A 57,671-nucleotide genomic window follows, 5' to 3' on the forward strand; every position below is an offset into this window, starting at 1 on the left:
TTCGGCCGTGAGTGACTGACCTAACAAGTTCCGTTTCATGGCAGGCTCCCGAATGTAGCTATATGTAGAAATTATAGATCCACATGGGTTATGCCGTACTGCTTACCCATAAGTCCTTGAATGAGCATCATCAATGCCAGTGAACAACAAACGTAGCGGCGGGTGACATGACGAATTGGGTTGAGAAGGAGTTTGCCACGGCAGATTTGGGGGATGAGCGGTTAAATCAACGGTTGGCCAAGGTCGTTGACACTCTGGCCAGTCAACCAGGCAAGAGTATCACTGCGGCTTGCCGTGGCTGGAGCGAGACCAAGGCAACCTATCGTTTACTTGAGCAGGATATTAGCTGGGAAAACTTGCTCCAGCCCCATTGGGATAGCACCCTGGCGCGCGCGGCAGAGCACAACACCGTGCTGTGTCTGCAAGATACCACTGAACTGGATTTCAATGGTCGCAAGGCCGAGGGCTTGGGAAAACTGAACTACGATGCCCGCCGCGGTATGTACCTTCACCCGACCTTGATGGTGACGCCGGAGCGCTTGCCGTTGGGCTCCACCGATGCCTGGATGTGGGCGCGCGATGGTCACCAACCGAAGGAAAGTGAACGCTGGTTGGAAGGCTATCAGCGTATCAGTGAATTAAAACAACAGCTGCCTGATACTCGATTGGTGTATGTCGGTGATCGGGAAGCCGATCTGTTCACTATCTATCAAGAACATGCTGCCGCACCTAATATCGATTACCTGATCAGAGGCAAGCATAATCGCAAGCTGGCGGATGGACGTAAACTCAAGGAGGCGGTCGCCGCAGTGCCAGCCTTAGGTGAGGTCAGCTTTATTTTGCCCAAAGGGAGAAAGCGTCCCGCCAGACCAGTGACTCTGCATATCCGCGCCACCCGGGTGGTATTAAAACAGCAGCAGCTGCCGATCACTGTGGTACTGGCAGAAGAGCCAAACGCTCCAACCGGGGCGACACCGGTCAGTTGGATGCTACTCAGCAATATCCAGGTAGAGGCGCTATCGGGCGCTCAGGAACTGCTGAATTGGTACCTGTGTCGTTGGGATATTGAACTGTTTTTCAAAACCTTAAAAAGTGGTTGTCAGGTAGAGTCGATGCAGCTGCGTAGCCGGGAGAAACTGGAGCGGCTACTGGTACTCAAGATGGTTGTCGCCTGGCGAGTGATGTATTTGATGCGGCTCAATCGCGTGGTGCCTGAGCAGAGCTGTGAACTTGTTTTTGACCCCGATGAGTGGCGGATCATATACGCGTCGACGTTACGAAAAACCCCGCCCCAGAATCCGCCGACGCTCAGAGCCATCATCCACTTGGTGGCATCTTATGGCGGTTTTTTAGGGCGTAAGGGAGACGGTGAACCCGGGTTACAAACGCTGTGGCAGGGTCTTGAGCGTTGTCATGATATGGTCCGTGCCATACAAGATACCAAGGAATTATTGGGCTGAGTTATGGGTAAAGGGATGCCTTCAAGCCTTGCTTGAAACTCTTGGGTGTATTTACCTAAGTCGTGCAGCTGCCCTGCTACTTTACCATGATTTCGAGCGCTAAAAGCATCAGCAAAATCTGCGGCCAAATCACCAACACTGTGCAAATGCTCTTCTAATGTTTGCCAGCGTATTTTCGGTTTTCTCTCTACTGAGTGAGCATAATATTCAACACGCTTTTCTTGTGGCATTCATATTGGTCCTTCAACAAATATTTTAAGATATTGCTTACTTTTCTGACTAGGTGCAACGCTGTACATATAAACATGTCGCCTGAGGCGACAGGTTGTGATGGATCAAGTAAATAGCCAGGGTTTTATTTCATCGTGATTAAGCAGAATCAATTGCTGAGCGGCGGGGTTGCCGTCGAGCATTTTTATATTTACCTGCATTTCCTGTAATAAATAATGGGCCAGTGCGGCGCGGGTGGTGAGGATTAATTCGCCATTGGTCATGTCGTAGTCGTGTATAAGGGCAGCTTGTTGGGCATCTGTTAAACGGGGATCGGGTTTAAAGCGCAGGGTGAGCTGGGTTTGCCAGGCGGTATCTGCGGGCAAGGGGCCAAGGCACTTGCCCTCTGGACTGGGGATGCCGTGCAAGCGGCTGAGTACAAAGTCGCGGTAATCCTGGGCTTTTTCGCACCAGGCGCGCAGGTGCCAGCGGCGGCCGGTGTTAACGAAGCGAATGGGCACGATAATACGCCCGCCGTTATCGGGATTACTCACGGCGCCGTAGTCGACTTCCAGCCGTTCGCCCTGGCGTATAGCCTGCACCAGGGGGCGCATGATATGGGGGCTGACCTTGCGCGCTGGCGGAGCAAGAATGGCATGGGCCAGCTGATATTTATCATCCGCCAATGGCAGGTGGGCACTTTGGCCGCTGATCCAGTTCAGGTATTCCGCTACATCAATACTGATGTATTCAGGCTTGAATGTTGGGGTGGGCAAAAAACTTTTCGCTGATGCGCAATACATTAATTGATCAGCATATGCATCCTGATATTGGTTAATCACCTTGCTGGCTTGTTGTCGGCCTAGCTGAAAATAATGTTGTAAATGGCCATTGGTGATGCGGCCTTCCCAATTGGCCAATAACTCAATCAGCCAAAAACGGCGCTCTGTTGTGGTTTTTATCATGGCGTGCTGCTTTATTTTTATTTATAAGCGCCATTAGAAGCAAAATATTCCTTACATTCAAATTTATTTATTTTTTAGGCTTACCCCGTTTTGTATCGCCTCCTTTGTAACATCACAACATCCCGCTGAGACGGGACTGCTAGCTAAAGCAGCAGCTACATAAAGATTAAGATAAAACACCCTGAGCCTAATCTTGGTCAGGAACACCGTTCTGCAAGATCAAAAAAGCCCCAGCAAGCTGGGGCTAAAATCATAACTACCGGGTTATTGCGCTATTCAAGTGCAATGAAGTGGCTTAACGCAATTCGCGTAAGCTCTGAATGCGTTTTTCGAGCGGTGGGTGGCTCATAAACAGCTCACTCTTGCCGCGGCCGGTGATACCAAAAGCCGCCAATGAGCCTTCCAGCTCGGCTTGCGAGCCCTGGCCCAAACGCTGCAGTGCAGAAATCATTTTTTCTTTGCCCACCAGGCGGGCCGCGCCTTCGTCGGCACGATATTCGCGGTGGCGGCTGAACCACATCACAATGATCGAGGCCAGAATGCCGAACACCAGCTCCAGTGCCATCACCACGCCAAAGTAGGCAATACCACCCAGGCCGCCGCCCTCTTCACCGTCACGGTTCATGGTGGAGCTGATGATATTGGCAATAATACGGGCAAAGAACATCACGAAGGTATTCACCACGCCTTGCAGCAAGGTCATGGTCACCATGTCGCCATTGGCAATGTGGCTGACTTCGTGGGCCAGTACGGCTTCGGCTTCGTCGCGGCTCATGCTGTACATCAGGCCGCTGGAAACCGCGACCAGCGAGCTGTTGCGGCTGGCGCCGGTGGCAAAGGCGTTCATGTCGGCTGAGTCGTAAATACCCACTTCCGGCATGCCGATGCCGGCCTGCTGTGCCTGGCGAGTGACCGTGCTGAGCAACCAGTGTTCCATTTCATTACGGGGCTGCTCTATTACCTGTACGTTGTAGCTGCGCTTGGCCATCCATTTAGAGATCAGCAGCGAAATAATAGCGCCACCAAAACCAAACACGGCACAGAACACCAACAAGCCGCCAACGCTGTTACGGCTGATGCCCAGCATCGAAAACACAATGTTCAGCACCACACCCAGCACCAGCACCACGGCCAGATTGGTAGCGATAAACAACAGAATGCGTTTCATAGTTTTCCTTAATCAAAGAGTCTTCAGACATAATATGTCCGAATGCGCGAAATTCAAGATGTTGATTATGAATTATTTTATCAGGGGCGCAATATCGATAAAGTTATGCACGCTCTCATTGACCTCGTCACCCAGCCAGGGGATCTCGCCCAAAAACGGCGCCTTGATGCGCTGTTTCAGGCTTTCGGCATTGGCCTGATAATGACTCATGTTGGGATCCACCTGGTTAAGCACCCAGCCGGCTACCACCAAACCGTCGTGACGAATGGCGTCCAGTGTGAGCAGCGCATGATTAATGCAGCCCAGCCGTGCACCAACCACCAAAATGACCGGTAAATGTTCTTTTTTGACCCAGTCGGATAAATATTGCTGATCGTTAACAGGCAACCGCCACCCCCCGGCGCCTTCCACAAAAATCCAGTCGGCGGCGGTTTCTTTTAATCGACCCAGCCCTTCACTGATATGCGCCAGGCTGATGGGTTCGTTAGCCTGGGCTGCCGCTATGTGCGGAGCAATGGCAGGCGCAAAGGCATAGGGATTGTGCATGGCATAGGGCAAGCTAATAGAAGACGTGGCCTGCAGGATCAGGGCATCGCTGTTTTTCAGCTCGCCGTCAATAAGATCACAGCCAGAGGCCACCGGCTTGTAGCCCAGAACCTTGCGCCCGGACTCAATGGCCGCCAGCATCAATGCCTGTGTCACCAGGGTTTTGCCCACCTCGGTGTCGGTGCCTGTGATGAAAAAGGTGTTAGCCATAAATTACTCCGTATGCCAGCCGATAAGTCGCCACGCAGTGGCCTTGATTATTTACAGGATAGGTTAAATTAAGTTGCTGCCAGGTGTGTTTGCCCATCAGGCCGCTGCGCCGCTCGTCATTCACGCGATTAGCGCCTATGCCTTTTAAATCCAGCAGCAGCGCTTTCAGGTTTGGATAGGCAAGTTGCTCGGTAGCCGCCTGGCACTGCCAGCGCCGGCCGGTGGCCGCCAGGTGCTGCTCCAGTTTGCTGTGGCTGATAAAGCGATTGACGGGGCTGGGCTGCCCCTGGTGTTGCCAACACTCGGCCAGCTCAAACAGACTGCCTTCAATCAAGGTGGCAAATACCAGCACCCCACCAGGCTTGAGCCGACGGCTCCAGTTGGCCAGCCAGGCGGCGGGGTCGGCACTCCATTGCAGACACAGGTTGGCAAAAATCCAATCCAGGCTGTGCTCGGCCAGCGGCTGGGTGTCCATATCGGCACACAGAGGCACAATGTCTGCTTTGCCCTGAGCCTGTTGCAGCATGGCAGGCGACAAGTCCAGCGCCAGCAACTGCTCGGCCTTTTGTTTAAGGGCGGGTGCAAACCAGCCGCTGCCACAGCCTAAATCCAGCCCCAGTAACGCGTGTTCGGGCTGTTCGGCACTAAGCAGGGCTAATAAGGCGTTGCCAGAGCGGCGCTGCAGTTCGTTATGCTGCTCATAGCTGTGGGCGGCGCGGCCAAAGGCACTGGCCACCTTTTGCTTGTTTATTAACGGCGTGCTTATAGGCATAAATGATATCGCATAATTCATGTGGACTCAGTGACAAAGAGGTTTACGCCTACGGCAAAATATCAAACCCAAAATATGGCACCCTGTAGCCCCGCGCTTTAGCTGCGGGTTCTGCGAAGCAGGATGGTTTAAACATTCCCGCTGAGACGGGAGTGCCAGCTAAAGCGGCACCCTACAGAAAACCCGCCGTCATCATCACTCCGTTGTGCGCATGGAAACTAGGCTTCACTCTTCACGCTCTCTTGCAGTGCGCTCAGCAAGGCGGCGATATCCGCTTGGCTGTGGGCGGCGCTGAGGGTAATGCGCAGCCGTGCCGAGCCTTTGGGCACGGTGGGTGGGCGAATTGCCCCTACCCAACAGCCCCGTTCGCGCAAACGGTCAGCGAGCTGCAAAGTGAGCTGTTCATCACCGATCACCAGGGGTTGAATGGCGGTGCAAGACGGCATTAAGCTAAACGGCAGCTGCGCCGCGCCTTGACGAAACTGAGCAATGCGTTGCTGCAACAGCTCGCGTTTGTCATCGGCCGTTTGTACCAGGCGCACGGCAGCCAGAATGGCGGCAGCTTGCGGCGGCGGCAAGTGGGTGCTGTACACATAGCTGCGGGCATGATTGTGCAAGTAATCAATGAGCGCCTGACTGCCGCCAATAAAGGCACCACTCACTCCCAATGCCTTGCCAAAGGTGCCCATGTGTATCCGTACTTTTGTGGGGGCTACGCCCTGCTCGCTCAAGGTGCCCCGCCCCTGCTGGCCCAACACGCCCAAACCATGGGCATCGTCTATCATCAGCCAGTTACCGCTTTGCTCGGCAAGCTCACTCAAGCCCTGCCAATCCCCCTGGTCGCCGTCCATGCTGAACACGCCTTCGGACACGATGAGCCCCGACTGCGGCTTGAGCCTGGCAGCCAGGGCGGCCATGTCGTTATGGGCAAAACGCTGCATGCGGGCCGGGCTTAACAGGCCGGCTTCTTGCAGCGAAGCATGATTGAGCTTGTCTTGCCACAGGATGTGTTCTTTGCTGAGCAAGGCTTTAATCAATGCCTGATTGGCGGAAAAACCCGAGCTGAACAGCATCACCGCCTCCAGTCCCAGCCAGTCGGCCAGCTCACTTTCCAGCGTTCGGTGAACCGCCTGATGCCCGACCACCAGCGGCGAGGCCACGGCCCCCACGCCAAATTCACGGGCAGCCATATCGGCGGCCTTGATCAGCTCGGGGGCCTGGCTCAAACCTAAATAATCGTTACCGGCAAAGTTGAGATAGCCTTTGCCGTTGGCCCACAGTTGCCGCCCGCCGACCCGTTCGATCACCGGCAGGCTGCGCTTCAGACCCGCCGCTTCACGCTCGCTCAGGCTCAGGTTAAAAGGCATGTTTTCATCTCTGTTAACAAAACGACAATACCGGTGTTTAGCTAATCTGTAGGCGCCGCTTTAGCTGGCGCAAACCCACCGGCGGTGCGATGCCTGATGATTCGGCACCGTCTGATCCGGCAGCTAAAGCGCCGGCTACAAAACACCAGAACGGCGGCGAGGTGCCACGCAAGTCGTAGGGTCCATTTCAATGGACCAAGTCAACCGCCGTGCGACGCCATTGGTCGAATGAATTCGACCCTACGATTAAGCTTCGTAATACAGGGGCTTGGGTTCGGCCTGGGCGGCAATTTGTTCATGCAGTTCAATTTCGGCCATTTCATCCGGCTTTTGGCTGACGCCGCTGGGGCGTAAACCCAGGCGCTTGAACAATTGCATGTCGCTGTTTTCATCCGGATTAGGGGTGGTGAGCAGCTTGCAGCCGTAGAAGATGGAGTTGGCACCGGCCATAAAACACATGGCCTGCATTTGGTCGTTCATTTTTTCGCGACCGGCAGACAAGCGTACATGGCTTTTTGGCATCAAGATGCGCGCCACCGCGATGGTGCGAATAAAATCGAAATCGTCCAGATCTTCCTGGTTTTCCATCGGCGTGCCTTTTACTTTCACCAGCATGTTGATGGGCACACTTTCTGGCTGGCGTGGCAGGTTAGCCAGTGCTTGCAACAGGCCGGCTCTGTCTTCCGAGCTCTCACCCAAACCTACTATGCCGCCGGAGCAGACTTTCATGCCGGAGTTGCGCACGTTTTCCAGGGTATTCAAGCGATCCGCATAGGTGCGGGTGGTGATGATGTCACCGTAGAATTCGGGGCTGGTGTCCAGGTTATGGTTGTAATAATCCAGGCCCGCCTCGGCCAGGCGGTCGGCTTGATTATCATTGAGCATGCCCAGGGTCATGCAGGTTTCCAGCCCCAGGGATTTCACTTCTTGCACCATTTTTACCAAATAGGGCATGTCGCGTTCTTTGGGGTTGCGCCAGGCCGCGCCCATGCAAAACCGGCTGGAGCCATTGGCCTTGGCCTCTTTGGCCCGCTCCAGCACATTTTCCATTTCCATCAGTCGTTCGGTTTCAAGACCGGTGTTATAGCGCGCACTTTGCGGGCAATATTTGCAGTCTTCGGGGCAGGCACCGGTTTTAATGGACAACAAGGTGCTCACTTGCACTTCGTTGGCATCAAAGTGGGCACGGTGCACTTGCTGGGCTTCAAACAGCAAGTCGAACAGCGGACGGTCAAACAACGCAAGCACTTGCTCACGGCTCCAGTGAAGTTGGCTCATGGCCTGGTTCCTTTCTTGTTCGCGGTGCGGGTTCCGCGATGGTTAGGCGGTATTTTTGTTGGCTAGTGTAAGCACCAGTGCTAGCCTGTCAATCACAAATACCAACCCACATTTACAACTGATTATTATATGAGCAACCCATCTGATAATATCCATGCCCCGATGGCCTTGAGCAATGCCGAATTCGATCTGCAACATCTATGGCACCCTTACACCTCCCTCACTCTGCCTCTGCCCTGTTATGCCGTGGAACGTGCCGAGGGTGTACATTTACAGCTCGCCGATGGCAAACAATTGATTGATGGCATGTCGTCCTGGTGGGCCTGTTTACACGGTTATAATGTGCCCGAGCTCAATGCGGCCATTAACGATCAGCTGACCAGGATGTCTCATGTAATGTTTGGCGGCCTGACTCACGATCCCGCCATTAACCTGTGCCGTGCTCTCACCGATATTTTACCTGCGGGGCTGGATCGCTTCTTTTTGGCCGACTCGGGATCGGTGTCGGTAGAGGTGGCGCTAAAAATGGCCATTCAGTATTGGCATGGCAAGGGCACGCCCAAAACGGTGTTTGCGGCGCTGAACAAGGGCTACCATGGCGACACCTTTGGTGCCATGAGCGTGTGCGACCCCAACGGTGGCATGCACAGCCTGTACAAAGGCTTTTTGCCCGAGCATGTGTTTATAGAAAGCCCGACCAGTCGCTTTGGTGGCAATTGGGATCCGCAAGACTTGGCACCTCTGGAAGCCTTGCTGGCCGAGCGCTACCACGAGCTGGCGGCGCTGGTGCTGGAGCCGATCGTGCAAGGGGCTGGCGGCATGTGTTTTTATCATCCGGAATATCTGAAAGGCGCGCGTGCCTTGTGTGATCAATTTGATGTGTTGTTGATTGTGGATGAGATTGCCACCGGCTTTGGCCGCACCGGCAAGCTGTTTGCCTGCGAATGGGCCGACATAGCGCCGGACATCATGTGCATCGGCAAGGCGCTGACCGGCGGTTACATGACCATGGCGGCGACCATTACCACACAAAACGTGGCCAATACCATCTGCAATGGCCCGGCCGGTGTGCTGATGCACGGCCCGACCTTTATGGCCAATCCGCTGGCCTGTGCCACGGCGATCGCCAGTCTGAAACTACTGTTAAGCTCGCCCTGGCAGACGCGCATTGGCGCCATTGAACAACAGTTAACGAGAGAGCTGACACCGGCGGCAGGCTTGCCGAGTGTGGCGGATGTACGGGTATTGGGCGGCATAGGCGTGATTGAGCTGCACCAGCCGCTGGATGTGGCCAGGGTGCAGCAACAGCTGGTGGCCATGGGCGTCTGGATACGCCCCTTCGGCAAGCTGCTGTATGTGATGCCGCCTTACATTATTACCCCGGAACAGCTGAGCAAGCTGACCCAGGCCATGCTGGCGGTGTGTGAAAGGTAAACCACGCCAAGCGCCCAGCTAAAGACCCACACAGTCTGTTGTATTCTGCCGTCATACCGGGCTTGCCCCGGTATCTCGTTTTTATGTCTAAGAACCAGAGCGAGCTCCTGACGTGCGTCAGGATCCCGGCATAAAACATCACGCCAAACGCACGGTTTAGCGCTCCCCAGAGGGGTCGTATTCCACCACCTGGTTGCGGCCTTGGTCTTTGGCTTGATAGAGGGCGAGGTCGGCTTTTTTGATGAGAGCGTCGAGCTGCTTATCGTCGGGGGTCAACATGGCAAACCCGATAGACACCGTAATGGTAATCGTCTCGCCGCCAGACAAGATTATCTGCATATCGGCGATTTGTTGGCGCAGGCGCTCGGCGACCATGCTTGCTTGCTCTGTCGAGAGCTCGGGCAACATAACAATAAACTCTTCTCCGCCAAAACGGGCAAACACATCCAGGTCGCGCAGGCTGTCTTGCACGGTACTGGCGAGCTGTTTCAGCACGATATCGCCACCGTCATGGCCGTAGGTGTCATTCACCCGTTTAAAGTGGTCGATATCAAACATGAGTAACGCCAGCGCATGTTGATAACGTACCGCCCGTTGAAACTCCATTTCACCTCGCTCATAAAAATGGCGACGGTTACTGATGTTGGTCAAGGTATCAAGGTTGGCTAACAGCTCCAGTTTCTTTTCCAGTTTTATACGATCGGTAATATCAAACACACTGGTACGCGCAATGGCGAAATGTCCTTTTTGATCTTTAAGCGAAGTGGCCGACGTAGACACATAAAAGGTCGAGCCATCTTTGCACTGCATTTCCAATACGATATTGTCTATTTCTTGTTCGGTTTTAAGTGCCGCAAAAAATTCATTAAAGCGCTGCTGGCTATCATGGGTCAAAAACTGCACAAAGGGCTGGCCTATGACTTCTTCTCGGTGATAGCCCAACCATTCCAGCTCGGTATGGTTGATACGAATAAAATGACCCTTGCTGTCCAGGCTGTGATAACCACAAGGCGCATGCTCGTAAAGATCACTCAGCTCTGCCGTCACGGCTTGGTGGTAGCGGCGGCGCATCTGTTTTTGTACCCTAATGCTGGCCAGCAGCCAGGCCATCCCTCCTAAACTGACCAGTATCAGGGCCAGCACGGTACGGCCCAACGGCTGATACAAAACAGACTGGGCCTGAATCACTTCTTTGGGTAAAAATATCACCAACTTCCAGGCGGTATTATCGATGGAAGCAGCAGACAACAGCGGCCCTTGCCGAGCCCGAAAATGAGACCATTGACGAAGGGTGAAATCAAATGGATAAATACTCTGAAAACGGAACAGACCTTGCTCCGTTTCTACCACTCCCGACTCTTTATCGGCGATGCTAGGCCAGGCCTCGGGATACAGAGTTGCAAAGTTATGATGAGGCTTGCCCAAATCGGCCCCCCATTCATTACTGCGTTCATGATTACTTAACCAATACCCTTGTGGGTCAAGCAGCATGCCTTGCTGATCAATACGCCGGGACATTTGCAGACGAAACCGCTCCAACATACCTTGTGCCAGATAATTGAGTATCAGTACTCCCATTCTGTCACCGTTTGCATCCAGCACAGGGGTGACAAAACGCAACATGGGTTTGTGCGGTTGCTCAATCACGCCCTGCTCTACGTTCAAATCCATGCGCGAAACAAACACCTGCCCTACCGCCAATGCCTTGGCTTCTTGAAAATAATAACGTTGCGACTTGTCTTGCAACTCTTCCACGGCAACCGCCAGGGCCTCGTCACCGGGCATGTTCACCCGCACTAATTCGTGCCCGGAATTATCCAGCAGGCGGATTTGATCAAATCGGTTGTAGGTGGTGGCGGCATTTTTAAACAACACTTCAAGGCGGATGCGATCACTCGCATTGCCACTGCTTAGGTACTCAATCATGGCGGGGGAGTTTTTTAACAGCTCCAGCAGATGCAGCTGTTCATACATTTCTTTCTGTATCATCTGGGTGGCTGCCACCACAGAGGTTTCTTCCTGGGCCAGCATGTGCTCTTGTTGCTTTTGCTCATATTGCCAATAGATGGGCCCGGCTAAAGCGAGAAACAGGCCGCTGAACAACAACAACAGCAAGACAAAACGCTTGAATATCAAACGCCGTATTGGAATATCAGCAAGATAATGGGTTAACGCAATTTGATAGGGACGAGCTTGCTCTGAAACAAAGGGTTGCGTCATAAAGAATGTAGCCTTGCTGCAGCCACGGCGCTGCCGGTGAAGAAAAAGTAGCGCAATAATAACACATTGCGCTACGGGTTCTTGTAGCAAACTGTTGAATATCAACGCGATGAAAAAACAACCAGCAGCAAGGTGAGCACAGCAGCCATGGCCAGCATCACCAGATATATCTTGAGAAACTGCAAATGATGCCGCCCTTTTACATGTACCAGGGTAAAGGTGGTCACTGCCAGCCCCAGCGCCCCCCACACCCCCGCATGAAACCAAAAACTGTGCAAAGCAAGCCATTCGGTCCTTACGGCAATGTCCTGGTAACGCAAGTAGCCAAAGTCTTGTTCTGGCCGGCCATAATGAAACAACACCAGCAGAATAATATACAGGCCCCAGCCGCCTACCGTCATAGTAACCAGCATCTTGCTCAGCCAATCCAACCGTTGTGGTGCCATGGCTACCTCCTGCTTCAACTTTTTGCTTGAGTCCTGAGTTTACACGGGTAACATTAGCCACCTTACCTATATAGTCTATCGGCTGTTGCCGATATTAGTTAACGCTGGAGAGCGATTTACATGACCCACGCATCCGTTACTGATGTGCTGGCGGGTAAATACCCCGTTGGTACCACCCTCACCGTTAAGGGGTGGATTCGTACCCGCCGTGATTCCAAGGCGGGTATTTCGTTTTTGGCCATTCACGATGGTAGCTGCTTTAATCCGGTGCAGGCCGTGGTGCCCAATAGCGTCGAGAATTATCAGTCTGAAGTGGTGCGGTTAACCACCGGCTGTTCGGTAGAGGTTACCGGCACCGTCGCCGCCTCTCAGGGTCAGGGCCAGGACTTTGAGCTGCAAGCGACCGACGTCAAGGTGATTGGTTGGGTTGAAGATCCCGACAGCTACCCGATGGCGGCCAAGCGCCACTCTATCGAGTATTTGCGCGAGTATGCCCACCTGCGCCCGCGCACCAATATGATGGGTGCCGTCACCCGGGTACGTAACTGTCTGGCACAGGCCATTCACCGCTTTTACCACGAAAATGGCTATTCCTGGGTGGCGACTCCGCTGATCACCGCCTCCGATTGTGAAGGTGCCGGCGAGATGTTCCGCGTCTCTACGCTGGATCTGCAAAACCTGCCCCGCACCGACAAGGGCGACATCGACTTTAGTGAAGACTTCTTTGGCAAGGAAACCTTTTTAACGGTATCCGGCCAGCTGAACGGTGAAGCCTACGCCTGTGCCATGAGCAAGATTTATACCTTTGGCCCTACCTTCAGAGCCGAAAACTCCAACACCAGCCGTCACCTGGCCGAATTCTGGATGGTCGAGCCCGAAGTGGCCTTTGCCGACCTGAACGATATTGCCAAGCTGGCTGAAGATATGCTGAAGTATGTGTTCAACGCCGTACTGACCGAGCGTATGGATGACATGAACTTCTTCGCCCAGCGTGTGGATAAAGACGCCATTAGCCGCCTGCAAAACTTTGTGGAAACCGACTTTGCCCAGGTGGATTACACCGATGCCGTTGCAATACTGCAAAACTGTGGCAAAAAGTTCGAGTTCCCGGTGGAATGGGGTATCGACCTGTCTTCCGAGCACGAGCGTTATCTGGCCGAAGAGCATTTCAAGGCACCGGTAGTGGTGAAAAACTACCCGAAAGACATCAAGTCCTTCTACATGAAGTTGAACCCGGACGGCAAAACCGTGGCCGCCATGGACGTACTGGCACCGGGCATTGGTGAAATCATCGGTGGCTCTCAGCGTGAAGAAGTACTGGAAGTGCTGGACGCACGCATGGTGGAAATGGGCCTGAACCCGGCAGACTACGGCTGGTATCGTGACTTGCGCCGCTACGGCACCGTGCCCCACTCCGGCTTTGGCTTAGGCTTTGAGCGTCTGGTGGCTTACGTAACGGGCATGGCCAACGTACGTGACGTTATCCCCTTCCCCCGTACCCCGCGCCACGCCGACTTCTAAGCAGGCAGCACTCTGGTGTAAGAAAGCAAAAACCCCGCAACCGCGGGGTTTTTTATTATCAACGCCGGGCACTTGGTGCTCGGCGCTGCTTTTAGCTAGACCCCGAAGGCGAACTTCACCAGGAACAAGGCGCCAAGGGCCCACACTACCGGGCTCACTTCTTTGTAACGCCCTGCCAGCACTTTAACGGCCACAAAGCTGATAAAACCAAAGGCAATACCGTTGGCGATAGAAAACGAGAACGGCATCATCACCACCACCACTACGGCGGGCACGGCTTCGGTAATATCATCCCAGTGCAGATGACTCAGTTGGCCCATCATCAGCACGGCCACATACACCAGAGCACCGGCGGTGGCATACGCAGGCACCATGCCGGCCAGTGGCGAAAACAGCAAGGCGGCAATAAACAGCAAGCCGGTGACCACGGCGGTTAAGCCACTACGACCACCCACGGCTACACCTGCGGTACTTTCAACATAAGAGGTGGTGGTGGAAGTACCCAGCACCGAGCCGGCAATAGAGGCAGTACTGTCGGCCAGCAAGGCACGCCCCAGACGCGGCAGGCGACCTTGTTCGTCGAGCATTTTACCGCGCTGTGCCACGGCAATCAGGGTGCCGGAAGTATCGAACAAATCGACAAACAAAAAGGCAAATATCACCGACAGCATGCCGATATTAAAGGCACCGGCAATATCCAGCTGCATAAAGGTCGGCAGGATGGACGGCGGCGTCGACATCACCCCGTTGTACTCCACATCCCCCAGCAGTACCGCCAGCGCGGTAATAATCAAGATGCCAATCATCACGGCGCCGCGCCAGCCCCGTGCCGCCATGCCGATGATCAGAAAAAAGCCCAGGGTCGCCAGCAGCACCGGCAGGCTGGTGATATCACCCAGGCCCACCAGGGTGGCGGGGTTATCGACGATAATACCGGCATTCTTGAGACCGACCAGCGCCAGAAACAAACCGATACCGGCGGCAATGCCGATTTTCAACGGGCCGGGAATGGAGTTGATGATCCACTCTCGTACCTTGAACAAACTCAGCAGCACAAAAATACAGCCGGAAAAGAACACAGCCCCCAGCGCACTTTGCCAGCTATACCCTTCGGTCAACACCACTGTATAGGTGAAAAAAGCATTCAGACCCATGCCCGGCGCCAGGGCAATCGGATAATTGGCCCATAATCCCATGATAAAGCAGCCAATGGCGGCGGCCAGACAGGTGGCGACAAATACGGCGCCATAATCCATGCCGGCTTCCGATAAAATAGCGGGGTTTACGAAGATAATGTAGGCCATGGTCAAGAAGGTGGTAATGCCTGCCACCACTTCCTGGCGCACATTGGTGCCCAATTCTTTAAGTTTGAAATAATTGTCCAGCATGGGGATCTGCCATCAAGATAAAAGTACCGCAAATTATCGACTCAAAAGACCCCTTTGGCAATGATGAGGCAGCGATTGGCGGGGAAACCCCCTGATTGATGCTTTCATAGACTATGAATAGCTGGCCATACCTTGATTGAGATCAATCCAGGATGATTTTTTTCAGGGTAACATCAGCCAACCTACGGCATGACTGACGTGGCGTAAATTCTGATTCTGGGTTCAAAGCAGTGACTTTACGTAGCAGTACGCTATTTAAAAGGTCAAGGATATCATTATGAATAAAATCAACTATCCCACCTCTCGTCGCCAGGAATGGCGCACCTTTTTACTACTCACCATAGTGCTGATCCCATTACTCAGTGTGCTCACGGTGGCGGGCTATGGCTTTATTGTGTGGTTTATACAGATCATTTTCGGCCCACCAGGACATGGCGTCTGATAATAATCAACCGCTCCTCTGGAACCTGATGTGAGAACGAACATGCTGACTTTTATAAAAAAATTCTGGAATACCCTCAGACGTCCCTCGGTGCATATCAGCCTGGGCGTGCTGACCATAGGCGGCTTTGTTGCCGGCGTTATCTTTTGGGGTGGTTTTAATACCGCACTGGAAGCCACCAATACCGAGCAGTTTTGTATTAGCTGTCACGAGATGGAAAACAACGTCTATCAGGAGCTGCAGGAGACCATTCACTGGTCCAACCGCTCGGGCGTGCGCGCCACTTGCCCCGACTGCCACGTGCCGCACAACTGGACCAACAAGATTGCCCGCAAGATGCAGGCCAGTAAAGAAGTGTGGGGCAAGGTGTTTGGCACCATAGATACCCGCGAAAAATTTCTCGACAAGCGCCTGGAGCTGGCACAGCACGAATGGGCGCGTTTTTCCGCCAACGGTTCGCTGGAGTGTCGTAACTGCCATGACTACAACAGTATGAACTGGGAGGTTATGTCCGAGAAGGCCAAGCGTTTCATGAAGCCGGCCGCCGAACGGGATCAAAGCTGTATCGACTGTCATAAAGGCATCGCCCACCATCTTCCCGAGCAAATGACCTTTAAAGACCCCGCGCTCGACCAGCTGGAACAGCGCGCTCATAGCCTCAAGCCCAGCGAGGGAGAGCAATATTATGCGGTTAAGGCCGTAACCCTGTATCTGGACGAACAGCTGACCCAGGCAGCCGGTGAACTGGAAGCCGCCGCCCCCGTGACACTGGTCGAGAAAAAAGACGATGCCATCAAGCTTGCCGTGCCGTCATGGCGTAAAACCCGAGGCTTTGGCCGGGTATTTTATGAAGACTTTGGTATGAACATCACCAATCTGGTGCTGGAAAAAGAAGTGGCACAAAACGAGCAATTGGTGAAAGTGCTGGCTCCGGCCAAGGTGGATGAGTTAACCGGCCTGCCCTGGGAACAAGTCACCATAGAGCTGTGGACCGAAGCCGGCGCCCTGCTGCCCGAAGCCGAAGACATCTGGAGCTATGCCCGCGACACCTACCGTACCTCCTGTAGTGTGTGTCACGCGCAGCCCGCCGAGGCTCACTTTGACGCCAATACCTGGCCGGGCATGTTTGCCGGTATGGTCGGCTTTACCAATATGGATGCGGACACCCAGGCGCTGGTACTCAAGTACCTGCAGAAACACTCATCAGACTACGCCGACGGCGCACACTGATCACGACGTTGACGAGGCAAAGACATGGCAATTTCACGCAGACATTTTCTTAAAGGATTGGCCGCCAGCTCGGCGGCGGCCCTGATCGGCCAAAGCCTGTTGGTACGCACCGCCCAGGCCGCCGTATCTGCCGAAGGCACCTGGCGCATGGCCGGCTCTCACTGGGGCGCGGTCAAGGCGCTGGTGAAAGGCGGCGTGGTGGCCGACATCAAGCCGTTTGAAAAAGACAAATACCCCACCGACATGATCAACGGCATCAAGGGGCTGATTTATAACCCCTCGCGTATTCGCTACCCCATGGCGCGGCTGGACTGGCTGAAAAACCGCCAACACAGCGACCGCAAACAGCGCGGCGACAATCGCTTTGTGCGCCTGACCTGGGATGAAGCCCTGGATCTGTTTCATGAAGAGCTGGAGCGAGTGCAAACTACCTACGGGCCATCAGGCCTTTATGCCGGCGCCACCGGCTGGCGCCAGACCGGTCAGTTTCACAGCTGCGGCAGTCACATGCAGCGCGCCGTGAACCTGCACGGCAACTTCGTGAGCAAGGTTGGCGACTACTCTACCGGTGCCGGCCAGGTAATACTGCCGTATGTACTGGGCTCCACCGAAGTCTACGATCAGGGCACCTCCTGGCCGCTGATCCTGGAAAATACCAAAACCCTGGTGTTGTGGGCCAACGACCCCTATAAAAACCTGCAAGTGGGCTGGAACTGTGAAACCCACGAAGCCTACGCATATCTGGAGCAGTTGAAAGCCAGGGTGGCGGCGGGTGATATCAAGGTGATCAGTATCGATCCGGTGCAAACCAAAACCCAGGGTTATCTGGGCTGCGAACAACTGTATATCAATCCGCAAAGCGATGTGGCCTTTATGCTGGCGCTGGCGCACACCCTGTATAGCGAGCAGCTGCACGACGACACCTTCCTCAATACCTATACCCTGGGTTTTGAGCCCTTTATTGCTTATGTAATGGGTAAAGGGGACGACAAGATAGAAAAGACGCCGGAATGGGCCACGCCCATTTGCGGCATCGACAGCGACCAGATCCGTGAGTTTGCCCGCTTGCTGGCCGCCGATCGCACCCAGCTTATTTTTGGCTGGGCCATTCAGCGCCAGCAACATGGCGAACAACCTTACTGGGCAGGTGCGGTACTGGCCGCCATGCTGGGGCAAATCGGTTTGCCCGGCGGCGGCATCAGTTATGCGCACCATTACAGCTCGATTGGCGTGCCGGCCACCAACGCCAGCACCCCGGGTGGCTTTCCCCGCAACCTGGATCCGGGCAAGGTGCCGGTACACAACAATACCGATTTCAAGGGCGCCAGCCGTATTATTCCGGTGGCGCGCTGGATTGACTGTATTCTGGAGCCAGGCGGCAAGCTGCAATACAACGGCAGTGAAGTGACCTACCCCGACATTAAAATGTCGATTTTCAGCGGCTGTAACCCCTGGCACCACCATCAGGATCACAACCGCATGAAGCGGGCGTTTTACGAGCTGGAAACCGTGGTCACCATCGATTATTCCTGGAATGCCACCTGCCGCTTCTCGGATCTGGTGCTGCCCGCCTGTACCCAGTTTGAGCGCAACGACATAGACGTGTATGGCTCCTATGCCAAGCGAGGTGTACTGGCCATGCACCAGCTGGTGGATCCGCTGTTTCATTCGCGCAGCGACTTCGATATTTTTACCGATTTATGCCGTCGTTATGGTCGTCACAATGAATATACGCAAAACAAGGACGAGTTTCAGTGGCTGAAAGAGCTGTATGACGACTGTCGCAAGGCGAACGAGGGCAAGTATGAGATGCCCGAATTCGAGCAATTCTGGAAAGACGGTTATGTGGACTTTGGCCCCGGCGAAAACTGGGTGCGCCATGCCAGCTTCCGGGAAGATCCTGAAGTGAACGCGGTGGGTACGCCCTCGGGCTTTATCGAGATCAGCAGCCGCAAAATTGGCAGCTATGGCTACGACGATTGTCAGCAGCACCCCATCTGGATGGAAAAGACAGAGCGCTCGCACGGGGGCCCCGGCTCGGATAAATATCCGTTATGGTTACAGTCGGTACACCCGGACAAACGCCTGCACTCGCAAATGTGTGAGTCGGATGAATATCGTGCCACCTATGCCGTACAGGGGCGCGAGCCGGTCTATTTAAGCCCCGCCGATGCCAAGGCGCGGGGGATCAGCGACGGTGACGTGGTGCGGGTGTTTAACGACCGTGGCCAGCTGTTGGCCGGTGCCGTGGTGTCGGATCACTTTCCAACCGGGGTGATCCGCATTCAGGAAGGTGCCTGGTATGGCCCTACCGATGCCAGCATAGGCGCACTGGATACCTATGGTGACCCCAATACCCTGACCCTGGATGTGGGCACCTCTCGCCTCGCGCAGGCCCCCAGCGCCAATACCTGCCTGGTAGAGATAGAAGTGTTTGACGGCCCGGTGCCGCCAGTCACCTCCTTTGGTGGACCTAGGCTGGTGGATGCCTGAACCGATATATAACCCGAGGTAAACATGACCCAACATAATACGGCAGGCATCAGTCTGCCCTCAGACAAGTCTCCCAGGCTCACGCCCGAGCAGCAACTGGTGGCCGAGTATTATCAGCACCAGGCCATGTTATGCCAATGGTTTGCTACCCTGCTGTCGGCCGAGCTGGACTCGACAACCCTGCAGGCCTATATGGCCGGTGATGCGGCGCCCTTGCTGGAAGAACTGGCGTTATTACCCGAGCTGACAGAGTCGGTGCATGCCCTGGAACACGCCATTACCGGGCTGTCGGTACTGGAGCAACCAAGGTTGGAGCTGGCGGCGGACTTTGCCAGCCTGTTTTTAAGCGATGCCCGCCACAGCTCTGCGCCCTACGCCTCTTTGTATCTGGACGAGGGCCGTTTTAATGGCCCCAGCGCCCAGCGTATGCAGCAGCGATTGGCCGCGGCCGGTTATGCGGTAGACGAGCAGTTTAAAGAGCCTACCGACCATGTGGCGATTATGCTCGATTATCTGGCCGAGAGTTATCGCCGGCTGGCGCTGGACCCCACCCCGGAGGCGGAAGCCAATGTGGCGCGATTTGTGAGTGGAGAGCTCGCCAGCTGGCTGCCCGCGCTAGCCACACGAGCCCGGCAAACCGACACCGCCAGTCAGTTTTATCCCGCCTTGCTGGCGCTACTGGCCGCCTATATAGAGGCTTGATATAGCGCCATACGCTGACTACCAAACGTTTACTATCAGAGGCGAACCTCTCGGCTCGCCCCTGATATTGCCCTGCTCTGCCCTGTCTTCTAGTTAATCATCCACAATGCCATAAAGTCGTTTACCGCCAGGGTGGCGAACTGTTGTGGATCCTGGCATATGCTCAGGATACGCTGGCACTGGGCCGGCGGAAATCGAGTCTGCAGATTACGGATAAACTTCTGCTCCAGCACGGGGATGCCTTCGGCACGGCGGCGACGATGCCCGATGGGATATTCCACGGCTACCTTGTCGGTATGGGTGCCGTCGTTGAAAAATACCTGAACGGCATTGGCGATGGCCCGTTTGTCTGCCTGTAGATAATCGGCGCTGTAGCCTGGGTCTTCCGTGACCTGCATTTTGTCGCGCAACCAGTCAATCCGCGGCTCCTGCATGTGGAACTCGTCTTCATAATGCTCGGCGACCAGGTCACCAAACAACAAGGCCACCGCCACCATGTATTGCAGGCAGTGATCCCGGTCGGCGGGGTTGGCCAGCTCGCCGGCCTTGGAAATAATACGAATGGCAGATTCGTGGGTAGTGAGCTCGATGCGCGCTATGTCGTCTATTCGCTCTTTAACCTGCGGATGTAACTGCACCGCACATTCTACCGCAGTCTGGGCATGAAACTCGGCGGGAAAGCTCAGCTTGAACAAGATGTTTTCCATCACATAACTGGCAAAGGGTTGTGCCAGCTCGAGGGTTTTCCCCTTGAACAAGACATCACTAAAGCCCCATTTGGGCGCACTGAGCACAGACGGCAAACCCATTTCGCCTTTCAGGGTGATCATGGCCAGGCGCACGGCGCGAGCGGTGGCATCACCGGCGGCCCACGACTTGCGCGAGCCCGCATTCGGGGCGTGGCGATAGGTGCGCAAGGCACAACCATCGACCCAGGCCTGCGACAATGCATCGATAATCTGCGCTTTACTGCCCCCCAGCAACTGGGTGACCACGGCGGTGGTCGCGACCCGCACCAGCAGTACATGATCCAGCCCCACACGGTTGAAGCTGTTTTTCAGCGCCAGCACGCCCTGAATTTCGTGGGCCTTGATCATGGCGCTCAGCACATCTTGCATGGTGAGCGGTGCCCTGCCCTCGGCCAGTGCCACACGGCTAACGTAATCGGCCACCGCCAGAATTCCCCCCAGGTTATCGGACGGATGACCCCATTCGGCGGCCAGCCAGGTGTCGTTAAAGTCCAGCCAGCGGATCATGCAACCGATATTGAAGGCCGCCGTAATGGGGTCCAGCTCATGCGTGGTCCCGGGCACGCGCGCGCCATGGGCTACCCTAGTGCCCGGCACTATGGGGCCCAGATGCTTGGTGCATTCGGGAAAGCGCAACGCCAACAAACCGCACCCCAGGGTATCCATCAAACAAAGACGTGCAGTGGTATAGGCCGCATCGGACTGAATGACGGTGTCGGCCACATAATCGGCAATGGTGACCAGTAAGGCATCCGGTCTCGGTCTGTGGTTATGTTCAACATTGTTGCTCATTACCGCTCCTTGGCTTTGTTTTAGCGTTTGGACAAAGGCAACCAGGCTCGTGGCGCTGGCCCGGTATATTCGGCGTTGGGACGAATAATGCGGTTATGGGCTCGCTGCTCCATGATGTGAGCCGCCCATCCGGTAACGCGACTAAGTACGAAGATGGGCGTGAACAACTTGGTGGGAATACCCATAAAGTGATAGGCGCTGGCATGATAAAAGTCGGCGTTGGCAAACAGCTTTTTCTCCCGCGCCATTACTGTTTCGACTCGCTCCGAAATCGGATACAACAAGCGGTCACCAGCGGCTTCGCTCAGTTTCTTGGCCCAGGATTTTATAATGGCATTGCGCGGATCTTGTTTGATATACACCGCGTGGCCAAAACCCATGACTTTTTCCTTACGCGACAGCATATTCAGCAGCGCCTGCTCGGCCTCATCCGGACTGTTCCACTGGGCTATCATGGCCATGGCGGCTTCGTTGGCGCCGCCGTGCAAGGGCCCGCGCAAGGTGCCAATGGCGGTGGTAATGGCCGAATGCAGATCCGTCAGGGTGGAGGCACACACCCGGGCGGCAAACGTCGAGGCGTTAAACTCATGCTCTGCATAGAGGATCAGGGAGCAGTTCATCACTTTTACATCCAACTCGGGTGGCGCCTCTCCGCGCAGCATATGCAGAAAGTGCCCGCCAATACTGTCATCATCCAGCGCCGTGTCTATGCGTACGCCATCGTGGGCGTAACGATACCAATAGCAGATAATGGCCGGCAGCAAGGCGAGAATGCGCTCGGCGGCGTCTTGCTGCTCACTGAACCGAGCTTCGGTTTCCAGATTACCCAGCATTGAGCAGCCGGTACGCAGCACGTCCATGGGATGGGCCGAGGCGGGAATCAACTCCAGCACGGTACGCAGCGCCGCGGGCAAACCGCGATTGGCCTGCAGGCGGCTGTTGAATGCTGCCAGCTCGCCGGTATTGGGCAACATGCCTTTCAGCAATAAAAACGCCACTTCTTCAAATTGAGCCTTGTTGGCCAAATCCGTGATGTCATACCCCCGATAGGCCAGACCGGCGCCGGTGGTTTTAACGGTACTGATCGCCGTTTGGCCGACCGTTTGGCCTCGTAGTCCTTCGCTGTTAATCATCCCGAGTCCCTCTTTTGTTATCCGCTGCAGAAGATGCAAACAAGGCATCCAGCCTGGCCTCGTATTCATGATAGCCAAGTGTCTGATAAAGCTGCTCTCGGGTTTGCATCTGTTCGAGCACATCACGCTGATGGCCCTGAACCCGCAGCTCACGATATACGCGTTCTGCCGCCAGGCTCATGGCCCGAAATGCCGACAGCGGATACAACACCATGGCCACACCGGCATCACTCAACTCAGACTGGCTGAACAGCGGCGTTTTGCCAAACTCGGTAATATTGGCCAGCACCGGCACCGATACTTGGGCGCAAAAAGTGCGATATTGCGCCAGCGTTTCCATGGCCTCGGGAAACAGCATGTCGGCGCCGGCGGCCACACAGGCCTGAGCCCGCTCAATGGCACTGTTCATGCCCTCGACGGCCAGCGCATCGGTGCGCGCCATTATGTTGAAACGGCTATGACTGCGGGCATCTGCTGCCGCCTTGATACGGTCGACCATTTCACTCAGTGGCACTATGGCCTTGTTGGGTCTGTGGCCGCAGCGTTTTTGCGCTATTTGATCTTCAATATGAATCGCGGCAACGCCGGCGCGCTCCATTTCACGCACGGTGCGCGCAATGTTAAAGGCGCCGCCAAAGCCGGTATCCACATCAACCAGCAGCGGCAAATCGGAAGAAGCCGTGATACGACGCGCGTCTTCCAGCACGTCATTCAGGCAGGTGATGCCCAGATCGGGTAATCCAAACGAAGCGTTGGCAACGCCGGCACCGGATAAATACAAGGCGCGGTGGCCGGCCTGTTCAGCCTGCATGGCGCTGTAGGCATTCACGGCTCCGACAATCACCAGCGGCTGTGCCTGCTGCAATGCGACCAATAAACTGGGTTTCATACGCTCTCCTAATACGAGCCACGTAAACAGGGTAACTATCGCTTAGGTTAGAACAGAAAGGCAGAAACAACGCTATAAGGCTTAAGGCTTTGCACGAATGTAGTCGCTGCTTTAGCTGCTAAATCCTGCGCAGCAGGATCGGGTGGTCAGGGTCTCATGCTGCACCGGAGCAACGATATCGCTGCGCGATATGGCAGGATGTGGCTGCGCCGCATTGCGAAGCTGAAGCATCGCCTACAAAGAACCAACCCCAGACACCGGCGTTAGGCTGTTAACACCGCCATACGCTCAGCGCCTTAGCGGGTGTGGTGCAGCAATTGTTCGGTCATGTCATCCCCGGGCATGGGCCTGGCCAGCAGATAACCCTGGCCCAATTCACAACCCAGTTGTTGCAACTGGTCTTTTTGCTCGGGTAACTCAATACCTTCTGCAGTGACTTTCATATCCAGACTACCGGCCAGCGACACTATGGTTTTGACCAGATTATAGGCGCGCGGATCTGTGGTCATGTCGGCCACGAACGACTTGTCTATTTTCAGTTTGTTAAGTGGCAACTGGCGCAGATGACTAAAAGAGGAATAGCCGGTACCAAAGTCGTCCAGGGCGATTTCTATACCCAGTTCCCGCAGTTGCTGGAGGGTTTCAACTGAGCTTGCTGTATCCCACAAACTGGTGTCTTCGGTAATTTCCAGGACCAGCGTCGAGGCATCCAGCCCGCTACTTTGCAGCACTTTTTGCACAGTAAGGGCCAGCTCGCCGTCCATAAAGATACTGGGGCTGACGTTAACGTTGATCTTGAGCCAATAATAACCCGACTGATGCCAATGGTGCAGTTGTTGGCAGGCACTCTGCAACACCCATTCGTTCAGTCGGTGCGCCAAACCATAGTGCTCGGCGACCGCAATTACCTCTAGCGGATGCACCATGCCGAATTCGGGCGAACTCCAGCGCAACAGCGCTTCCACCGACTCGATGTCACCGCTGTCGAGACGAAAAATGGGTTGGTAATACAATGTCAATTGGTCTTGCTCGATGGCGGCCTGCAGGGCAATGGCCAGTTTTTGCCGCCGTAAACGCCGCTCGTCCATGCCGCTTTCGTATAATTGCACCGCGATGGTGCGGCTGTGCTTGGCGTAATACATGGCAGTATCCGCATGAGTCAACAACTCGGTAATACAGGTCCCCTGCTCGGGGTACAGGCTGGTCCCTATACAAGCCTGTGGGGATAAACACCCATCGGGAAGCGTGACGTCGCGGACCAATGACTGCCACAAGGCGGTTGCCATCTGGCTGGCATCTTCATCAGGCTGCAACCGCTGAATAATAACAAACTCATCGCCACCCAAACGGGCGACCTTACCCTGCTTCTTGATGGTATCTCGCAGCCGTTCGGCAACCACTTTCAATAACCGATCACCCATTTCATGACCCAGACTGTCATTGATGGTCTTGAATTCATTCAGATCGATCATGTGCAACGCCAATCGTTGATGGTTGCTTTCGGCCCAGTCGATAGCCTGATTGGCCAATTGATAGAAATACATACGGTTGGGCAGGCCAGTCAGCATATCGTGATAGGCGAGTCGTCGGTTACGTCGATTTTCTCGCACCAACATCAGCAGCATCAGCCCCCACTGAGCAAGAGTCCGCCCAGGTAAATGCTGGAGCGAAATCGAGTATCATCGATACTGTCGAGCTGGCTCCAGACATTGTCACCCGAAAAACTGTCGACATTGATTTGGCGAGCGAGCGGACGAAAGTACGCCAGGTTCTGACGCAAGGCAATAATATCGGCCCGATTATCGGCGGTAAGCGCATACACCCTGTCTTCTTGGGCTATCAGCTCTTGCCACATATTCTCCAGCACGGGCAATACCCCGGGCTGCTCGCGCAGGGGGCGACTCTCGTTGCCAACCAGTAACATATTGATACGGCTTAACAACAGCTCATAGCGTAACTGTACAAACTCTTCGTCGGCCGTGTTGGCAGACAGCGCAGTCAATGCCTGGTCAAACTTGAGCACTTCCATTTCAAGCTCGGAACTCGCCCAGCCAATGGTTTTTATGGTGGCAGATACGTAGCCCACTACTTCCAGATCCCGATAGTAGCTGTACAGGGAGCTGGCACTGAATATCAGGGCAATGGCAGTTAACACAAATAATTTAAAGGTTTTTGCCATTGCCCACGTCCAGGGTTTTTAATTGCCAGATAAGTAGTTCGTAATAACGTTTGTTATCCAGCTCTGAATGCTCCGACAAGGGCAACATCAGCCAGACCGGACCTTTATCTCTGATCTTCATCGGCTTGCCATCAAGATGCGTCGTCAGCAACAAGGACGCCAGTTCAGGGCTGCCACTATCAAACTCATGATAATAGGCGTTTAGCGCTATCGCTTTTACCCAAGCGCTTTTTGCGCCCACCCGTTGCAACAGGTCTTTTACCAGTACGCCACGAAAGTGATGCACACCGTCGGTCCAGGGGGTTTCGGTGCTGAATTCATGCTGGGGCAGACTGTTGAGTAATGCCAAGTCGAACTCGGCTTCATGAGTAGCCCCGGTTTTAAGCGGCTCATTGGTATTGGTGAGCGTAATATCACCGGTCACTGTGAGTACCACTCGGCCTTGTGCCGCAGGCAAAGGGTCTGCAGCCAGCAGCTGCGGACTCCAAAACAAGGCTTGGGCGCATAGCAAACAGGCTGCTAGATGTTTATTAATCGAGTTAGTTCGCATTCCGCCCTCCGTAGACTCAATAGAGTATGTAAACAATAGCAGAGACTGACTCATGCTGCAGATATGAACATCAATAATAAAAGGCTCGAGGTTATCGAGCCTTTTATTTCATCACAATCGTTTCAGAGTCACGCCAGATTCAGGCAAGGCCGTCAGCATGGGCCGACGATCTTGCACATATTCGATAAAGGCTCGCGCGTCCGTACCGCACTCCACTGCGGTTTCCTGGCAGTCCAGCGCCTGGTCAATATAGTGAACCTCAATGGCCCCCTGTTCATTTTTACTCAGACGCGCCACCGGAAAAGAAACCAGCTTGTCCTGCACATAAGCCAGATCGATTCTGTCGGTCAATACCTGCTGTGCCTGATACACACTATTCCAGCCATCGTTGCCGGAGGCGTGATAACCGGTTAATACCACCTGGTAGCTGGCATTGGGGTCAATACGCTGCCACTGGCCCTGATGCAAATACTCAATGCGGGCCAGGTAACCACGTCCACGGCTGGTTTCATTAAAGGCATAACGCAACCCGGCGCCGTATGGAAATTTTCCGCTGTGGGCCTTGGCACCCATGGCGCTATTGATGGTTTCCAGCAACAAGCCCGCGACCTGATGGCCGGTCAGTGACACCAGACTGATGGGATTGGCAAAGGGCAGCAACTCCAGGCTGACGTGCCCTTCCTTGAGCGCTCCGGGCTCCAGGCTGTTACGCACCGAACCGGCCGCTACCAGAGAGAAGTCGGCGCGACGCCCGGTCACGGCCTGCACCTCTGGGGTATTCGCCCAATACAGCTGGCTGGCTGCAACCAAAGGCGCCACCTTAGAGGCCTGACCGGCCTCGGGCACACGTGTGTGCTTGAGCGTCAGCGGCACATGGCCAATCACATCCCCATACGCACTCAGCAGGGCTGGCCGATATTGTTCATCAATATAGGCACGCATGGTGGCGTCTTCCGGCACCAGAGTAATGTTGGGCTGTTCGTTAATCGCCTCAATCACTTGCTGTTGCTGGGCCTTGGAGAGTTGCTGCTTATCGCCACGGCGAATATCGTTGTAAAACTGATTATCGGCCAGCAAGGTATTACCGCCCTCGCAACCTGCCACGCGTCCATCTTTGGTAAAGGTCACGGCCACCTGACCCATTGCCTGGGCAAACTGTCCGGCCTGCACCACACAGGTGGTTCCGTAGCCGTCCGGATTAGTGAACTGGCGGGCATAGGGTTCACCCTGTGCCCAACCAAGCTCACTGAAATCGCCCAGCAGACTATGGGAGTGACCGCCGACGATGACATCGATACCGTTTACTTTTTCCGCCAAACGCCGATCTCTGTCCAGCCCCAGGTGGGTGACGGCGACGATATGCTTAACGCCCTGCTCTTTAAGGGTATTCACCGTTTGCTGGGCGCTTTTTACTTCTTGTGCAAAACGCACCTGGCCCACATTGGGGGCAATGTTGGCCATGTCTTCCAGCACCAGGCCCATTACCGCCACCACCGGCTGTTTGCCGGCTTCATCCACACTCTTGATACGCTTTTTCTTGCTGCCATTAAAGGCATACAAGACATAGGGTGTGAGATTTTCGGCGTCTTGCAGACTCGGATCCCGGCTGGCATCCAGGTTTGCCGCCAGCACAGGGAAATCCAGGCCATTGATAAAGGCGGCCAGGTGCGCGTTATCAAGGTCGAATTCGTGATTACCCAGCGCCATGCCATCCAGCTTGAGCTGGCTTAGCATATCGGCGTTCATGGCACCTTCATACAACTTGAAGTAGCCGGTTCCCTGCCAGGCATCACCGCCGTGCAGGAACAGCAGTGCCTGGTCGGTTGCCGCTGCCTGGTCGCGTAACTGGTTGGCATAGGTTAACAACCGGGGGAAACCACCAAGGCGAGTATAAACAGCTTTGTTATTCAGGGTCAGACGCGCGTCACTGGGGTCGAAGTGCGAGTGGGTGTCGTTGATGTGCGCCAGGGTAAGGGTAAAGGGCTGCTCGGGTTGCGAGCTGGCACAACCGGCCAGCGCAAAAGCCAGCAAGCCGGCCACCAGGGTTTTATTCATGTAAAAACAAGCTCCGGTAAGAAAACCAATAGGGATAAAAAACAGAATCTAGCTGGTAAACACCACGGTTTTACCATTGTGCAGAAAAACCCGGCGTTCGATATGATAATGCACCGCTCGGGCCAGGGTGATGCATTCAATATCCCGCCCCTTGGCGGTCAATTGCTCGGGGTAATGGCTGTGGTCAACCACCTCGACACCCTGGGTAATAATGGGGCCATCATCCAGATCGTTATTGATGTAATGGGCGGTGGCCCCCACCAATTTAACGCCCTTGTCGTAAGCCTGATGATAAGGCTGTTCACCTTTAAAGCCCGGCAGCAGGGAATGATGAATATTGATGGCCTTGCCGGTCAGCGCCGTGCTCAACTGGGGGCTCAACATTTGCATGTAGCGCGCCAGCACCACCAGATCGGCTTCGCACTCCTGAATAACATTAAGCACTTGTGCTTCTTGTTCTGCGCGATTGTCGTCGTTGACCGGCAGGTGGTAAAAAGGAATATGATGCCAGTCGGCCAGCCGTTGCAGATCGGGGTGATTGGAAATAATGGCCGGTATTTCAATGGCCAGCTGCCCGGTACGATAACGATAGAGCAAATCGTTGAGGCAATGGTCGAGCCGAGAGACCATGATCACCACATTGGGCCGTTGAGCCGCGGTGGCCAACTCCCATTGCATGGCAAACAATGCGGCTCTGGGCTGCAGGCTCTGCTGAAATTGCGCTTCGTCAAAGACGGTGTCACTGGGCGGGCGAAACTCGACACGAATAAAAAAATGGCCACTCACTACATCATCAAAGGTTTGCATCTCTACTACATAACACCGCTGTTCCCGCAAATAGCTGGTGATCACATCCACGGTCCCGAGGTTACCGGGACAATGGGCGGTGAGATAATAGGTGTCTTTCGGCTTGGCCACAGTTGTTCTCCTACCCCGTAATAAATTAAACGCCCACAGGGCTGGGCACTATTTTGCGGTAAAGCCGTCATTGATGCCAGCATTCAAGAGTGGGATGAGGGCAATGATTTTTCCATTATGAAGCGGGTAAATTTCAAATCTTCTCTTTCGATCAGCTCTTGTTCCACCAGCCGATAACCCCGCTGTTCAAATACCGGCCGCGACAGTACGCTGGCGTCGGTACGCAGGCAGTCTACTCCTCGACGAGCGGCCTCTTTTTCAATATCGTCACATAAACGCCCGGCAATCCCCCGCCCGGCGTGATCGCCCAGCACATACAACAGCGCCAGATGGTCATCAGGATGCAAAGTGGCAAAGGCAACCGGTATCTGGTTGCAGGCCATCACCCGGGTGTAACCCGCTAACACCAGGGTCCTGAAATTATCAGCATACAGATACGGAAATGCAGCCCAGAATTCTACCTGTTCACTGCTGTAACCCCGTTGCCCCTGTTCCATGACCGCATCATGATAAATAAGCTCGAGACTGCTAAGGTCGGTGTCTTTAAAATCTCTAATCAGATACATAACAGCTCCGATTGAACATCAATTTGGTACTCCTGGCTTGCGTGTTCACCGCAAGCCCTGCATTACAATGCGGGCAGGCACACTGAATATCCAGCCCTTTTACCTGTCGTTCGTTAACTTGGTTGGCATTCATGATATTTTCACAACGAGGGCACTGCACTGTGTTTTCCTTAATGGTCTGATTATCGGCCCGATATCACACAACTTGATCGCTTTTTTCAGGCCAGGGCGATCATAACAAAGCTCGCTGACACTATCTGCCGAACAGAGGCATTTTTCTCGTTTTATCATCTCGTTAATTACGGCTCATCTCGGTAAAATCTGTAGCTGCTCTTTCATTTTTATCGGCTTGGGATATGCTGCAGGTCACGCTATTCATCATGCCACACACGAACGGGATCTCATGTTTACACGACACTATATAAGTGCTTTGGTGCTGGGCACCGTACTCAGCGGGTGTGCCAGCCACGCCAATACTGCCCCGGCCACGCCTGGCGCAACCGCGGCGGCCAAATCCACCGCCGAAAACGCCACCGTGACAGTCAAGCCCAACCCTGCAGAACTGGCGGATTTTAACGCCTGGAAAACCGGCTTCCGCGCCAAGGCGCTGACCAAAGGCATAAAAGCGGCGGTGTTTGACCGCGCTTTTGACGGCGTCACTCTCAGCCAGCAGGTGATCAAGCTGGACGGCAGCCAGGCCGAATTTACGCGACAAATATGGGATTATCTCGATACCGCCACGTCATCGACCCGCGTCAGTACCGGTCGTGAAAAAGCGCAGGCGCTGGCGTCTACACTCAAGGCCATAGAAGCCCGTTATCAGGTGGATGCCAAGGTCATACTGTCGGTTTGGGGCATGGAAACCAACTATGGGTCTTATCGTGGCAATACCAGCACCATCGCCGGGCTAGCCACCCTGGCCTTTGAAGGCCGACGCCGCGATTTTGCCGAACAACAGTTGCTTGCCGCCTTGCAAATTTTGCAATCCGGCGACATTACCCCCGAGCGTATGAAAGGATCCTGGGCCGGTGCCATGGGTCACACCCAGTTTATGCCCACCAGTTATCTGGAGTATGCCCAGGACTTTACCGGCGACGGCAAACGCGACATCTGGTCTGACGATCCTACCGATGCGCTGGCCTCCACCGCAGCCTACCTCAAACGGTTTGGCTGGCAACACAATGCCCCCTGGGGTGTGGAAGTCTCGCTGCCCAAGGGCTTCGATTATGCCAATGCCGATCAAAACAACCGCCAGCCCGTAAGCACCTGGCGCGCCCAGGGCGTGACCACCATCACCGGCCAGCCGCTGCCCGATTTTGGCGACGCCGCCATTTTGGTGCCGGCCGGAGCCCATGGCCCTACTTTCGCCATTTTTAACAACTTCAGGGTGATCCGCCGTTATAACAACGCTACTTCTTACGCCATGGCAGTAGGACATTTAGCTGATAAAATAGCCGGTGGTGGTGAATTCGTCGCCAAGTGGCCTCGAGCCGAACGCGCCTTGAGCCGTAACGAAAAAATCGAATTACAGCGTCAGCTCACGGCCCGAGGCTTTGATACCCAGGGCGCCGATGGGGTGATTGGCCCCAATACCATCAGCGCGATTCGTGGCTATCAGCAATCACGCAACCAGGTGGCCGACGGCTACGCCAGCGCCTCTTTACTGGAGCAGCTGCGCTAGCATAAGGCAGTACGCTTACGCCGTCCGCTTTACGATACCCAAAATACGTAAAGCGGACGTGCTGACGCCTAGTCCCGTGCTTTCTCTGACAGTTGACGGCTTAAAGCTTATGGCTGTGCTTCCCCTCCTTATGCAAAATAATTACCGCTCATAACAAATTCGATTATAAACAAGTCGAATCTGCTGCTAGTATCGCCCGCTATCTATATAACTTACTGTTTTCGGAGTCACCATGTTGCTGGTGTTATTCAATCTGGCTGTGTTCTTATTATTGATGTTGTTGCTGGGTAAACTGGCCCGCAGCAAGCAGTCGCTTTCGCGCCAGGTGCTGACCGGCTTACTGTTTGGTATTGCTGCCGGCTTCACCATGCAGCTTCTGTATGATGCCACTACCATTGCCAACACCCTGGAGTGGGTCAATATGGTGGGTTCGGGCTATGTGCGCCTGCTGCAAATGATCGTGATCCCGCTGGTGCTGGTGTCGATTCTGGGCGCGGTATCGCGCCTGCACAATGCCACCTCACTCGGCAAAATCAGCGTGCTTTCGCTGGGCGTCTTGCTGTTTACCACTGCCATTTCCGCCTTGGTGGGTGTGTTTGTGACCCACAGTTTTGGTTTGAATGCCGCAGATCTGGTGCAGGGTGCCCGTGAGCTGGCCCGTGCCGAACAGTTAGAATCGCAGGTCGCCAGTGTGGCTAACCTGTCGGTACCGCAATTGGTAGTGTCCTTTATTCCTCGCAATCCCTTTGCCGACATGACAGGCGCCAGCCCGACTGCCGTGATCGGGGTGGTGATTTTTGCGGTGTTCCTGGGTCTGGCTACCCTGACCCTGCTGAAAGATGAACCCGAGCTGGGCCGTCGAGTGATTGGCGGTATAGAAGCACTGCAGGCCTTGGTGATGCGTCTGGTGCGGCTGGTCATGAAGCTGACCCCTTATGGCGTGATGGCGCTGATGACCAAGGTGATTGCCGGCTCCAACCTGCAAGACGTGGTCAGTTTGGGCGGCTTCTTGCTGGCCTCTTATCTGGCCATTGCCATCATGTTTGTGATCCACGGCCTGTTGCTGACCTTTGTCGGCGTGAATGCCAAGCGCTTTTTCAGCAAGGTATGGCCGGTACTGGCGTTTGCCTTTACCAGCCGCTCCAGTGCCGCCACCATACCGCTGAATGTGCAGGCACAAACCCGCAAGCTAGGCGTGCCGGAAAGCATTGCCAACTTCTCGGCGTCTTTTGGTGCCACCATTGGCCAAAATGGCTGCGCCGGTATTTATCCGGCCATGCTGGCAGTAATGATAGCCCCCACCATGGGCATAGACGTGCTGGACCCATTATGGCTGGCAACCCTGGTTGGCGTCATCACCCTGGCCTCGTTTGGTGTGGCCGGTGTCGGCGGTGGTGCCACCTTTGCTGCGCTGATCGTACTGCCGATCATGGGCATGCCGGTGGCCCTGGCGGCACTGCTTATTTCGATTGAACCTTTGATCGACATGGCCCGCACCGCCCTCAACGTCAATGGCGCCATGACCGCCGGTACCATTACCAGCAAGCTGCTGGGCCAGACCGACGAGGCTGTTTTTGCCCAGGATGAAGACGCAGAGCAGGCGCTGACTCAGCCGAGCTGACACCCTGCTGGCGTATCAGGCCACTGAATAACGGCGACAGACCCCAAGGGTGCTGTCGCCGTTTGCTTTTACTGCAGCCGGCCAGAAAAATTTGTTATCATGCGCCCATCACGTCATGCCTGCCGGTATGGCCATAAATCAGTGTTAATACAGCGCAGCACCCGCGCTGGAGGAAACCATGTCTCAGTTTGTTGTTTGTGCCCTCTATAAATTCGTTACCCTGGACAACCACGAAGCACTGCGCGAGCCGCTGCAGTCCATGATGGAGTCCGAACAGATCCGCGGCACCCTGCTGCTGGCCAGTGAAGGCATTAACGGTACCGTGGCCGGCTCCCGTGATGCCATTGACCAGCTTAAAGCCTGGTTTGCCAACGACAGTCGCTTTAGCGGTATCGATTACAAAGAGTCACTCAGCGAAGAGCAGCCCTTTTATCGCACCAAGGTAAAATTGAAGAAAGAGATCGTGACCCTGGGCGTGGAAGGCATAGATCCCAAGCGCGTGGTCGGCACCTATGTGGCGCCTAAAGACTGGAACGCGCTGATTTCGGATCCTGACGTGGTGCTGGTGGATACCCGCAACGACTACGAAGTGGATATTGGTACCTTTAAAGGCGCACTCAATCCCAATACCGAGAGCTTTCGCGAGTTTCCCGAGTACGTCAAAAACAACCTGGACGCCAACAAGCACAAAAAAGTGGCCATGTTCTGTACCGGTGGCATTCGTTGCGAAAAAAGCACCGCCTATCTTAAAGAGCAGGGCTTTGACGAGGTCTACCACCTGCACGGCGGCATCCTGAAATATCTGGAAGAAGTGCCCGCACAAGAGTCGATGTGGCAAGGCGAGTGTTTTGTGTTCGACAATCGGGTGACCGTCGACCATCAGCTGCAACCAGGCCAGTATCAATTATGTTCGGCCTGTCGCGCGCCGCTGTCGCCAGCAGACATGCAACATGCCCATTATCAGCATGGCGTGAGCTGCGCTCATTGTCATGACAAGCAGACGCCGGAACAACAGCGCCGCTACGCCGAACGTGAGCACCAGCTGCAACTGGCACAAGCCCGCGGCGAAGCGCACATTGGCAGCGACGCCGTCGCCGCCGCCGAGCAAAGACGCGCCGAAAAGCTAGCCCGTAAAAAACAGCAACAAAGCAAAACACAACGCTAAGCTTTAAGCCTGTCTCTTAGTCACAACTATTTTTTGAAATTTGTTGAAGTTAGTGTGACTTGTCAGGCAGAGGGCACTCCTCCTCCGACTCGCCGTAAATACGGTCCCTGTAGGCTCAGCCGCGCCATCCCTGGCGCGGATGGTCGGCTGAGCAGACACCCTCTGCCTTCCCATTGACACCGGCGCCGTCTGTCAGTGATGCTCACTGAAGACTCGGAGCCTAAAAAGAGGCGGCTGGGATAGCCTCAGCCGACCATCACATGACAAGGACGTCATGTGCTGAGCGTCGCAGGGATGCGGTTTAGCGTGTCGGAGGAGGCTACTCAGTTGCCTCTGGGCATTCATTCACTCGCTGGCGACTTGTGACTAAGAGACAGGCTGACGGCTTACCACTTCGTGAAACGACACTATGCTCTGGATCCCCTTCACCCTGTTTGCCGCCTTTATGCAGGCCTGGCGCAATGCCTTGCAAAAGCAGCTCAGCCAGCACCTGGGGGCCACCAGCGTGACTCTGGCACGCTTTATTCTGGCTGGCCCCCTTGCTGGCGGCTATTTATGGCTATTGTATCGCTGGCAACCTGACCAACCGTTACCGCATTTTTCTGTCTTGTTTGCCGCCTATATAGTAGGCGCAGCCGTGTGCCAGATTGTGGCCACCGCCTTGATGGTACGGCTGTTTCAACTGCGCAACTATGCAGTGGGTGTTGGGCTGGCAAAGAGTGAAGCCATTTGGGCCGCTATTCTGGGGGTGGGATTTTTTGGCTCCCTGCTCTCACCCCTGGGTTGGCTGGGGGTGGCGATCGGCGGGGTAGCCATCGGTTTATTAAGCGGGCTGCGCCGCCTGAGTGGTGGGATTTCTCCCACCACTCTGCTGCTTGGAGTGGGCAGTGGCCTGAGCTTTGCCCTGACCTCGCTGTGGGTACGCGAAGCCAGCTTGTTGCTGGAGCTGACGTTTCCCTTTTCCGCGGCCTGGGTATTGCTGCTGGTGATCAGCCTGCAAACCCTGTTGCTGGTCGGCTGGCTGGCATGGCGCGATCGGTCCAGCTTGAGTGGCCTGGTGAAGCACCCCACATTGACGGCCGCGGTTAGCATCACCAGTTGCCTGGGGTCTATCGGTTGGTTCAGCGCCATGAGCCTGGAAAGCGTGGCGCTGGTTAAAACCCTCGGCCAGATTGAGGTGCTGTTTACCCTGCTGATTTCGGCCTATTACTTCAAGGTGAAACTGACCCGTCAGGATCACTGGGGGCTGGCACTCATCGTTATCGCCGCCATTTGCGTGATGTGGGCCTAGGATCGCTAGCGTCTGTCATTGAATCGATAGCGCCTGAATGCCAGCAGCTGCTTCACGCCTTCAACCACCAACAAAGCCACAGCCAGCCAGATGGCGATATAGGTTGGCCACTCTTCGGCCTTGATGCTTTCACCCAGTATCAGCGAGACAAACACCAGCAAGATGGGCTCAACGTAGCCCAGCAGACCGAACAGGCTAAATGGCAAACGGCGGCTGGCCAGAATGTAGCACACCAGCGCCAGGGCACTGACCATACCCAGCCCCAGCACCAGCAACCAAAGCACAGGCCGCTGGTCGAATGCGGCGAACGGCATATCAATCGATAATACAAACCAGGCGGCTACCGGCACTATCAGCAACATGTCGACCCAGAGCCCGCCCAGATTATCGCTGCCCAGCCAACGGCGCCACACAAAATATGCCGGATAACCAATGGCCACCACCATGGTTTCCCAGGAAACACCGCCTGCCTGCCAGAGTTCATTGCCGACGCCGACGGCGGCAAAACCCACCGCCGCCCACTGCAATCGGCTGGGCCGTTCCTGATACAAAAAACGGCCAATCAGCACCAACACCAGGGGCATCATAAAATAACCCAGCGACACCGGCAGTCCACGGCCGTTAATGGGCGCCCACATAAAGATCCAGAGCTGTACGCCCACCAGCGCGGCAGACAGGGGCAGTCCAAACCACAACACAGGCCGTGATTTAAGTGCGGAGAACAGGGTTTTTACCAAACGCCAGTCGCCACTATAAAGTAGAAACAACCCGGCACAGGGCATGGTCAGCAGCATGCGCCAGCCAAACACCACTTCGGCACTCAGTGGTTGCATCAGGCTGGCGTAATAATACAAAAACGCAAACAGTACCGACGAAAATACCGACAGCGCAAGACCCTTGGTCACTCTGCTCTCCTCTTGTTATTGATACCTGTGATTCGGTCGGCAGCTTAACAGTTTCCAGCTGAAATATTGAGCTAACCCAGTAAATAAAAGCAGAAAATACGCCGCCTAATTGCATTTAATGTAGCAGAGGACACTATTTACCCCACCCATTAACCTGATATTTACAAACCGGCTTTATTGAACACAAATCCGGTAATGAGTATTGAATTTGCCATTAAACCCGCTATAACAAGAACTTTGTTATTTCAGGGTAATCGTCATGCGTTTTCTTTTTTTATTATGGCCAATTTTATTGCTTGGCGGTTGTATCACGGCTCAGGGCCAGTCGCTATTACTGGACCCCATTGCCACCTTTGATTCCCCCTTGGCAGAAACATCCGGTTTGGTGCGCTGGCAGCAAGGGTTTATCAGCCATAACGACAGCGGTAATGACGCAGAGCTGTTTATGCTCTCGCCTGAGGGCAAAATAACCGCACGCTTGCCCGTAAGCGCCGGTAATCACGATTGGGAGGACATAAGCGTACGCGGTAATACCCTGTATGTGGCCGATACCGGCAATAATCGGGGCCGACGTCGCGATTTAAGCATATTGCCGCTGACCTTGTTGCACGATCAGGTACAGGTGCAACCGTCGCTGCCGCTCGCTTATGCCGAACAGAGCCAGTTTCAACCTGCTCCCCATCAACATAACTTTGATGCCGAAGCGCTCACCTGGGTGGCCGACGAATTATGGCTGTTTACCAAGCGTTGGCTCGATCAGCACACCGCTATTTACACCGTGCCGACCACAGGTAACCCGGCGCCACTGCAGGCCCGGCAGCGGCTGAATACCGACATGCTGGTAACGGGGGCCGACTTTGACAGCCAGACCAACACCTTGCTGTTGCTCGGCTACAGCCGCAACTGGTGGAACCGCACTGCCTGGATTTGGCTCTATCCGGTACAAGATGGCCGCGTGCTGGAACACCAGGGGCGACGTTTGCAATTAAACAAAAACGGCCAGTTTGAAGGCATTGCTCTGGGCCGGGATGGCTTTATCTATGTAACCCGAGAAAGCCACGATACCAACCTGTTCCGCAGCCGCCAGTCACTGACCGACTTGCTCGCTGATTCACCATTCTGACATGACACTGGCATAAAACTGCCATAAAAGGACCACCTCCCTGTCATCTACTTTGCCTAGCATCGGCTTCGAACCTGACTCATGTCCCGAGGATTGCAACCGATGAAAAGCATATTGAAAATATCCAGCCTGCTGACTCTGAGCTTAGGCACTCCAGCTGTGCTCGCCGCCGACATCGCCGAGCTGGAACAAAAAGCACGTGCGGAGGGAAAAATATACAGTGTCGGCATGCCCGACAGCTGGGCCAACTGGAAAGATACCTGGCGGGATCTCGGCGAACAATTTGATCTTGAGCATCAAGACACCGACATGAGCTCGGCGCAGGAAATTGCCAAGTTCGCCGCAGAAAAAGACAATGCCACCGCCGATATTGGCGACGTTGGCGCCGCGTTTGGCCCCATTGCCGTTCGCCAGGGCGTGACCCAGGCCTATAAACCCACCACCTGGGAGCAAATCCCCGACTGGGCCAAAGATAAAGACGGCCACTGGATGCTGGGCTACACCGGCACCATTGCGTTTATCGTCAATAACGAACTGGTCCACAAGGCCCCCACTTCCTGGCAGGACTTGCTGGAAGGTGACTATCAGGTCACCGTTGGTGACGTGGGCGTGGCCGCACAGGCCAACAGTGCCATTCTGGCTGCCGCCTTCGCCCAGGGTGGTGATGAATCCAATATCACACCGGCGCTGAATTTATTTGCCGAGTTGGCCAAACAAAATCGTTTATCCCCCATAGACCCCAATATTGCCAATCTGGAAAAAGGGGAAGTGGAAATGGCCATCTTGTGGGATTTCAACGCCTTGAACTATCGGGACCAAATTGACCGCGAGCGTTTTACCGTCGTTATCCCCTCTGATGGTTCACTGATTTCCGGCTATGCCACCATTATCAATAAATATGCCAAACACCCGAACGCGGCCAAACTGGCTCGGGAATATATATTGAGTGATGCGGGGCAAATCAATCTGGCGCGTGGTTATGCCCGTCCGATCCGCGACCAGGTGACGCTGCCGGCCGAGGTACAGCAAAAGCTGCTGCCACAGGAAATGTACGCCGCAGCACGACCTGTTGCCGACCATGATGCCTGGGAAAAAAGCACGCGCACCCTGTCGCGCCAATGGCAATCGGCAGTGCTGATCCACCAGCAGAGGTAAAGACATGCGCAAGGTCATACTGGTCGTTATCGACGGCCTGGCCTACGAGGTAGCCCGAAACTGCATGGGCTACCTGCAGGGCCTGAGCGAAGCTGATCAACTCACCAGCTACAAAATGCAATGCGAGCTGCCCGCGGTGTCTCGCCCCCTTTATGAATGCATACTCACCGGCATTCGTCCGGTGGACAGCGGCATATTGAATAACGACATAACGCGACTCAGCACCCAGCAAAGTCTGTTCTCGCTTGCTCGCCAAGCAGGACTAACCACAGCGGCGGCGGCTTATCACTGGGTGAGCGAGCTATATAACCGCACGCCCTATCAGCCAATACGGGATCGCTTCACTCAAGATACTGAGCTCCCCATTCAGTACGGCCTGTTCTATTCCCAGGACCATTACCCGGACTGTCACCTGCTACAAGACGCGGAAATTCTGAGAACGCGATTCGACCCGGACTTGCTGTTGATTCATCCCATGAACACCGACGATGCCGGCCATAAATTCGGTCTGGACTCCCGCCAGTATCGTAACAGTGCCCGGCGTTTCGATCTGCTGCTGGCCGACTATCTGCCGCGCTGGCTGGAGGAAGGTTATCAGGTGCTGATCACCAGTGACCATGGCATGAACCGGGATCACAGCCACAGTGGCATCTTGCCCGAAGAGCGAGAAATACCACTGCTGGTGGCAGGAGATGCCTTTAGTCATGATCGTCATGCCCACCCGCAACAAGTCGAGCTGTGTGGCACTATCGCCAGTCTGCTGGGGGCGCCCCATGAAAAAACCATGTGCAGCGAGTTATTGAAATGAGTGAACCACTAACCGCCAATTTCCATCAAAAGCTCTCTCTTGAGCCAGCACAATCACCCCGCTATCTTGATGAAACAACGCCCGCCGCCAGCCCTACCCTTTGGCGGCGGGCGTTGCCTTTGCTCTGGCTGCTGCCCTTTGCACTGGTCTTTGGCTTGTTTCAGCTGGCCCCCATCTTGTGGGTGCTGGTCAACGCCTTTCAGGTCGACGGACTCTGGAGCCTGAATAACTTCAAGGAAATTATCGACTCGCCCTTTTATCTGCAGTCGTTCTCTAACAGCATTGATTTGGCGCTCTGGTCCAGCCTGCTGGGTTTGCTGATTGCCCTGGCGGGCACGGCAGCCTTACGCCAGGTACCGGGGAAGCTGCAAGACATGGTGGTGGCCTTCACCACCATGGCCAGCAATTTTTCCGGGGTACCGCTGGCATTTGCCTTTATCGTACTGCTGGGCATGAACGGGGCCCTGACCCTGCTGCTGCAGGAGACCGGACTGATTGATGGCTTCAACCTGTATTCACGCAGCGGATTAATCATTCTCTATACCTATTTTCAAATTCCGCTGGCCATGCTGTTGCTCTATCCGGCGTTCGATGGCCTGCAAAAAGACTGGCGAGACGCTGCCGCGCTGCTCGGCGCACCGTGCTGGCAATACTGGCTGCGGGTTGCCTTGCCCGTGCTGACCCCCGCCTTGCTGGGTACCTTTATCATACTGCTGGCCAATGCCCTGGGGGCCTATGCCAGTACCTTCGCCCTGATGACCAGCAACTACAACCTGGTCACCATACAAATATCGGCCCTGGTCGCCGGTGATATCTTCCTGGAGCCCCAGCTGGCTGCCGCACTTTCGCTATTGCTGATGGCCATATTGTTGCTGGTGACCGGCATCAATCAGTGGATCATCAACCGGAGTCGTTATGAGTAACGCATTCAAGGCCCCGCTACTGGCTCGATTAACGGTCAATGGTCTGCTGCTTATGCTGGCCGCGCCCATTCTGATCACCCTGGTGTACTCCCTGTCAGCCCAATGGGGAGCCCATATTCTTCCTCGTGGCTTTACGCTGGACTGGTACATCACACTGTGGTCAGACAGCCGGTTTCTGGCCGCCTTTGCCCGCTCACTGCTGGTATGTCTGGCCGCCTTGCTGCTCAGCCTGCTGCTGATACTACCCACGCTGTTCGTGGTGTTCTATTACTTCCCTCGCCTGAAGGGACTGATGAATCTGCTGATTTTACTGCCGTTCGCGGTGCCGCCCGTGGTGTCCTCGGTAGGCCTGTTACAACTGTATGCTGGGGGCCCCCTGCCGCTGGTCGGTGGCCCCTGGATATTGATTTTCTGCTATTTCACCATCAGCCTGCTCTTTATGTATCGTGCACTGGCCAATAACCTAGAGGCCATTCCCCTGGTCGATCTGATAGATGCGGCGCACTTGCTGGGCGCCAGCACTGTGTTTGCTTTTTTACGGCTGGTGCTGCCGAATATCCGTAATGGCCTGCTGGCCGCGCTGTTTTTGTCTTTTTCCTTCCTGTTCGGGGAATTTGTGTTCGCCAATATGCTGGTCGGCACCCGTTATGAAACCCTGCAGGTATATCTGTACAGCCAACGCACCAACAGTGGTCACTTTACCAGTGCCATGGTGATGTCTTATTTCGTTTTCATTGGTGTGGCGACCTGGTTCGCCTTGCGCCTGCAAACCCGGAGTCACTGATGCATTATCTGGAAGTTGCCAATCTGAGCAAATCATTTACCGACACGCCCGTGTTCAAGAACATCAGCTTCGACATCAGCAAGGGAGAATTTATTACCCTGCTGGGACCTTCGGGCTGTGGAAAGTCGACGCTGTTACGCAGTCTGGCAGGGCTGGTTACGCCAGATGCGGGGAAAATACGGGTAGCCGGAGAAGACATTACCGGATTAAAACCGCAGCAACGCGGCATTGGCATGGTCTTTCAAAACTATGCGCTGTTTCCCAATCTGACCGTGACCGGCAACATTGCCTTTGGCCTTGCCAGACAGCGCATCAACAAACAGGATATGGCCCGACGCGTAACCGAGGTAATCGAACTGGTCGGTCTGAATGGCCGAGAAAATGTTTATCCGGGCACACTGTCGGGAGGCCAGCGCCAGCGCGTCGCCCTGGCCCGAGCGCTGGTGGTGCGACCACGCATCCTGCTGCTGGACGAGCCCTTGTCGGCCCTCGATGCCCCGATTCGCAAACACCTACGCGAACAAATACGCACCATACAACAGCGGCTCAATCTAACGACCGTGTTTGTTACCCATGATCAGGAAGAAGCCTTGACCCTGTCGGATCGGGTGTTTGTGATGAATCAGGGGCAAATTGTACAGGCCGATACGGCAGAAGCCGTTTACACCCGCCCCGCCAGTGATTTTGTCGCAGGCTTTATCGGCAATTACAATCTGCTGTCACCCGAGCAGGCTCGTCGGTTGCTGGGGCTGACCATTACCGGCAAACTGGCCCTGCGCCCCGAGTCTATTTATATTCGAGAGCCGGGCAGAGACTATGGTCCGGCCATGACGACGCCCATCGCGGCCAGAGTCATCAGCCATCAACTGCTGGGCAATGTGATCCGTTATCATATCGAGGCGGCGGCGTGTCTGCTGACAGTGGATAGCCTGAATCGGGGTGCCCGGGCGCTGTTGCCGGCTGGCAGCACACTTGAACTGTTGTTCGACCGAACCGAGTTAAAGGAAGTTGCATGATGAAACTGGCTATTTTCGATCTGGATGAAACCCTGATTGCCGGCGACTCCGCCAGTTTGTGGCTGGCATTTATGGTACGGCGCAAGCTGGCCAGTGCCGATATTCTGCAAGAAGAACAAAAACTGATGAGCGCCTATTATCAGGGTCGCATGGACATGAGCGCCTACATGGCACTGACGCTGGCGCCCATTCGCTACTGGCAGCCCCAGGATCTTACCCCGCTGGTGGAAGAGTTTATAGAGCAGGACATATTACCGCGCGTCTATCCCGAGGCTCGCAAGCGACTGGCTTGGCATCAGGCTCAAGGTCATACGGTGGTGATCGTCTCTGCCACCGGCGAACACCTGGTTAAACCCATCGCTCGGGCACTGGGCGTCGAGCATGCCATTGGCATCTTGCTCGACCGTAACGAGGGAGGCTATACCGGCCGAACCCGCGGCGTGTACAGCTATCAGGAAGGTAAACTGGCCCGTTTGCATGACTGGCTGCACGATCAGCAGCTCACCCCCAGTGTGCGTTATGCCTATAGCGACTCGCTCAATGATTTGCCCTTGCTGGAATACGCCGATCATGCAAGCGTGGTGAATGGCGATCAACATCTGTGCGCTATTGCTCGGCAACGAGGCTGGGAACTGCTTGATTGGTAAAGATAATGGTGGCGTTTGATGTCATCTATTTTTCATAAAAAGGTCATAGACTGCGCACCATAACAATAACATGGTGCGCCAATGACAGTATTAACGCCTATACACGACTCTCTTACCACTTTGCTGGAGCATCGGCGCCTGCAGCCGGTCTTTCAACCCATAGTAGATACTCGCCGGCAGCGCCTGTTAGGACACGAGGCACTGATCCGAGGCCCTGCGGGTCATCCTTTGGAGTTTCCTGGTGCGCTGTTTGACAAGGCCAGGCAGATGGGGCAATTATCGGAACTGGATCTCAGTTGCCGCCATCTCGCCATGCAGGCTTACAGCCAGTTACAGATGTCGGGGTTGTTGTTTATTAACGTGAATCCCAATCTCTTGCTCGACAAACAGCATCCCAAGGGCTGTACCCAGCGTATGGCACAGGCACTGGGCATTCCCGCCAATAAAATCGTCATTGAATTGTCCGAGCAATATCCCATTCACGATCCTGCAGGGCTGAAAATTGCCGTTGAGCATTATCGTAGTCTGGGTTTTTTGATTGCCATTGACGATTTAGGCACCGGTTATTCCGGTCTCAAGCTGTGGTCGGAAGTAAAGCCCGACTATGTGAAAATAGACCGCTACTTTATTCAAGACCTGGATCAAGACCCCATCAAGCGCGAGTTTGTACAAAGCATTGTCACACTGGCTCGCGGATTGCAGTCTCAGATTATTGCCGAAGGCATTGAAAACCAGGCCGAGCTGCAACAACTGCAGCAAATGGGGGTTTATTTGTGCCAGGGCTATTATCTGGGTCGACCCCAGGCCATGCCGTTACTGCAGGCCCCCAGCACCAGTACCGAGCCTCCGTCCAAACTGACCATACGGCATCAGGAAAGTGTTGCAACACTGGCGCGCACCGGCGTTCCCGTTGATATCGAAGATACCATACAGCAGGTCTTCGATATTTTGCTGGAAAACGAACAATTGCAGTCGCTGCCTGTGTTAGCGAAGAACATACCCGTTGGCATATTGCGACGAGCAAGGGTAATGGAGTTATTTTCAGGCTCTTATGGCCGCGCCCTCTATGCCAATAAAAGTGTGCGCCATGCCATGAATATACCGGTGGTAGTAGACTGGCAAACCTCGCTGGAAACCGCCAGTGGTCTGATTACCCTCGACGATGACAGTGACCCCTTGTCACATTTTATTGTCACGCGGCAAGGGAGTTATTACGGACTGGCCTCGGTACGGGGATTACTGCGCAACATTACCGAACAACGGCTGCAACATGCACGCTACGCCAATCCATTAACGCAGCTGCCGGGCAATGTCCCCATCTATCGCGCCATCGATGATGCGCTACAACAACAAAACGATTTTTATGTGGCCTATTTTGATCTTAACTACTTCAAGCCCTACAACGATGTGTATGGCTATGCACAGGGAGATAAAGTGATTCAGTGGGTGGCACGGTTATTTGAAGAGGTCGTGGCCGGAGCCGGACAATTTATTGGCCATGTGGGGGGTGATGACTTTGTGGCCGTCTTTGATAGTCATTGTCACTGGCGCGACTTATGCGAGCTGATACTGCAACGCTTTTCCGACGGCATCGCAGATTTTTATCTGCCCGAGCACCGACAGCACAAGGGCATGCTGGCAGATGCCCGCAATGGCGAGCAGCATTTTTTTCCCTTGCTGGGGTTAGCTATTGGCGTAGTGGCTCCGGATTATAACGGCTGTCATTCTCATCACGATGTGGCAGCACTGGCCAGCGACGCCAAACATCAGGCCAAACAGCACCCACATAGCCATTGTTTGCTGAGTACACAAAGAGTCCCCCGCTAAGCAAACAGTCATCTAAAATGATCGTAAGTGACAGCAAATATTTTTTATTGTGCTAATACTCTTAAGAGGCAGCAAAATTTAATGCCGGTTAAACAACATCAAAAGAAGCCAAGCTAATTCAAAAGGATGTGAATCATGGTCAGCAAAAAAACAGTCGGCAATATCGTGTTCGTCATGGGTAAACCCGCTCTGCTGGTGGCTGCAACCTTGGCAGTTGGGCTCAGCCAGGCACAAGCTGCAACCCTGGATACGGTGAAAGAAAGAGGCGAGTTGAAATGCGGCGTGAATAGTGGTCTGGCCGGGTTTTCCAGCCCGGATGACAAGGGAGTATGGCGCGGCCTGGATGTGGATTTATGTCGTGGCGTGTCTGCTGCCATTTTTAATGATCCCGACAAGGTGCAGTATATTCCGCTGAATGCCAAGGAGCGACTGACCGCGCTGCAGTCGGGAGAAATTGATGTGTTGTCCCGCAATACCACCTGGACGTCTAGCCGAGACACCGAGCTGGGTGTTAATTTCACCGGTGTCAACTACTACGATGGCCAGGGCTTTCTAATCAATAAATCTCTGGGTGTGGCCAGTGCCAAAGACCTGGACGGGGCAGCCATTTGTATTCAGTCCGGTACCACTACCGAGTTGAACGTGGCCGACTATTTCCGTAAAAACGATATCAACTATACCGCCGTGGTATTCGACACTTCGGATCAAACCGTACAAGGTCTGGAAGCCGGCCGATGCGATGTGCTGACCTCGGATTTATCGCAGCTTTATGCCCTGCGCACCAAAATGTCCAACCCCGACGGCGCGGTGGCACTACCCGAAGTGATTTCAAAAGAACCCCTGGGCCCTTCTGTTCGCCAGGGTGATGATCAATGGTTCAACGTGGTGAAGTGGACCCATTTTGCCATGGTTAACGCCGAAGAAATGGGCATTACCAAGGCCAATATAGACAGCATGAAAGGCGGCAACAATCCGGATATGCGCCGCTTTCTGGGTGAAGACGCCGATTTTGGTAAAGGCATGGGGCTCCCCGCCGATTGGGCTTATCGCATCATCAAACACGTAGGTAACTATGGAGAAATCTTTGAAACCAACGTGGGCCAAAGCTCGCCACTGAAGATTGACCGCGGCCTGAATGCGCTCTGGACCGAAGGCGGCCTGCAATACGCTCCTCCCGTACGTTAACCGGCTGCTTGCTGCTCTTGTCAGCTGCTTTCTCAGCTAAAAGAGCAGCAACACCCTACTAGAAGGCCGGGCCGCAACCGATGCGGCCCCCTTTTACTCTTCTTTGGGGCTGGCTTATGTCTTTACCGACCAAACACACGCATACCGAGGTTAAATTCTGGCGTGACCCGTCTAAACGGGCACTGCTGTTTCAGCTGCTGTTGTTGAGTGCCGTTGCCGTTGCGCTGTGGTTTATTATCAGCAACACCCTTACCAACCTCGAAACCCGCGGCATTACCACCGGCTTTGGCTTTTTAGACGATCCGGCCGGTTTTGCCATTGCCCAATCGTTAATCCCCTACAGCGAGGTGGACAGCTATGGCCGCACCTTTGTAGTCGGGCTTCTCAACACCCTGCTGGTGTCCTTTCTCGGCATTATCGGCGCGACTATTCTGGGATTTATCATCGGGATTGCACGGCTCTCCCCCAACTGGCTCATTGCGCGCCTGGCATCGGCCTATGTTGAGCTGTTTCGTAATATTCCGTTATTACTGCAGATGTTTTTCTGGTACTTCGCCGTACTGCGCACCCTGCCCAGCCCGCGTGATAGCTTAAACATTGGTGAGGCCGCCTTTTTGAACGTACGTGGCCTGTATTTGCCCGAGCCCTTGCCCGGTTCCGGGTTTTACTGGGTAGGCATAGCGCTCCTGATCGCCATCGGCTGCTCATTCTGGCTCATCCGAGTTAACAGACGTCGCCAAGAGGCGACCGGCAAGCGTTTTCCGGCTGGCTGGATAGCCCTGGGCCTGGTACTGCTGCTTCCCGCGCTGACATTTTTACTGCTGGGCGCACCATTGGAGTGGAGCTATCCCGAACTGAGGGGATTTAACTTCCGGGGAGGGATTAATGTTATCCCCGAGTTTATGGCGCTGTGGTTGTCGCTGACCATTTATACCGCCGCCTTTATTGCCGAAATTGTGCGCTCGGGCATTCAGGCCGTGGCGCACGGTCAAACCGAAGCCGCCCATTCTCTGGGCATAAAAAATAACCTCACGCTGCGTCTGGTCGTCATCCCCCAGGCGATGCGGGTGATTATTCCACCACTGACCAGCCAGTTTCTTAACCTGACCAAAAACTCCTCGCTGGCGACCGCCATTGGCTACCCGGATTTGGTCTCGGTATTTGCCGGAACCACCCTCAACCAGACCGGTCAGGCGATAGAAGTGATCACCATTACCATGCTGGTTTATCTGGTCATCAGCCTGACGGTGTCTTTCTTTATGAACTGGTTCAACCGCCATATGGCGCTGGTGGAGCGATAATATGTATAAAAACACTATTACCCCACAGCAGACGGCGCCTGCCGCCAACAGAGGACTGATTGGCTGGCTGCGTACCAACCTGTTTTCGGGGCCGATTAGCAGCCTGGTGACCCTGGCAGGGCTGTATGGTTTGTATCTGTTGCTGGTACCCACCATTAACTGGGCCATTATCGAGGCCGACTGGCTGGGTAACAGCCGCGAGGCCTGTGTCAGTGGCGGCGCTTGCTGGGTGTTCATCAGCAACCGACTGCAGCAGTTTACCTATGGCTTTTACCCTGCCGATCAAATTTGGCGTATCAACCTGGCATTTGTCCTGTTCGTACTGCAACTGCTGTGGTTGGCCCTGCCCCGCCTGCCGCTCAAAACATGGGTAGCGGCCTTTATGCTGCTGATATTCCCGTTTATTGCCTATGGGTTGTTATACGGTGGTTGGTTTGGGCTGGAGGTGGTGCCTACTCATCAGTGGGGGGGGCTGACCTTAACCCTCATCATCGCCATAGTGGGCATTATTGCCGCCTTGCCGATCGGGACGTTGTTGGCTCTCGGCCGCCGCTCTAACATGCCGATTGTACGCAGCTTGTCTGTGGTATTTATCGAGTTTTGGCGTGGGGTGCCCCTCATTACGGTGCTGTTCATGTCGTCGGTGATGTTGCCGCTGTTCGTGCCCGAAGAACTCACCCTCGACAAACTGATCCGCGCCATGATCGGCATCGTGTTCTTTCAGTCGGCCTATATCGCAGAGGTGGTACGCGGCGGTTTACAAGCCATCCCCAAGGGCCAGAGTGAAGCGGCCGAAGCACTGGGGCTGAACTACAGTAAAACCATGTTGCTCATCGTATTGCCCCAGGCGCTGAAGCTGATGATACCGGGCATAGTGAATACCTTTATTGCCCTGTTCAAAGACACCAGCCTGGTGTTGATTATCGGCCTGTTCGACCTGCTGGCCATAGTACAAGCCGGCCTCGCGGACTCCAAATGGCTCGGTTATGCCACCGAAGGCTATGTATTTGCTGCCCTGGTGTATTGGGTATTCTGCTTTGCCATGTCCAAGTACAGCCAATATCTGGAACGAAAACTTAACACCGGCCACCGCCCGGGTTAGCCATCCATGGGAGTAGGATAATGGATATAAACAGCAAGGAAGCCATGGTCACGCTACGCGGCGTCAATAAATGGTATGGCGACTTTCACGTATTGCGCGATATTGACTTGACCGTCACCAAAGGCGAGCGCATCGTCATCTGCGGCCCTTCCGGCTCGGGCAAGTCAACCTTGATCCGTTGCATCAACCGGCTGGAAGAACACCAGAAAGGCGACATCATCGTCAAGGATACGCCGCTCACCAACGACGTGAAACACATTGAAACCATACGCCGTGAAGTAGGTATGGTGTTTCAGCACTTTAACTTGTTTCCGCATTTAACCGTGCTGGAAAACTGTACCCTGGCACAAATCTGGGTGCGTAAAACCCCTAAAAAAGAAGCCGAAGAAGTGGCGATGGCCCTGCTGACTCGGGTCAAAATTCAAGAGCAGGCCCACAAGTATCCCGGCCAGCTGTCCGGGGGCCAGCAGCAACGGGTAGCCATTGCCCGCAGCCTGTGCATGAATCCGGAAATCATGTTGTTTGATGAGCCCACCTCGGCGCTGGACCCGGAAATGATCAAGGAAGTGCTGGATGTGATGGTAGAACTGGCTGAAGAAGGCATGACCATGCTGTGCGTCACCCACGAAATGGGCTTTGCCCGCACCGTGGCCGACCGGGTTATTTTTATGGACGAAGGGCAAATCATCGAAGAAAACGACCCGGAAACTTTTTTCCATCATCCGGAGTCGGAACGTACCAAATTGTTCCTCAGCCAGATCCTGGGGCATTAGAATTAGGGATTAGGGATTGGGGATTGGGGATTGGGGATTGGGGATTGGGGATTGGGGATTGGGGATTGGGGATTGGGGATTGGGGATTTTAATCCCGGCTCCCCATTCCCCGCTCACTGAGAGTTAATCAATGATCACAAATATCGCCTTTGGTGAATAAATAATCTTTCAGCTCTTTATCCAGTACCGTATCGCGGCGGCGTATCCATTCCAATACCATGGCGGCGTGCTCTTTTTCTTCGTCCCGGTTATGGATCAAAATCGCCTTCAGCTCCGGATCCCGGCACGCATCTACCCGTTGGTTATACCAGTCTACCGCTTCCAGCTCTTCCATCAGAGAGGTGATGGCCCTGTGCATATCGCGGGTTTCATCACTCAGTTCTTCTATGGGTTCATGATAACCTTCATTGGACATGGCCAGGCTCCTTGCATTCAGTAACAGAAAAACACGATTAAACAGCAAACCTTAAGTGTGGTTGACACTGATGATTTTGCAGCTCATTTGACTACATTATTTAAAAAAAAATCCAAAAAATCCCCGCACCATGGCGGGGTTGGTATGCTTAACGCTCGGATTAAAATGCCGCTTTGAACATGGCAACCACTTGCGGATGAGTGGGTTGAATCGGATTGGTCAAGCCACAGGCGTCCTTCATGGCGTTGGTGGCCAAGGTATCGAAATCGGCCTCTTTGACGCCCAGACCGGCCAGGCCCGCAGGAATACCCACCTGTTCGGCCAGCTTGACGATGGCCTCAATACACAGCCTGGCGCCCTGTTCCTGACTCATACCGGAAACATCCAGCCCCATGGCGGCAGCAATGTCGGTTTGGCGAGCACTGGCCACCTGGCTGTTAAAGCGTTGTACATGAGGTAACAAGATGGCATTACAGACGCCGTGCGGCAGATCATAAAAGCCTCCCAGCTGATGGGCCATGGCATGCACATACCCCAAAGACGCATTGTTGAACGCCATGCCGGCCAGCAGCTGGGCATAAGCCATTTGCTCGCGGGCTTCCATGTCGGTGCCATCACTCACCGCACGGGTCAGATATTGGCTGATCAAGGTGACGGCCTTAAGGGCGCAGGTGTCGGTAATGGGGTTGGCCGCCGTCGATACATAGGCTTCTACTGCATGAGTCAGCGCGTCCATACCGGTGGCTGCCGTTAGCGACTTGGGCATGTTTTTCATCAGCACGGGATCGTTTACCGACATAATGGGCGTGACGTTCTTGTCGACGATGGCCATCTTGATGTGAGTTTTTTCATCGGTAATGATACAAAAACGAGTGACTTCCGAGGCGGTACCGGCAGTGGTGTTAATGGCTATCAGCGGCAGCTGGGGCTTGGCCGAGCGATCCACACCTTCGTAATCACGAATGTCACCGCCGTTGCTGGCGACCAGCGCAATGCCCTTGGCGCAGTCGTGGGGCGAACCGCCCCCCAGCGAAATGACACAATCACAGTCATGTTGGCGCAACTGTGCCAGACCGGCTTCAACGTTGCCCGTCGTCGGGTTGGCCTGTACGTCGGCAAAAATGCTCGCCTGAATATCCTTTTGCGCCAACGCCTGTTGCAAGTTGCCGGCATAGCCTAGCTCGACCAACGGCTTGTCGGTCACAATTAACGCATGCTTAAAACCAAGCTGGCTTAGCTCATTGACCGCCTGCTCGACGGCTCCGGCACCAATGACGTTTACCGAAGGCATATAAAATGTGGCTGTGCTCATACTGTTATCTTCCTTATCAATCCAGAAACCAATCATCAGGTGCTGACAGAACCTTGTCAGCCTTGTCGTGCATCCAAACGTCAGGCTCTTTCACTGATTGTTGAGCCTGACTCACTGTAACAGTGACGGAGTTAACCGCTGTTATTCCAGATCATGATTTGCTCTAATCAGAAAAAGCCCAGGGGATTGCTGTCGTAACTCACCAGCATGCATTTGGTTAATTGATAGTGATCCAGCATCATCTTGTGGGTTTCACGACCAATACCCGACTTTTTATAGCCGCCAAACGCCGCATGAGCCGGGTAGGCGTGATAGCAGTTCATCCAGATGCGGCCGGCTTGAATACCGCGCGCCATGCGATAGGCGCGATTGGTGTCTCTTGTCCACAGCCCGGCACCCAGGCCAAATTCGGTATCATTGGCAATGGCCAATGCCTCGGCTTCGTCTTTAAAGGTGGTCACTCCCACCGCGGGGCCAAAGATTTCTTCCTGAAACACCCGCATTTTATTGTTGCCCTGAAAAATGGTTGGCTGAATATAAAAGCCGTTTTCAAGCCCGCTGATGGTGTTTTCCTGGCCGCCCAGCAGCATCTTGGCACCCTCGCTGCTGCCGATTTCCATGTAGCGCAATATCTTATCGAACTGCTCGCGCGACGCCTGCGCCCCCACCTGAGTGTCGGTGTCCAGTGGATTGCCCTGCTTGATTTGACGACCACGGACCAGAACGCGCTCCATAAAATCATCGAAGATACTTTCCTGCACCAAGGCGCGAGACGGACAGGTACAGACTTCTCCCTGGTTGAAAAAGGTCAGCAGCATGCCCTCGATGCATTTATCAACGAATTCCGGTTCGTAATTCAGCACGTCTTCAAAGAAAATGTTGGGTGACTTGCCTCCCAGCTCGACGGTAGACGGAATCAGACGCTCGGCCGCCGCTTTCAATACATGTTGCCCCACGGGCGTAGAGCCGGTAAAGGCCAGCTTGGCGATACCGGGGTGGCGCAATATCGCCTCGCCGGCTTCTTTACCCAAACCGTTCACCACGTTGATCACGCCCGGTGGCAAAAGATCGCCAATCAGCTCCATCAGCACCAATATTGATACCGGGGTTTGCTCCGCGGGTTTAAGCACGGTACAGCAGCCCGAGGCCAGCACAGGCGCCAGCTTCCACGCCGCCATCAGCAGCGGAAAATTCCAGGGAATAATCTGCCCGACCACCCCGACCGGCTCTTGAAAGTGATAGGCGGCGGTGGTGGCATTGATTTCGGCAGCCGATCCTTCCTGGGCACGAATGGCACCGGCAAAGTAGCGAAAATGATCCACCACCAGCGGAATATCTGCCGCCAGGGTTTCGCGTACCGCCTTACCGTTATCCCAGGTTTCGGCTACCGCCAGCATTTCTGTGTTCTGCTCGATGCGATCGGCGATGCGTAACATCACGTTGGCCCGCTCGGCCACGGCAGTTTTACTCCAGCTGACAAAAGCAGCCTGGGCCGCCTGTACGGCCAGATCGACATCCTGAGCATCGGAACGAGGCACTTCACAAAACACGGCGCCGTTAACCGGCGAGCTATTTTCCATATAACGACCATTAACCGGCTCTCGCCATTCGCCACCAATAAAGTTTTGATAACGTGCCTTGAAGCTGACGACGGCACCGGCTTGCCCTGGTTGCTGATAAATCATGCTGATTCTCCTTGCAGATAGCTCACTCACAGAAAGTGAAGCCAGGCGGCTCGACTCTGCAGCCTGGCCTTGACTCATAAATTGACGCATAACTTGACGCATAGTGAGTTGCAAAGTCGGTGCCAATTGCTGCAAATCAATAAAATAAGGTTACAAGTCCGTTACATTAAGGGTTTGGGCAGGCTACTCTAATTATCTTGACGAGTCGGTCGGCAGCAAGGTGTGCAGTTGACGTACAGGGTGTGCAGTACAGGTGTTCAGTTTCTTAACAGGGTGCGATCATGACGATAAATGCAACGAACAAGGCAGCTCTCTCTCGGCTGCCGCAAGCGCAACAGCTAGTAGAGCGTTCATGGCAACGCAGCCGTGAGTATGGTTTGAATAAGCACAGTCGCATGGACCCCTTTTGCCTGCCCATCTCAGACGTTAAGCACAAGAAACAGCAACATGCATTATTACTCGGCTATCTCAACAGCAGCTTGCCCTTGTTTGAACAACTCCAGCAAGGCCGTCGCTGCCGCCTGTTATTTGCCGATACCCAGGGCACTATTTTATTCAGCGCAGGCGACCCCTATTTTGGCAACCAGGCGCAAAAAATCGCCCTCGCCAATGGAGCCAGCTGGCATGAACAAAGCATGGGCACCAACGCCATTGGCACGGCACTCAGCGAACAGCAGGAAGTGAGTATTCTGGGGCAGCAGCATTTTTTAGCCGCCAATCATGGCATTAGTTGTAGTGCCAGCCCGGTGCTGTCTCCCAGCGGCGAGCTGTTGGGCGTCATCGATATTTCCAGTGACATGGGCGAACATGCCCAGGATATGTTATTAACCGCAAGACTGATGGCCCTGGCCGTAGAAAACGCCCTGGTGATGAATCAACATCATGCGCACTGGATCCTCAACCTGGCCCCCGATGCCGGCAGCCTGCAGCAACCCTGGTCCGGTATTATCGCTCTGCGTGAAGACGGCCAATTACTGGGAGCCAACCGCAGTGCCCGCCACTGGCTGAACGAGCTGGATATTCCCGCCATGCTGGCCCAGCTGCAACAAGGCCAACTCACTCCGGTTAAACAGGGCATAGCGCTGCTCAGCCGCCAGGCTGGCTCACGCATTGCGCGTTCTGTTGCCGATAACGCCCCTGCCCAGTGTCCGCGAGAGTCGACCGCCCTCAAATTAATGGCGCGACAGATCCCCTTGCTTGTTCAAGGTGAAACCGGCACCGGTAAAGATCACTTGGTGAGGCGGTTACACCAGGCCAGCGCCCGGGCTGCAGGTCCTCTGGTTGCCGTTAACTGCGGCGCCCTGCCCAGTGAACTACTGGAAGCCGAGTTGTTCGGTTACGTCTCCGGGGCTTTTACCGGCAGCCATAAACAGGGACGGCCGGGTTATATTCGCGCCGCCAATCATGGCATTTTGTTTCTCGATGAAATTGGCGAATTGCCACTGGCGGCTCAAACGCGCCTGTTGCGGGTACTGCAGGAAAAAGCCGTGACCCCATTGGGCTGCCATGAACCACAAGCGGTCGATTTTCAATTGATTGCCGCCAGTCACAAAGACCTGGCTGACATGGTTGAACAAGGGACGTTTCGCCAGGATCTGTATTTTCGAATCAACGGCTTTACCCTGCAATTGCCCTCGTTGCGGGAATATGAAGAGCAGGATTTTACGCGACTGTTGGAGCGGTTGCTGACCGAGCTGGCCGCGAAAGAGGCCTTTTTGAGCAAGATAAGCATAGATGAAGAGGCCGTACATCGGCTGCGCAGCTATCACTGGCCGGGTAATATTCGACAGTTGAAGCAGCAGCTGGAAGTGGCCATTGTGCTGGCCGAAGGCCAGTCCATTAACGTCACGCATTTGCCAGAATTACCACAAATGAGTGACCTGCAGCCACGCACGAGGGATTTAAAATCCCTTACGGACCAACTGGTAGTGCAAACGTTAAATGAAAATAACGGTAACGTCAGCGCCGCTGCTCGTCAGTTGAACATGAGCCGAACCACTATTTATGCCCGGCTAAAAGCGCTGGGCAAGCATTAGCGCTTGCAGGAAAATGCCTGGCTCGGCATTCATCCATTAAATATCGCTTTTCGGATATTTTGCAAATTCGCGGGAGATATCGGCATACAGCTCAACGGCCCAGCGAGGCAAATTGTCGGCAAAACCATCCAAGGGCTCACGTCGTGGGTCGTGTGGCGCAATAACCACAGAGGCGCGGTGCGTACCGACTTTATTCACCAACACAAACAGCTCTTCTACCGCAATATCTCCCACCGCCAGACAGCCGGTAGATTGCGCCTTGCCATGAATGTAAATATCGCCACCCGGATTGGTGCGACCTTCTTTGGCGGCACGCATCAGATCATAGGAATTGGGATAATCCAGTCGCATCGACAAATGAAACTGGCTGTTGGGGTTTAAATGAGTAATCCGATAAATACCCTCAGGCACCTGCTTGTCGCCTTCTCTCAACTTGGGGCCTGGCCCACCACTGGCCTTGCTGATGGGGTAGCGGCGAATAAAGGTAAAATCGCCGTCATTGCGTGCCCACAACTCCAGGGCTTTTTCCTCTTTGGTGGCGAGCAACACCACCTCTTGCGGCGGATAAGTGATATTGGCCCGCATAAAGTAAGGCTTCATACGTACCTCAGCCAGATAACCATAAGCAGAAACCACCTCATCTACACTGCTATGTGGATATTGAGCAGCCATGGCCGATGGCGCCACCAAAGTGGCTAAAAGCAGGGCTGGCACGGTAAATCCTCGCAAAAGACGCATAAGTAATAATAAACCCAATCGAAACAGATACCTTAATAATAGCGCGAGGCTGGGTCCGTTGTAATCTGTCGCAGCAAATTAAGTTCTACGGGTATCTCGGATCTACTGATGGGCATTTTGTATTAGGCTCAATATATCTCTTGCAACAAAGGCAGTGCCCTGTGCCACAGTATTCAACTTTACGCGTTTGTGCCTTGTCGGCCTGCTTGTTACCGATATTGCTACTGAGCGGCTGCACTCAGCTGGCATCACTGCCCTATCCCACCAAGGCCAGGCCCCTTTCACCCAACACCCCGGGCGTGGCCGTCAGCCAGACCCGGCCGCCTCGGCTGGAGAGCATTGCGTTTTTCTCCAACACCCCATTCAAAGCCGACCGCATCGAGCCTTGCATTAAAGAATACCTGCCTGCGCCGGACGACGACACCAATGCCGTGGTGTACTTTGGCCGCGATGTCGTCAATACGCCGGGTATGCTCAGGGTCAACAAACGACAACTCGGTTTGTTACCCAGCGAGTATCAAATTGCCTTTAAACTGGCAGTACTCGGTCAAACCAAGGGCACCCGCTATGGCTTTAGCCAACTAAGGCTGGCTCGTTCAGATGCACTCGATCTCAACAATCATGACTTTACATCCATAGCACCCGCCACCGCAGACGCTCAACAGGTTTACCAATCACTTAAGGCACTCTATGAACAGCTGGATGAATGCATGGCAGGACCACTATCAGCTCGCCAGCAATAAGGCCGTATAGCCAGTGCCTCGCCATTCATACCCAACCACCCCGAAAACCGACACGAGCATGATGTTTTCGGTGTTTTGATATAATCGTATACATCCGCAGCGTATCGGCTATGGTGGTACTTTGCCGCAGGGGGTCAATCAGCGCTATATTCATTAGAAAACGTCAACATCTTGCCTAGGGAGTTACGTAGTGCAAAAGTTAATCTTAGCCGCGGTCGCATTAGCGGCATCAGCGTCAGTGATGGCCGAGCAAGTACCATCAGGCTCTATTGCAAAGTGTGCAATGATTGAGTCCGATGGAACCCGACTGGCATGCTACGACCAGATTGCAAAGGCACACCCGCTGAACGACCAGCACGCTGTGCAAGTTCAAGGCGGGAATACAGGGAAATGGGTCCTTGATAACAAAAACAACCTGATTGATGACTCGGTCACCATCACGTTAACGCTGACCGCCGACTCTGGTGGAACCCGATTCGGCAAGCCAATCGAACTGATCGCACGTTGTGCATCAAACAAGACAGAGGTGCTTATCAATTGGCGGACTTACCTGGGCAGCCAGGCAAGCGTCACGCTTAGAATTGGAGCCGGCGATGCCAACACCTCCCGGTGGGATGTCTCGTCTGACAGACAGGCAACCTATCATCCTGCGCCCGTCAAGATGCTGAAAGACATGCTGGCGGCCGACAACATGGTCGCTCAGGTCACGCCTTTTAACGTTAATCCGTTCACCGCCATCTTCGATACTTCAGGATTGGACGAAGCAATTAAACCACTGCGAGAAACCTGCGGCTGGTAAGTGGTTTACCTATATCCAAAACGGGTCGATAGAACGGCCCTTTGTTCGAGGTAAATATGACCATCGCCGAATAGATAGATTGTGTAATGAAAGTGATATTACTGATCAGATTTATCAGAATGAAAAAACACAAAAGCCACTCTTGCGAGTGGCTTTTGTGTTTTATATGGTGCCCGGAGCCGGAATTGAACCGGCACGCCCTTGCGAGCGAGGGATTTTAAATCCCTTGTGTCTACCGATTTCACCATCCGGGCAGTAGACTTTCTTATCACAAAATTGGAGGCGCGTTCCGGAGTCGAACCGGACTAAACGGATTTGCAATCCGCTGCATAACCGCTTTGCTAACGCGCCGTAGAGCTGTGTTACTCAGTTGCTAGGCATTTTAATGATTGCGGCATCTAGGTCAACTCTAATCTAGTCTTTTTGATCCGTTCGCACATTTTTTACTCGCAAGCACTTATTTTTGTATATTAAACATACTTTTAGTACTAACGGCTTACGCGGTGCGAGTCAGATCACCCCAGGCGGCTTTCAAATAATCATACGCCGAGTACAGGGTTAAAATGGTCGCAACATACAGCAAAAAGTAACTGCCCCAGATCATATACAGACTTTGCTGCCAGATCAGGCCAATAAGCGCCACCATCTGTATGGTGGTTTTCCACTTGCCAATCCAGCTGACGGCCACCTGGGCACGTTGACCAATTTCGGCCATCCACTCGCGCAGTGCCGATATGATGATTTCTCGTCCAATCATGATCAGCGCAGGGATTGTTACCAGCGGGCTGCTGTAATCTTCCACTATGATGATGAGCGCGGCTGCCACCATCACCTTGTCGGCCACTGGATCAAGAAAGGCACCAAAAGGCGTATTCTGTTTTAGCTTGCGCGCCAGAAAACCATCAAGCCAGTCGGTAACGGCGGCCAGGGTAAACACGGCCGCGGCCCACATG

51 protein-coding genes and 2 tRNA genes (1 of these 53 running past the window's edge) are annotated in these 57,671 nt (G+C 54.4%); 26 read left to right on the forward strand and 27 right to left on the reverse strand.

What is annotated here, in order from left to right:
* Positions 1 to 167: 167 nt before the first annotated feature.
* Positions 168 to 1,460, forward strand: a complete 1,293-nt coding sequence (locus IEW52_RS09555; RefSeq protein ID WP_188629849.1) for an IS4 family transposase — start codon at positions 168 to 170, stop codon at positions 1,458 to 1,460.
* Here IEW52_RS09555 and IEW52_RS09560 read toward each other — a convergent pair.
* From IEW52_RS09560 to bioB, 7 genes are all read right to left on the reverse strand, one after another.
* Positions 1,412 to 1,690, reverse strand: coding sequence for a CRISPR-associated endonuclease Cas3'' (locus IEW52_RS09560; protein ID WP_188629850.1), 279 nt, complete (start codon positions 1,688 to 1,690; stop codon positions 1,412 to 1,414). The genes IEW52_RS09555 and IEW52_RS09560 overlap by 49 nt on opposite strands.
* A gap of 105 nt (positions 1,691 to 1,795) precedes the next feature.
* Positions 1,796 to 2,635, reverse strand: coding sequence for a helix-turn-helix transcriptional regulator (locus IEW52_RS09565; RefSeq protein WP_188629851.1), 840 nt, complete (start codon positions 2,633 to 2,635; stop codon positions 1,796 to 1,798).
* A 295-nt stretch (positions 2,636 to 2,930) separates the two neighbouring features.
* Positions 2,931 to 3,803, reverse strand: coding sequence for a protease HtpX (htpX, locus tag IEW52_RS09570; protein ID WP_188629852.1), 873 nt, complete (start codon positions 3,801 to 3,803; stop codon positions 2,931 to 2,933).
* A gap of 72 nt (positions 3,804 to 3,875) precedes the next feature.
* Positions 3,876 to 4,559, reverse strand: a complete 684-nt coding sequence (bioD, locus tag IEW52_RS09575; RefSeq protein WP_188629853.1) for a dethiobiotin synthase — start codon at positions 4,557 to 4,559, stop codon at positions 3,876 to 3,878.
* A complete protein-coding gene (gene bioC, locus IEW52_RS09580) occupies positions 4,552 to 5,331 on the reverse strand; it encodes a malonyl-ACP O-methyltransferase BioC (protein ID WP_188629854.1) in 780 nt (259 codons plus the stop codon). Before bioC ends, bioD begins: the two co-directional genes overlap by 8 nt.
* 218 nt (positions 5,332 to 5,549) lie before the next feature.
* On the reverse strand, positions 5,550 to 6,698 hold the full coding sequence (gene bioF / locus IEW52_RS09585) for an 8-amino-7-oxononanoate synthase (protein ID WP_188629855.1): 1,149 nt from the start codon (positions 6,696 to 6,698) through the stop codon (positions 5,550 to 5,552).
* Positions 6,699 to 6,944: 246 nt separating this feature from the next.
* Positions 6,945 to 7,976 (reverse strand): biotin synthase BioB, encoded by a 1,032-nt coding sequence (gene bioB, locus IEW52_RS09590; RefSeq protein ID WP_188629856.1) that lies wholly within the window; start codon positions 7,974 to 7,976, stop codon positions 6,945 to 6,947.
* A gap of 168 nt (positions 7,977 to 8,144) precedes the next feature.
* Here bioB and bioA point away from each other — a divergent pair, with 168 nt between their 5' ends.
* A complete protein-coding gene (bioA, locus tag IEW52_RS09595; protein WP_188629927.1) occupies positions 8,145 to 9,410 on the forward strand; it encodes an adenosylmethionine--8-amino-7-oxononanoate transaminase in 1,266 nt (421 codons plus the stop codon).
* 156 nt (positions 9,411 to 9,566) lie between these two features.
* On the opposite strand, the gene IEW52_RS09600 is transcribed toward bioA, so the two are convergent.
* Both IEW52_RS09600 and IEW52_RS09605 read right to left on the reverse strand, forming a co-directional pair.
* Positions 9,567 to 11,630, reverse strand: coding sequence for a sensor domain-containing diguanylate cyclase (locus IEW52_RS09600; protein WP_188629857.1), 2,064 nt, complete (start codon positions 11,628 to 11,630; stop codon positions 9,567 to 9,569).
* A 101-nt stretch (positions 11,631 to 11,731) separates the two neighbouring features.
* Positions 11,732 to 12,076, reverse strand: coding sequence for a hypothetical protein (locus IEW52_RS09605; protein WP_188629858.1), 345 nt, complete (start codon positions 12,074 to 12,076; stop codon positions 11,732 to 11,734).
* A gap of 120 nt (positions 12,077 to 12,196) precedes the next feature.
* On the opposite strand from IEW52_RS09605, the gene asnS reads away from it, so the two are divergent.
* A complete protein-coding gene (gene asnS / locus IEW52_RS09610) occupies positions 12,197 to 13,597 on the forward strand; it encodes an asparagine--tRNA ligase (RefSeq protein WP_188629859.1) in 1,401 nt (466 codons plus the stop codon).
* A gap of 95 nt (positions 13,598 to 13,692) precedes the next feature.
* On the opposite strand, the gene IEW52_RS09615 is transcribed toward asnS, so the two are convergent.
* The gene (locus tag IEW52_RS09615) at positions 13,693 to 14,985 is read right to left on the reverse strand and encodes an NCS2 family permease (protein ID WP_188629860.1); all 1,293 of its coding nucleotides are present in this window, start codon (positions 14,983 to 14,985) and stop codon (positions 13,693 to 13,695) included.
* 277 nt (positions 14,986 to 15,262) lie between these two features.
* Between IEW52_RS09615 and napE the strand changes: the two genes are divergently transcribed.
* The 4 genes from napE to torD are packed head-to-tail and all read left to right on the forward strand — an operon-like array spanning position 15,263 to position 19,852.
* Positions 15,263 to 15,427: a periplasmic nitrate reductase, NapE protein gene (gene napE, locus IEW52_RS09620; protein WP_188629861.1), complete on the forward strand. Its 165-nt coding sequence runs from the start codon at positions 15,263 to 15,265 to the stop codon at positions 15,425 to 15,427.
* 42 nt (positions 15,428 to 15,469) lie between these two features.
* A complete protein-coding gene (gene torC, locus IEW52_RS09625) occupies positions 15,470 to 16,657 on the forward strand; it encodes a pentaheme c-type cytochrome TorC (protein ID WP_188629862.1) in 1,188 nt (395 codons plus the stop codon).
* A gap of 24 nt (positions 16,658 to 16,681) precedes the next feature.
* Positions 16,682 to 19,150 (forward strand): trimethylamine-N-oxide reductase TorA, encoded by a 2,469-nt coding sequence (torA, locus tag IEW52_RS09630; protein ID WP_188629863.1) that lies wholly within the window; start codon positions 16,682 to 16,684, stop codon positions 19,148 to 19,150.
* Positions 19,151 to 19,174: 24 nt separating this feature from the next.
* Positions 19,175 to 19,852, forward strand: a complete 678-nt coding sequence (gene torD / locus IEW52_RS09635) for a molecular chaperone TorD (protein WP_188629864.1) — start codon at positions 19,175 to 19,177, stop codon at positions 19,850 to 19,852.
* An 89-nt stretch (positions 19,853 to 19,941) separates the two neighbouring features.
* On the opposite strand, the gene IEW52_RS09640 is transcribed toward torD, so the two are convergent.
* The 9 genes from IEW52_RS09640 to IEW52_RS09675 all read right to left on the reverse strand — a co-directional run bounded on the left by IEW52_RS09640 (position 19,942) and on the right by IEW52_RS09675 (position 29,683).
* Positions 19,942 to 21,393 (reverse strand): bifunctional 2-methylcitrate dehydratase/aconitate hydratase, encoded by a 1,452-nt coding sequence (locus IEW52_RS09640; protein ID WP_188629865.1) that lies wholly within the window; start codon positions 21,391 to 21,393, stop codon positions 19,942 to 19,944.
* 20 nt (positions 21,394 to 21,413) lie between these two features.
* Positions 21,414 to 22,526 carry a bifunctional 2-methylcitrate synthase/citrate synthase gene (gene prpC, locus IEW52_RS09645; RefSeq protein WP_188629866.1) on the reverse strand — a complete coding sequence of 371 codons (1,113 nt, stop codon included), beginning with the start codon at positions 22,524 to 22,526 and terminating at the stop codon, positions 21,414 to 21,416.
* Positions 22,519 to 23,415, reverse strand: a complete 897-nt coding sequence (gene prpB / locus IEW52_RS09650; RefSeq protein ID WP_188629867.1) for a methylisocitrate lyase — start codon at positions 23,413 to 23,415, stop codon at positions 22,519 to 22,521. Before prpB ends, prpC begins: the two co-directional genes overlap by 8 nt.
* Before the next feature lie 296 nt (positions 23,416 to 23,711).
* A complete protein-coding gene (locus IEW52_RS09655) occupies positions 23,712 to 25,040 on the reverse strand; it encodes a putative bifunctional diguanylate cyclase/phosphodiesterase (RefSeq protein WP_229667877.1) in 1,329 nt (442 codons plus the stop codon).
* Entirely contained in the window at positions 25,040 to 25,594 is a 555-nt protein-coding gene (locus tag IEW52_RS15745) for a hypothetical protein (RefSeq protein WP_229667878.1), read from the reverse strand. Before IEW52_RS15745 ends, IEW52_RS09655 begins: the two co-directional genes overlap by 1 nt.
* Complete coding sequence (locus tag IEW52_RS09660; protein WP_188629868.1) at positions 25,578 to 26,144, reverse strand: putative pterin-binding protein; 567 nt, start codon at positions 26,142 to 26,144, stop codon at positions 25,578 to 25,580. Before IEW52_RS09660 ends, IEW52_RS15745 begins: the two co-directional genes overlap by 17 nt.
* 111 nt (positions 26,145 to 26,255) lie before the next feature.
* The gene (locus tag IEW52_RS09665; protein WP_188629869.1) at positions 26,256 to 28,199 is read right to left on the reverse strand and encodes a bifunctional metallophosphatase/5'-nucleotidase; all 1,944 of its coding nucleotides are present in this window, start codon (positions 28,197 to 28,199) and stop codon (positions 26,256 to 26,258) included.
* 48 nt (positions 28,200 to 28,247) lie between these two features.
* On the reverse strand, positions 28,248 to 29,117 hold the full coding sequence (purU, locus tag IEW52_RS09670; protein WP_188629870.1) for a formyltetrahydrofolate deformylase: 870 nt from the start codon (positions 29,115 to 29,117) through the stop codon (positions 28,248 to 28,250).
* An 83-nt stretch (positions 29,118 to 29,200) separates the two neighbouring features.
* On the reverse strand, positions 29,201 to 29,683 hold the full coding sequence (locus IEW52_RS09675; RefSeq protein WP_188629871.1) for a GNAT family N-acetyltransferase: 483 nt from the start codon (positions 29,681 to 29,683) through the stop codon (positions 29,201 to 29,203).
* Between the two features lie 403 nt (positions 29,684 to 30,086).
* On the opposite strand from IEW52_RS09675, the gene IEW52_RS09680 reads away from it, so the two are divergent.
* The 4 genes from IEW52_RS09680 to IEW52_RS09695 all read left to right on the forward strand — a co-directional run bounded on the left by IEW52_RS09680 (position 30,087) and on the right by IEW52_RS09695 (position 35,441).
* Entirely contained in the window at positions 30,087 to 31,364 is a 1,278-nt protein-coding gene (locus IEW52_RS09680; protein WP_188629872.1) for a lytic murein transglycosylase, read from the forward strand.
* A gap of 232 nt (positions 31,365 to 31,596) precedes the next feature.
* Complete coding sequence (locus IEW52_RS09685; protein WP_188629873.1) at positions 31,597 to 32,985, forward strand: L-cystine transporter; 1,389 nt, start codon at positions 31,597 to 31,599, stop codon at positions 32,983 to 32,985.
* A 178-nt stretch (positions 32,986 to 33,163) separates the two neighbouring features.
* Positions 33,164 to 34,150, forward strand: a complete 987-nt coding sequence (trhO, locus tag IEW52_RS09690; RefSeq protein WP_188629874.1) for an oxygen-dependent tRNA uridine(34) hydroxylase TrhO — start codon at positions 33,164 to 33,166, stop codon at positions 34,148 to 34,150.
* Positions 34,151 to 34,559: 409 nt separating this feature from the next.
* The gene (locus IEW52_RS09695; protein WP_188629875.1) at positions 34,560 to 35,441 is read left to right on the forward strand and encodes an EamA family transporter; all 882 of its coding nucleotides are present in this window, start codon (positions 34,560 to 34,562) and stop codon (positions 35,439 to 35,441) included.
* 5 nt (positions 35,442 to 35,446) lie between these two features.
* Here the strand turns inward: IEW52_RS09695 and rarD are convergent, their stop codons facing one another.
* Positions 35,447 to 36,346: an EamA family transporter RarD gene (gene rarD / locus IEW52_RS09700; RefSeq protein ID WP_188629876.1), complete on the reverse strand. Its 900-nt coding sequence runs from the start codon at positions 36,344 to 36,346 to the stop codon at positions 35,447 to 35,449.
* Between the two features lie 259 nt (positions 36,347 to 36,605).
* On the opposite strand from rarD, the gene IEW52_RS09705 reads away from it, so the two are divergent.
* From IEW52_RS09705 to IEW52_RS09760, 12 genes are all read left to right on the forward strand, one after another.
* On the forward strand, positions 36,606 to 37,469 hold the full coding sequence (locus IEW52_RS09705; protein ID WP_188629877.1) for an SdiA-regulated domain-containing protein: 864 nt from the start codon (positions 36,606 to 36,608) through the stop codon (positions 37,467 to 37,469).
* 102 nt (positions 37,470 to 37,571) lie between these two features.
* Complete coding sequence (locus tag IEW52_RS09710; RefSeq protein ID WP_188629878.1) at positions 37,572 to 38,624, forward strand: ABC transporter substrate-binding protein; 1,053 nt, start codon at positions 37,572 to 37,574, stop codon at positions 38,622 to 38,624.
* Between the two features lie 4 nt (positions 38,625 to 38,628).
* Entirely contained in the window at positions 38,629 to 39,432 is an 804-nt protein-coding gene (locus IEW52_RS09715; protein ID WP_188629879.1) for an alkaline phosphatase family protein, read from the forward strand.
* Entirely contained in the window at positions 39,429 to 40,355 is a 927-nt protein-coding gene (locus IEW52_RS09720; protein WP_188629880.1) for an ABC transporter permease, read from the forward strand. The genes IEW52_RS09715 and IEW52_RS09720 overlap by 4 nt, the downstream gene beginning before the upstream one ends.
* Positions 40,348 to 41,139, forward strand: coding sequence for an ABC transporter permease (locus tag IEW52_RS09725; protein WP_188629881.1), 792 nt, complete (start codon positions 40,348 to 40,350; stop codon positions 41,137 to 41,139). The genes IEW52_RS09720 and IEW52_RS09725 overlap by 8 nt, the downstream gene beginning before the upstream one ends.
* A complete protein-coding gene (locus IEW52_RS09730) occupies positions 41,139 to 42,155 on the forward strand; it encodes an ABC transporter ATP-binding protein (protein ID WP_188629882.1) in 1,017 nt (338 codons plus the stop codon). The genes IEW52_RS09725 and IEW52_RS09730 overlap by 1 nt, the downstream gene beginning before the upstream one ends.
* Positions 42,152 to 42,802: an HAD family hydrolase gene (locus tag IEW52_RS09735; RefSeq protein ID WP_229667879.1), complete on the forward strand. Its 651-nt coding sequence runs from the start codon at positions 42,152 to 42,154 to the stop codon at positions 42,800 to 42,802. The genes IEW52_RS09730 and IEW52_RS09735 overlap by 4 nt, the downstream gene beginning before the upstream one ends.
* 81 nt (positions 42,803 to 42,883) lie before the next feature.
* Entirely contained in the window at positions 42,884 to 44,629 is a 1,746-nt protein-coding gene (locus IEW52_RS09740) for a bifunctional diguanylate cyclase/phosphodiesterase (RefSeq protein WP_188629883.1), read from the forward strand.
* Between the two features lie 174 nt (positions 44,630 to 44,803).
* Complete coding sequence (locus IEW52_RS09745) at positions 44,804 to 45,814, forward strand: amino acid ABC transporter substrate-binding protein (protein WP_188629929.1); 1,011 nt, start codon at positions 44,804 to 44,806, stop codon at positions 45,812 to 45,814.
* Between the two features lie 116 nt (positions 45,815 to 45,930).
* Positions 45,931 to 47,115: an amino acid ABC transporter permease gene (locus IEW52_RS09750; RefSeq protein ID WP_188629884.1), complete on the forward strand. Its 1,185-nt coding sequence runs from the start codon at positions 45,931 to 45,933 to the stop codon at positions 47,113 to 47,115.
* Position 47,116: 1 nt separating this feature from the next.
* Positions 47,117 to 48,217 (forward strand): amino acid ABC transporter permease, encoded by a 1,101-nt coding sequence (locus IEW52_RS09755; RefSeq protein ID WP_188629885.1) that lies wholly within the window; start codon positions 47,117 to 47,119, stop codon positions 48,215 to 48,217.
* 20 nt (positions 48,218 to 48,237) lie between these two features.
* On the forward strand, positions 48,238 to 48,990 hold the full coding sequence (locus IEW52_RS09760) for an amino acid ABC transporter ATP-binding protein (protein WP_444544016.1): 753 nt from the start codon (positions 48,238 to 48,240) through the stop codon (positions 48,988 to 48,990).
* A 127-nt stretch (positions 48,991 to 49,117) separates the two neighbouring features.
* On the opposite strand, the gene IEW52_RS09765 is transcribed toward IEW52_RS09760, so the two are convergent.
* The 3 genes from IEW52_RS09765 to exaC all read right to left on the reverse strand — a co-directional run bounded on the left by IEW52_RS09765 (position 49,118) and on the right by exaC (position 52,402).
* Positions 49,118 to 49,405 carry an encapsulin-associated ferritin-like protein gene (locus tag IEW52_RS09765; protein ID WP_188629886.1) on the reverse strand — a complete coding sequence of 96 codons (288 nt, stop codon included), beginning with the start codon at positions 49,403 to 49,405 and terminating at the stop codon, positions 49,118 to 49,120.
* Positions 49,406 to 49,565: 160 nt separating this feature from the next.
* On the reverse strand, positions 49,566 to 50,717 hold the full coding sequence (gene yiaY, locus IEW52_RS09770) for an L-threonine dehydrogenase (protein ID WP_188629887.1): 1,152 nt from the start codon (positions 50,715 to 50,717) through the stop codon (positions 49,566 to 49,568).
* A gap of 167 nt (positions 50,718 to 50,884) precedes the next feature.
* Positions 50,885 to 52,402, reverse strand: a complete 1,518-nt coding sequence (gene exaC / locus IEW52_RS09775) for an acetaldehyde dehydrogenase ExaC (protein ID WP_188629888.1) — start codon at positions 52,400 to 52,402, stop codon at positions 50,885 to 50,887.
* 281 nt (positions 52,403 to 52,683) lie between these two features.
* On the opposite strand from exaC, the gene IEW52_RS09780 reads away from it, so the two are divergent.
* A complete protein-coding gene (locus IEW52_RS09780; RefSeq protein WP_188629889.1) occupies positions 52,684 to 54,438 on the forward strand; it encodes a sigma-54-dependent Fis family transcriptional regulator in 1,755 nt (584 codons plus the stop codon).
* Between the two features lie 36 nt (positions 54,439 to 54,474).
* Here the strand turns inward: IEW52_RS09780 and IEW52_RS09785 are convergent, their stop codons facing one another.
* Positions 54,475 to 55,152, reverse strand: coding sequence for a L,D-transpeptidase family protein (locus IEW52_RS09785; protein ID WP_229667881.1), 678 nt, complete (start codon positions 55,150 to 55,152; stop codon positions 54,475 to 54,477).
* 185 nt (positions 55,153 to 55,337) lie between these two features.
* On the opposite strand from IEW52_RS09785, the gene IEW52_RS09790 reads away from it, so the two are divergent.
* A complete protein-coding gene (locus tag IEW52_RS09790; protein ID WP_188629890.1) occupies positions 55,338 to 55,919 on the forward strand; it encodes a hypothetical protein in 582 nt (193 codons plus the stop codon).
* Positions 55,920 to 56,109: 190 nt separating this feature from the next.
* Positions 56,110 to 56,718, forward strand: a complete 609-nt coding sequence (locus tag IEW52_RS09795; protein ID WP_188629891.1) for a type VI secretion system-associated protein TagO — start codon at positions 56,110 to 56,112, stop codon at positions 56,716 to 56,718.
* Positions 56,719 to 56,885: 167 nt separating this feature from the next.
* Here the strand turns inward: IEW52_RS09795 and IEW52_RS09800 are convergent.
* From IEW52_RS09800 to pgsA, 3 genes are all read right to left on the reverse strand, one after another.
* A tRNA-Leu gene (locus IEW52_RS09800) sits at positions 56,886 to 56,972 on the reverse strand.
* A 23-nt stretch (positions 56,973 to 56,995) separates the two neighbouring features.
* Positions 56,996 to 57,069, reverse strand: a tRNA-Cys gene (locus tag IEW52_RS09805).
* A gap of 145 nt (positions 57,070 to 57,214) precedes the next feature.
* Positions 57,215 to 57,671, reverse strand: the 3' portion of a protein-coding gene (gene pgsA / locus IEW52_RS09810; protein ID WP_188629892.1) for a CDP-diacylglycerol--glycerol-3-phosphate 3-phosphatidyltransferase. 92 nt of this gene lie beyond the right edge of the window; only the last 457 of its 549 coding nucleotides appear in the window; the start codon falls outside the window, past its right edge; it ends in the stop codon at positions 57,215 to 57,217.

Source organism: Oceanisphaera marina, assembly GCF_014643915.1.
In the GTDB taxonomy this organism is placed as follows: Bacteria; Pseudomonadota; Gammaproteobacteria; order Enterobacterales; family Aeromonadaceae; genus Oceanimonas; species Oceanimonas marina.

Excerpts from the sequence above, each read along its gene's own strand:
- IEW52_RS09555 (WP_188629849.1), top strand. The coding sequence starts at position 168 with ATGACGAATTGGGTTGAGAAGGAGTTTGCCACGGCAGATTTGGGGGAT.
- IEW52_RS09560 (WP_188629850.1), bottom strand. The coding sequence starts at position 1,690 with ATGCCACAAGAAAAGCGTGTTGAATATTATGCTCACTCAGTAGAGAGA.
- IEW52_RS09565 (WP_188629851.1), bottom strand. The coding sequence starts at position 2,635 with ATGATAAAAACCACAACAGAGCGCCGTTTTTGGCTGATTGAGTTATTG.
- htpX (WP_188629852.1), bottom strand. The coding sequence starts at position 3,803 with ATGAAACGCATTCTGTTGTTTATCGCTACCAATCTGGCCGTGGTGCTG.
- bioD (WP_188629853.1), bottom strand. The coding sequence starts at position 4,559 with ATGGCTAACACCTTTTTCATCACAGGCACCGACACCGAGGTGGGCAAA.
- bioC (WP_188629854.1), bottom strand. The coding sequence starts at position 5,331 with ATGCCTATAAGCACGCCGTTAATAAACAAGCAAAAGGTGGCCAGTGCC.
- bioF (WP_188629855.1), bottom strand. The coding sequence starts at position 6,698 with ATGCCTTTTAACCTGAGCCTGAGCGAGCGTGAAGCGGCGGGTCTGAAG.
- bioB (WP_188629856.1), bottom strand. The coding sequence starts at position 7,976 with ATGAGCCAACTTCACTGGAGCCGTGAGCAAGTGCTTGCGTTGTTTGAC.
- IEW52_RS09600 (WP_188629857.1), bottom strand. The coding sequence starts at position 11,630 with ATGACGCAACCCTTTGTTTCAGAGCAAGCTCGTCCCTATCAAATTGCG.
- IEW52_RS09605 (WP_188629858.1), bottom strand. The coding sequence starts at position 12,076 with ATGGCACCACAACGGTTGGATTGGCTGAGCAAGATGCTGGTTACTATG.
- asnS (WP_188629859.1), top strand. The coding sequence starts at position 12,197 with ATGACCCACGCATCCGTTACTGATGTGCTGGCGGGTAAATACCCCGTT.
- IEW52_RS09615 (WP_188629860.1), bottom strand. The coding sequence starts at position 14,985 with ATGCTGGACAATTATTTCAAACTTAAAGAATTGGGCACCAATGTGCGC.
- napE (WP_188629861.1), top strand. The coding sequence starts at position 15,263 with ATGAATAAAATCAACTATCCCACCTCTCGTCGCCAGGAATGGCGCACC.
- torC (WP_188629862.1), top strand. The coding sequence starts at position 15,470 with ATGCTGACTTTTATAAAAAAATTCTGGAATACCCTCAGACGTCCCTCG.
- torA (WP_188629863.1), top strand. The coding sequence starts at position 16,682 with ATGGCAATTTCACGCAGACATTTTCTTAAAGGATTGGCCGCCAGCTCG.
- torD (WP_188629864.1), top strand. The coding sequence starts at position 19,175 with ATGACCCAACATAATACGGCAGGCATCAGTCTGCCCTCAGACAAGTCT.
- IEW52_RS09640 (WP_188629865.1), bottom strand. The coding sequence starts at position 21,393 with ATGAGCAACAATGTTGAACATAACCACAGACCGAGACCGGATGCCTTA.
- prpC (WP_188629866.1), bottom strand. The coding sequence starts at position 22,526 with ATGATTAACAGCGAAGGACTACGAGGCCAAACGGTCGGCCAAACGGCG.
- prpB (WP_188629867.1), bottom strand. The coding sequence starts at position 23,415 with ATGAAACCCAGTTTATTGGTCGCATTGCAGCAGGCACAGCCGCTGGTG.
- IEW52_RS09655 (WP_229667877.1), bottom strand. The coding sequence starts at position 25,040 with ATGCTGCTGATGTTGGTGCGAGAAAATCGACGTAACCGACGACTCGCC.
- IEW52_RS15745 (WP_229667878.1), bottom strand. The coding sequence starts at position 25,594 with ATGGCAAAAACCTTTAAATTATTTGTGTTAACTGCCATTGCCCTGATA.
- IEW52_RS09660 (WP_188629868.1), bottom strand. The coding sequence starts at position 26,144 with ATGCGAACTAACTCGATTAATAAACATCTAGCAGCCTGTTTGCTATGC.
- IEW52_RS09665 (WP_188629869.1), bottom strand. The coding sequence starts at position 28,199 with ATGAATAAAACCCTGGTGGCCGGCTTGCTGGCTTTTGCGCTGGCCGGT.
- IEW52_RS09675 (WP_188629871.1), bottom strand. The coding sequence starts at position 29,683 with ATGTATCTGATTAGAGATTTTAAAGACACCGACCTTAGCAGTCTCGAG.
- IEW52_RS09680 (WP_188629872.1), top strand. The coding sequence starts at position 30,087 with ATGTTTACACGACACTATATAAGTGCTTTGGTGCTGGGCACCGTACTC.
- IEW52_RS09685 (WP_188629873.1), top strand. The coding sequence starts at position 31,597 with ATGTTGCTGGTGTTATTCAATCTGGCTGTGTTCTTATTATTGATGTTG.
- trhO (WP_188629874.1), top strand. The coding sequence starts at position 33,164 with ATGTCTCAGTTTGTTGTTTGTGCCCTCTATAAATTCGTTACCCTGGAC.
- IEW52_RS09695 (WP_188629875.1), top strand. The coding sequence starts at position 34,560 with ATGCTCTGGATCCCCTTCACCCTGTTTGCCGCCTTTATGCAGGCCTGG.
- IEW52_RS09705 (WP_188629877.1), top strand. The coding sequence starts at position 36,606 with ATGCGTTTTCTTTTTTTATTATGGCCAATTTTATTGCTTGGCGGTTGT.
- IEW52_RS09710 (WP_188629878.1), top strand. The coding sequence starts at position 37,572 with ATGAAAAGCATATTGAAAATATCCAGCCTGCTGACTCTGAGCTTAGGC.
- IEW52_RS09715 (WP_188629879.1), top strand. The coding sequence starts at position 38,629 with ATGCGCAAGGTCATACTGGTCGTTATCGACGGCCTGGCCTACGAGGTA.
- IEW52_RS09720 (WP_188629880.1), top strand. The coding sequence starts at position 39,429 with ATGAGTGAACCACTAACCGCCAATTTCCATCAAAAGCTCTCTCTTGAG.
- IEW52_RS09725 (WP_188629881.1), top strand. The coding sequence starts at position 40,348 with ATGAGTAACGCATTCAAGGCCCCGCTACTGGCTCGATTAACGGTCAAT.
- IEW52_RS09730 (WP_188629882.1), top strand. The coding sequence starts at position 41,139 with ATGCATTATCTGGAAGTTGCCAATCTGAGCAAATCATTTACCGACACG.
- IEW52_RS09735 (WP_229667879.1), top strand. The coding sequence starts at position 42,152 with ATGATGAAACTGGCTATTTTCGATCTGGATGAAACCCTGATTGCCGGC.
- IEW52_RS09740 (WP_188629883.1), top strand. The coding sequence starts at position 42,884 with ATGACAGTATTAACGCCTATACACGACTCTCTTACCACTTTGCTGGAG.
- IEW52_RS09745 (WP_188629929.1), top strand. The coding sequence starts at position 44,804 with ATGGGTAAACCCGCTCTGCTGGTGGCTGCAACCTTGGCAGTTGGGCTC.
- IEW52_RS09750 (WP_188629884.1), top strand. The coding sequence starts at position 45,931 with ATGTCTTTACCGACCAAACACACGCATACCGAGGTTAAATTCTGGCGT.
- IEW52_RS09755 (WP_188629885.1), top strand. The coding sequence starts at position 47,117 with ATGTATAAAAACACTATTACCCCACAGCAGACGGCGCCTGCCGCCAAC.
- IEW52_RS09760 (WP_444544016.1), top strand. The coding sequence starts at position 48,238 with ATGGATATAAACAGCAAGGAAGCCATGGTCACGCTACGCGGCGTCAAT.
- IEW52_RS09765 (WP_188629886.1), bottom strand. The coding sequence starts at position 49,405 with ATGTCCAATGAAGGTTATCATGAACCCATAGAAGAACTGAGTGATGAA.
- yiaY (WP_188629887.1), bottom strand. The coding sequence starts at position 50,717 with ATGAGCACAGCCACATTTTATATGCCTTCGGTAAACGTCATTGGTGCC.
- exaC (WP_188629888.1), bottom strand. The coding sequence starts at position 52,402 with ATGATTTATCAGCAACCAGGGCAAGCCGGTGCCGTCGTCAGCTTCAAG.
- IEW52_RS09780 (WP_188629889.1), top strand. The coding sequence starts at position 52,684 with ATGACGATAAATGCAACGAACAAGGCAGCTCTCTCTCGGCTGCCGCAA.